At 31.9% G+C, this 53,261-nt stretch carries 49 protein-coding genes; 21 read left to right on the forward strand and 28 right to left on the reverse strand.

Features of this window, described 5'->3' with window-relative positions; all coding sequences use genetic code 11:
• Both FVF61_RS01275 and dnaK read right to left on the reverse strand, forming a co-directional pair.
• Positions 1-1,830, reverse strand: a 1,830-nt coding sequence (locus FVF61_RS01275) for a hypothetical protein (RefSeq protein WP_148452444.1), incomplete at its 3' end; no start/stop codon positions are given.
• A 428-nt stretch (positions 1,831-2,258) separates the two neighbouring features.
• Positions 2,259-4,163: a molecular chaperone DnaK gene (gene dnaK / locus FVF61_RS01280; RefSeq protein ID WP_148452446.1), complete on the reverse strand. Its 1,905-nt coding sequence runs from the start codon at positions 4,161-4,163 to the stop codon at positions 2,259-2,261.
• A 192-nt stretch (positions 4,164-4,355) separates the two neighbouring features.
• Between dnaK and FVF61_RS01285 the strand changes: the two genes are divergently transcribed.
• Both FVF61_RS01285 and FVF61_RS01290 read left to right on the forward strand, forming a co-directional pair.
• Positions 4,356-4,844: a hypothetical protein gene (locus tag FVF61_RS01285; RefSeq protein WP_148452448.1), complete on the forward strand. Its 489-nt coding sequence runs from the start codon at positions 4,356-4,358 to the stop codon at positions 4,842-4,844.
• Positions 4,845-4,919: 75 nt separating this feature from the next.
• The gene (locus FVF61_RS01290; RefSeq protein ID WP_148452450.1) at positions 4,920-6,344 is read left to right on the forward strand and encodes an L-serine ammonia-lyase; all 1,425 of its coding nucleotides are present in this window, start codon (positions 4,920-4,922) and stop codon (positions 6,342-6,344) included.
• Between the two features lie 90 nt (positions 6,345-6,434).
• Here FVF61_RS01290 and FVF61_RS01295 read toward each other — a convergent pair whose 3' ends face one another.
• Positions 6,435-6,890 (reverse strand): nuclear transport factor 2 family protein, encoded by a 456-nt coding sequence (locus FVF61_RS01295; protein ID WP_148452452.1) that lies wholly within the window; start codon positions 6,888-6,890, stop codon positions 6,435-6,437.
• 121 nt (positions 6,891-7,011) lie between these two features.
• Here FVF61_RS01295 and panB point away from each other — a divergent pair, with 121 nt between their 5' ends.
• The gene (gene panB / locus FVF61_RS01300; protein WP_148452454.1) at positions 7,012-7,830 is read left to right on the forward strand and encodes a 3-methyl-2-oxobutanoate hydroxymethyltransferase; all 819 of its coding nucleotides are present in this window, start codon (positions 7,012-7,014) and stop codon (positions 7,828-7,830) included.
• Between the two features lie 17 nt (positions 7,831-7,847).
• On the forward strand, positions 7,848-8,555 hold the full coding sequence (locus FVF61_RS01305) for an RluA family pseudouridine synthase (RefSeq protein WP_148452456.1): 708 nt from the start codon (positions 7,848-7,850) through the stop codon (positions 8,553-8,555).
• Here the strand turns inward: FVF61_RS01305 and FVF61_RS01310 are convergent.
• The 6 genes from FVF61_RS01310 to FVF61_RS01335 form a co-directional block, all read right to left on the reverse strand.
• Positions 8,552-9,388 (reverse strand): sensor histidine kinase, encoded by an 837-nt coding sequence (locus FVF61_RS01310; protein ID WP_148452458.1) that lies wholly within the window; start codon positions 9,386-9,388, stop codon positions 8,552-8,554. The two genes, FVF61_RS01305 and FVF61_RS01310, sit on opposite strands and share 4 nt — an antisense overlap.
• Positions 9,372-10,085, reverse strand: a complete 714-nt coding sequence (locus FVF61_RS01315) for a hypothetical protein (RefSeq protein WP_148452460.1) — start codon at positions 10,083-10,085, stop codon at positions 9,372-9,374. The genes FVF61_RS01310 and FVF61_RS01315 overlap by 17 nt, the downstream gene beginning before the upstream one ends.
• A gap of 72 nt (positions 10,086-10,157) precedes the next feature.
• Entirely contained in the window at positions 10,158-10,865 is a 708-nt protein-coding gene (locus FVF61_RS01320) for a hypothetical protein (protein WP_148452462.1), read from the reverse strand.
• Between the two features lie 169 nt (positions 10,866-11,034).
• The gene (locus FVF61_RS01325) at positions 11,035-11,754 is read right to left on the reverse strand and encodes a hypothetical protein (protein WP_148452464.1); all 720 of its coding nucleotides are present in this window, start codon (positions 11,752-11,754) and stop codon (positions 11,035-11,037) included.
• A 7-nt stretch (positions 11,755-11,761) separates the two neighbouring features.
• A complete protein-coding gene (locus FVF61_RS01330) occupies positions 11,762-12,265 on the reverse strand; it encodes a hypothetical protein (RefSeq protein ID WP_148452466.1) in 504 nt (167 codons plus the stop codon).
• Positions 12,266-12,312: 47 nt separating this feature from the next.
• Entirely contained in the window at positions 12,313-13,851 is a 1,539-nt protein-coding gene (locus FVF61_RS01335; RefSeq protein WP_148452468.1) for a YifB family Mg chelatase-like AAA ATPase, read from the reverse strand.
• A gap of 142 nt (positions 13,852-13,993) precedes the next feature.
• On the opposite strand from FVF61_RS01335, the gene FVF61_RS01340 reads away from it, so the two are divergent.
• Entirely contained in the window at positions 13,994-14,971 is a 978-nt protein-coding gene (locus tag FVF61_RS01340; RefSeq protein WP_148452470.1) for an NAD(P)H-dependent flavin oxidoreductase, read from the forward strand.
• Between the two features lie 6 nt (positions 14,972-14,977).
• On the opposite strand, the gene FVF61_RS01345 is transcribed toward FVF61_RS01340, so the two are convergent.
• The 5 genes from FVF61_RS01345 to FVF61_RS01365 form a co-directional block, all read right to left on the reverse strand.
• A complete protein-coding gene (locus FVF61_RS01345) occupies positions 14,978-15,940 on the reverse strand; it encodes a YheT family hydrolase (RefSeq protein WP_148452472.1) in 963 nt (320 codons plus the stop codon).
• A 3-nt stretch (positions 15,941-15,943) separates the two neighbouring features.
• Positions 15,944-17,563, reverse strand: coding sequence for an adenine deaminase (gene ade, locus FVF61_RS01350; RefSeq protein WP_148452473.1), 1,620 nt, complete (start codon positions 17,561-17,563; stop codon positions 15,944-15,946).
• A 103-nt stretch (positions 17,564-17,666) separates the two neighbouring features.
• The gene (locus FVF61_RS01355) at positions 17,667-19,658 is read right to left on the reverse strand and encodes a protein-disulfide reductase DsbD family protein (protein ID WP_148452475.1); all 1,992 of its coding nucleotides are present in this window, start codon (positions 19,656-19,658) and stop codon (positions 17,667-17,669) included.
• Entirely contained in the window at positions 19,648-20,973 is a 1,326-nt protein-coding gene (gene tilS, locus FVF61_RS01360) for a tRNA lysidine(34) synthetase TilS (RefSeq protein WP_148452478.1), read from the reverse strand. The genes FVF61_RS01355 and tilS overlap by 11 nt, the downstream gene beginning before the upstream one ends.
• An 84-nt stretch (positions 20,974-21,057) precedes the next feature.
• Positions 21,058-22,359, reverse strand: coding sequence for an anthranilate synthase component I family protein (locus tag FVF61_RS01365; protein WP_148452480.1), 1,302 nt, complete (start codon positions 22,357-22,359; stop codon positions 21,058-21,060).
• Between the two features lie 136 nt (positions 22,360-22,495).
• Between FVF61_RS01365 and FVF61_RS01370 the strand changes: the two genes are divergently transcribed.
• Entirely contained in the window at positions 22,496-23,857 is a 1,362-nt protein-coding gene (locus FVF61_RS01370; protein WP_148452482.1) for a DEAD/DEAH box helicase, read from the forward strand.
• 3 nt (positions 23,858-23,860) lie between these two features.
• Here FVF61_RS01370 and FVF61_RS01375 read toward each other — a convergent pair whose 3' ends face one another.
• From FVF61_RS01375 to FVF61_RS01385, 3 genes are all read right to left on the reverse strand, one after another.
• Positions 23,861-24,748 (reverse strand): SGNH/GDSL hydrolase family protein, encoded by an 888-nt coding sequence (locus FVF61_RS01375; protein ID WP_148452484.1) that lies wholly within the window; start codon positions 24,746-24,748, stop codon positions 23,861-23,863.
• 333 nt (positions 24,749-25,081) lie between these two features.
• Positions 25,082-26,314 carry an alpha/beta hydrolase-fold protein gene (locus tag FVF61_RS01380; RefSeq protein WP_148452486.1) on the reverse strand — a complete coding sequence of 411 codons (1,233 nt, stop codon included), beginning with the start codon at positions 26,312-26,314 and terminating at the stop codon, positions 25,082-25,084.
• 24 nt (positions 26,315-26,338) lie between these two features.
• Positions 26,339-26,743: a MotA/TolQ/ExbB proton channel family protein gene (locus FVF61_RS01385; RefSeq protein ID WP_148452488.1), complete on the reverse strand. Its 405-nt coding sequence runs from the start codon at positions 26,741-26,743 to the stop codon at positions 26,339-26,341.
• 191 nt (positions 26,744-26,934) lie between these two features.
• On the opposite strand from FVF61_RS01385, the gene FVF61_RS01390 reads away from it, so the two are divergent.
• Positions 26,935-27,987: a sensor histidine kinase gene (locus FVF61_RS01390; RefSeq protein WP_199757246.1), complete on the forward strand. Its 1,053-nt coding sequence runs from the start codon at positions 26,935-26,937 to the stop codon at positions 27,985-27,987.
• Entirely contained in the window at positions 27,988-28,704 is a 717-nt protein-coding gene (locus FVF61_RS01395) for a LytR/AlgR family response regulator transcription factor (RefSeq protein WP_148452490.1), read from the forward strand.
• A 54-nt stretch (positions 28,705-28,758) separates the two neighbouring features.
• On the opposite strand, the gene FVF61_RS01400 is transcribed toward FVF61_RS01395, so the two are convergent.
• The 3 genes from FVF61_RS01400 to FVF61_RS01410 all read right to left on the reverse strand — a co-directional run bounded on the left by FVF61_RS01400 (position 28,759) and on the right by FVF61_RS01410 (position 32,763).
• The gene (locus FVF61_RS01400; protein WP_148452492.1) at positions 28,759-29,799 is read right to left on the reverse strand and encodes a serine hydrolase domain-containing protein; all 1,041 of its coding nucleotides are present in this window, start codon (positions 29,797-29,799) and stop codon (positions 28,759-28,761) included.
• Between the two features lie 216 nt (positions 29,800-30,015).
• Entirely contained in the window at positions 30,016-31,416 is a 1,401-nt protein-coding gene (gene lpdA / locus FVF61_RS01405) for a dihydrolipoyl dehydrogenase (RefSeq protein ID WP_148452494.1), read from the reverse strand.
• Positions 31,417-31,611: 195 nt separating this feature from the next.
• Positions 31,612-32,763 carry a T9SS type A sorting domain-containing protein gene (locus tag FVF61_RS01410; protein ID WP_148452496.1) on the reverse strand — a complete coding sequence of 384 codons (1,152 nt, stop codon included), beginning with the start codon at positions 32,761-32,763 and terminating at the stop codon, positions 31,612-31,614.
• A 261-nt stretch (positions 32,764-33,024) separates the two neighbouring features.
• On the opposite strand from FVF61_RS01410, the gene FVF61_RS01415 reads away from it, so the two are divergent.
• Positions 33,025-33,801 carry a LytR/AlgR family response regulator transcription factor gene (locus tag FVF61_RS01415; RefSeq protein WP_233586638.1) on the forward strand — a complete coding sequence of 259 codons (777 nt, stop codon included), beginning with the start codon at positions 33,025-33,027 and terminating at the stop codon, positions 33,799-33,801.
• The gene (locus FVF61_RS01420) at positions 33,798-34,886 is read left to right on the forward strand and encodes a sensor histidine kinase (protein WP_148452498.1); all 1,089 of its coding nucleotides are present in this window, start codon (positions 33,798-33,800) and stop codon (positions 34,884-34,886) included. Before FVF61_RS01415 ends, FVF61_RS01420 begins: the two co-directional genes overlap by 4 nt.
• A 185-nt stretch (positions 34,887-35,071) precedes the next feature.
• Here the strand turns inward: FVF61_RS01420 and FVF61_RS01425 are convergent, their stop codons facing one another.
• Together FVF61_RS01425 and FVF61_RS01430 are read right to left on the reverse strand one after the other, a co-directional pair.
• Complete coding sequence (locus FVF61_RS01425) at positions 35,072-35,842, reverse strand: LuxR C-terminal-related transcriptional regulator (protein ID WP_148452500.1); 771 nt, start codon at positions 35,840-35,842, stop codon at positions 35,072-35,074.
• A gap of 37 nt (positions 35,843-35,879) precedes the next feature.
• Positions 35,880-36,338, reverse strand: coding sequence for an Lrp/AsnC family transcriptional regulator (locus tag FVF61_RS01430; RefSeq protein WP_148452502.1), 459 nt, complete (start codon positions 36,336-36,338; stop codon positions 35,880-35,882).
• A gap of 165 nt (positions 36,339-36,503) precedes the next feature.
• On the opposite strand from FVF61_RS01430, the gene FVF61_RS01435 reads away from it, so the two are divergent.
• Complete coding sequence (locus FVF61_RS01435; protein WP_148452504.1) at positions 36,504-37,703, forward strand: aminotransferase class I/II-fold pyridoxal phosphate-dependent enzyme; 1,200 nt, start codon at positions 36,504-36,506, stop codon at positions 37,701-37,703.
• Here the strand turns inward: FVF61_RS01435 and FVF61_RS01440 are convergent, their stop codons facing one another.
• Entirely contained in the window at positions 37,704-38,726 is a 1,023-nt protein-coding gene (locus FVF61_RS01440) for a metal-dependent hydrolase (RefSeq protein WP_148452506.1), read from the reverse strand.
• A gap of 102 nt (positions 38,727-38,828) precedes the next feature.
• Here FVF61_RS01440 and nhaC point away from each other — a divergent pair, with 102 nt between their 5' ends.
• The 10 genes from nhaC to ribB all read left to right on the forward strand — a co-directional run bounded on the left by nhaC (position 38,829) and on the right by ribB (position 48,928).
• A complete protein-coding gene (gene nhaC / locus FVF61_RS01445) occupies positions 38,829-40,295 on the forward strand; it encodes a Na+/H+ antiporter NhaC (RefSeq protein ID WP_148452508.1) in 1,467 nt (488 codons plus the stop codon).
• 140 nt (positions 40,296-40,435) lie between these two features.
• On the forward strand, positions 40,436-41,074 hold the full coding sequence (locus FVF61_RS01450; protein ID WP_148452510.1) for a peroxiredoxin: 639 nt from the start codon (positions 40,436-40,438) through the stop codon (positions 41,072-41,074).
• Positions 41,075-41,160: 86 nt separating this feature from the next.
• The gene (locus FVF61_RS01455) at positions 41,161-41,469 is read left to right on the forward strand and encodes a thioredoxin family protein (RefSeq protein ID WP_148452512.1); all 309 of its coding nucleotides are present in this window, start codon (positions 41,161-41,163) and stop codon (positions 41,467-41,469) included.
• A 5-nt stretch (positions 41,470-41,474) separates the two neighbouring features.
• Positions 41,475-41,732 (forward strand): DUF6952 family protein, encoded by a 258-nt coding sequence (locus tag FVF61_RS01460; protein ID WP_148452514.1) that lies wholly within the window; start codon positions 41,475-41,477, stop codon positions 41,730-41,732.
• A 108-nt stretch (positions 41,733-41,840) separates the two neighbouring features.
• Entirely contained in the window at positions 41,841-42,347 is a 507-nt protein-coding gene (gene tpx / locus FVF61_RS01465; protein ID WP_148452516.1) for a thiol peroxidase, read from the forward strand.
• Positions 42,340-42,708: a diacylglycerol kinase family protein gene (locus FVF61_RS01470; protein WP_148452518.1), complete on the forward strand. Its 369-nt coding sequence runs from the start codon at positions 42,340-42,342 to the stop codon at positions 42,706-42,708. Before tpx ends, FVF61_RS01470 begins: the two co-directional genes overlap by 8 nt.
• A 110-nt stretch (positions 42,709-42,818) precedes the next feature.
• Positions 42,819-45,197: a DNA translocase FtsK gene (locus tag FVF61_RS01475; RefSeq protein ID WP_148452520.1), complete on the forward strand. Its 2,379-nt coding sequence runs from the start codon at positions 42,819-42,821 to the stop codon at positions 45,195-45,197.
• Between the two features lie 22 nt (positions 45,198-45,219).
• Positions 45,220-45,858, forward strand: a complete 639-nt coding sequence (locus FVF61_RS01480; RefSeq protein WP_148452522.1) for a LolA family protein — start codon at positions 45,220-45,222, stop codon at positions 45,856-45,858.
• 61 nt (positions 45,859-45,919) lie between these two features.
• Entirely contained in the window at positions 45,920-47,737 is a 1,818-nt protein-coding gene (locus FVF61_RS01485) for an LptF/LptG family permease (RefSeq protein WP_233586639.1), read from the forward strand.
• A gap of 33 nt (positions 47,738-47,770) precedes the next feature.
• Entirely contained in the window at positions 47,771-48,928 is a 1,158-nt protein-coding gene (gene ribB / locus FVF61_RS01490; protein WP_148452526.1) for a 3,4-dihydroxy-2-butanone-4-phosphate synthase, read from the forward strand.
• Here the strand turns inward: ribB and FVF61_RS01495 are convergent.
• The 5 genes from FVF61_RS01495 to FVF61_RS01515 all read right to left on the reverse strand — a co-directional run.
• Entirely contained in the window at positions 48,925-49,890 is a 966-nt protein-coding gene (locus tag FVF61_RS01495; protein WP_148452528.1) for a hypothetical protein, read from the reverse strand. The two genes, ribB and FVF61_RS01495, sit on opposite strands and share 4 nt — an antisense overlap.
• A 29-nt stretch (positions 49,891-49,919) precedes the next feature.
• Positions 49,920-50,378, reverse strand: coding sequence for a T9SS type A sorting domain-containing protein (locus FVF61_RS01500; protein WP_148452530.1), 459 nt, complete (start codon positions 50,376-50,378; stop codon positions 49,920-49,922).
• 4 nt (positions 50,379-50,382) lie between these two features.
• Positions 50,383-51,765: a tail fiber domain-containing protein gene (locus tag FVF61_RS01505; RefSeq protein WP_148452532.1), complete on the reverse strand. Its 1,383-nt coding sequence runs from the start codon at positions 51,763-51,765 to the stop codon at positions 50,383-50,385.
• Positions 51,766-51,836: 71 nt separating this feature from the next.
• Complete coding sequence (locus FVF61_RS01510; protein WP_148452534.1) at positions 51,837-52,388, reverse strand: Ig-like domain-containing protein; 552 nt, start codon at positions 52,386-52,388, stop codon at positions 51,837-51,839.
• Between the two features lie 55 nt (positions 52,389-52,443).
• Positions 52,444-53,261: T9SS type A sorting domain-containing protein (locus tag FVF61_RS01515; RefSeq protein WP_148452536.1), on the reverse strand; the 818-nt coding region annotated here is incomplete at its 5' end.

Raw genomic sequence — 53,261 nt, forward strand, 5'->3', positions numbered from 1 at the left:
GTTCGCTAATTGATAATCTGGAACGTCTACAATCTCTGGATCGACATCATCAGTAGCAACAGTAAAGGTTGTTTCACAAAATTCTGATTGCTCACATTCATCGCTAACTGTATATTTAATTTTAGCGACTCCACCTCCACATACACTTGGAGCGACAAAGTTTTCTAAAGTTACTTCAACATTATCTATATAATATGTATATGCTTCGGTTACAGTGCCGCCACCACCTGTGTAAGAGAAACCAAGTGCATCTTTCCAAGAATTAAATCTAGCATCTATATCATCTGTACAACTTACAGAATCATTATTTGGGCATGAAGGTACTAATGTATCAGCTGCTGTTCCTTGTGTAACAGTAGCAGAATTACTTGGTGCTGTACAGCCAGGTACGCCATTTCTAATAATTGTGGCTTCTACCATATAGGTGCCTGCTACTGCATCATATGTTGCATTAATCGCACCAGGTATAGCATCCCACATTTCAGTTCCAGCATTCCAAACATACCATTGATAGTTATAAGATACTCCTGGTGGAGCTGAAGGTGGAACTGGGTTTGCAGTTAGTGTTGCAAATGTTTCAAAACAAGCATAAGAAGCATCATCTACTGCAACAACTACTTCAGGTCTATCTCCTAAGTTAAATGGTCCAGCCATATCTTTTAATGAAGATGTAAAAGAAGCTGAAGATCTTGATTTAACAATCACACTGCCTAAACCACTTTCACAACCTTCACCAGAACTTTCAGTATCAAAACCTAATAAAGTTGCGTTTATTGCAAATTCTACAAAAGTATCTGTAGGATATTGTGTAACTTGATTTCCACCAGAATTAATAGTACCCCAAGATGGTGCTGCAGTAGGCCCTGTATTATTTAATTGAGAGAAAATAGCTTGAGGAGCTCCATCTACTAAAGCAATTCTAGCATATCCAAAATTTGTTTCTCCACCTTCTATCGAATTTGTACATGCTGCAAACACATAGCCATTACCATCATCATAGAAATTAAATGGTCTATCTGGTAATGAATTGAAACTATCAAAATCTGCATCTGTTGGAAAATCATTCTTATCAATCCAAACTAATAAAGTTATTTCTGCTTCTCTACCACCTTGCTTATAATCTACAGATAATAATATATCTCCATGTTCTTCAACATTTCCAGTTGCGCCAAATTTATACGTACTATGACCACAATCAACTCCATCATTAGGGTCAACATACTCAATCATTTTAGTATCGCTTAATTGAAGTTTTTTTCTATAGTACTCAAAATCTAAATGATTACTTCCATCAGCATCAGCAGTAGATGCTGCTATATAAGCCCATTCAAAATTAATAGGAAAATCTCTACGTAAATGTGCAAATACATCAATTATATCAGTCTTTGCTGGTACATCACCTGTTTTTAATGTCCATGCGCGAGGATCATCAAAATTTTTATTTATACTCTGTTCAAAAACAGTAGCATCCATATTATTTCCTGAGACATATTGGTCTCTTACATAAGCTGCATCAATCCAAATTCTTCCATCCCCTTCAGGTGTGGAATATAATGGAGCAGACATGCGCAGAGTGGCAGGATTGTTTTGTCCTGAACTTATCCCTGAAATTTGAGACAAAGCTTCAGATGAAAAAATATCAATGACACCTGCACCTGTATTAGTATTATTGTCTGGAGCTGAATTTATCCAGTCATCAATCCCTAATGCAGGATCTATATAAGGTGATGCATCAAAAGGCCAAAAAGATAATTGTTCGTGCAAGACATCTCCATCCAAACCAAAATCTGCATGTACAGTTGTACCCGTTATAATTGTTTGCGACTGCATCGTGTTAAAACAACACGTAAAAAACAGCAGTAAGGCAAAATAAAATTTGTTTTTTAAAGGGAAGACCTCTAAAAATTTGTTAAAGTAAATAGCATTCATGATTAAAAAGTTTAAATTAAACAGTTCATAATCAAGAAGTTAAGTTAATTAAGAGGTGGGGTTACCACTGGCTTAAAATTAAAAAGCTAATGATTGCTATTAATCAAGTTGCTATTTATTAATATGTGAAAGAATATTGTAAATGTAAGATATTTTTTTTATTTTCCAAATAATTTAATTGAAATTTAAATGCATTGAATAAAATATATTAAAATTTAATTGTTTAACGTTTAAATAGGTATTTCATGGTTGATATGATAAAAAAGCGCAACTATAATAGTTGCGCTTTTTTTTATTTTAATATTTTTAAATGTATTAGAAATATCTGCTTATTTCACTTCTTCGAAGTCTACGTCTTCAACATCACTTCCTTCTGCCTGTCCATTCTGACTAGCATCTGGTCCTGCTTCTGCTCCACCTTGTTGAGCTTCAGCCTGTGCTTTATACATTTCTTCGCTAGCTACTTTCCAAGCTTCATTTATTTTCTCTAAAGCTGGATCGATAACTGCAAGATCTTTAGTCTCAAAAGCTGTTTTTAATTCTGCTAGTGCTTCTTCAATTGGTTTCTTTTTATCATCAGATAATTTTTCACCAAATTCTTTTAATTGACTTTCAGTTTGAAAAATCATAGCATCAGCAGCATTTAATTTATCTGCTTTTTCTTTTGCAACTTTATCTGCTTCTGCATTTGCTTCAGCATCAGCTTTCATTTTTTGAATTTCTTCTTCAGTTAAACCAGAAGATGCTTCAATTCTAATATCTTGTGTTTTATTAGTAGCTTTATCTGTAGCTGTTACATGAATAATTCCGTTAGCATCAATATCGAAAGTTACTTCAATTTGAGGAGTTCCTCTTCTTGCTGGTGGAATACCATCTAAATGAAAACGACCAATGGTTTTATTATCTGCTGCCATAGCTCTTTCTCCTTGTAATACGTGGATTTCAACAGATGGCTGATTATCTGCTGCTGTAGAGAATACTTGACTTTTCTTTGTTGGAATAGTCGTGTTCGCTTCAATAAGCTTTGTCATAACATTACCCATAGTTTCAATACCTAGAGATAAAGGTGTTACGTCTAATAATAAGACATCTTTAACATCTCCAGTTAAAACTCCACCTTGAATTCCAGCTCCTAAAGAAACTACTTCATCTGGATTAACACCTTTACTTGGTGCTTTTCCGAAGAATTTTTCAACAGCTTCTTGTACTGCAGGAATACGTGTAGAACCACCTACTAAAATAACTTCATCAATATCGCTTTTAGATAACCCAGCAGCTTTTAATGCAGCACTACAAGGTTCAATGGTACGTTTAACTAAATCGTCAATTAATTGTTCGAACTTAGCTTTTGTTAATGTGCGCACTAAATGCTTCGGTCCACTAGCTGTAGCAGTAACATAAGGTAAATTGATTTCAGTTTGAGCAGAAGATGATAATTCAATCTTCGCCTTTTCTGCAGCTTCTTTTAAACGTTGTAAAGCCATTGGGTCTTGACGTAAATCAATACTTTCTTCAGCTTTAAACTCATCTGCTAACCAATCAATAATTTTTTGATCCACATCATCACCACCTAAGTGTGTATCTCCATCTGTAGCTAACACTTCAAAAACGCCATCTCCTAATTCTAAGATTGACACATCATGTGTTCCTCCACCAAAGTCAAAAACCACGATTTTTTGGTCTTTTCCTTTTTTATCCATTCCGTAAGCTAAGGCTGCAGCAGTAGGTTCGTTAATAATTCTTCTAACTTTTAAACCTGCAATTTCACCAGCTTCTTTTGTTGCTTGACGTTGAGAGTCGTTAAAGTAAGCAGGAACAGTAATAACTGCTTCGCTAACTGTTTGACCTAAATAATCTTCAGCAGTTTTCTTCATTTTTTGAAGAATCATAGCAGATAATTCTTGTGGTGTATATAAACGACCATCAATATCTACACGAGGTGTATCGTTATCTCCTTTTACTACTTTATATGGTACGCGATCTGCCTCTTTTTTAGACTCAGAATATTTATTACCCATAAAACGTTTAATAGAATAAACCGTTTTTGTTGGGTTTGTAACTGCCTGACGCTTTGCTGGATCACCAACCTTAATTTCGCCTCCTTCAACAAAAGCGATAACAGATGGTGTTGTACGCTTACCTTCTGCATTAGGAATAACTACAGGCTCATTTCCTTCCATTACAGAGACACAAGAGTTGGTTGTTCCTAAATCGATTCCAATAATTTTACTCATAATAATATTTGTTTTTATAGATTTCCGTCTTCACGGAAACGTTGTGTTCAATTTTAAATTCGGAATATATAAGTCAATGATTATGCCATGACAAAAAATATGACATGATGTCATAAAGAATATATATTCGGCAAAAAACACAAAGAGTGTTCTTTAGAATTACTACTTTTAAATTCTAAAAAAAAATCAATTATGAAAAATATTTTTATTGTATTAATGGCATTTTCATGTATCATATTCACTTCTTGTGAAGGACCAGAAGGACCTCCTGGTAATGATGGAGGATTAATTGTGGCTCCTGCTTTTGAAATTGAATTAGATTTTACAGCTGGAAATAATTATGAATTTATAGAACCTTATGGTTTTGAAATTTATCCCTATGATATGACACTTGTTTATATTCTTTGGGAAATAGATAACGGTCAAGACATTTGGAGATTGGTGCCTCAAACTGTACTTTTTGAAGACAGCACGCTAATCTATAATTTTGATTTTACACGAAATGATGTACGATTCTTTTTAGATGGAACCGTAAATTTCAACACACTAGATCCTTCTTGGACTCAAAACCAAATTTTTAGAGTTGTTATAGTTCCTGCTGATAATGTTGGTAAACAAAATTTCAATGATTTGAATTCAGTTATGGAAGCTTATAACATAAATTCTTTTGAAAAACGTTAATTCCTTTTATCTCAATTTTCTTCAATTTCATAAAGACTAAAATGTATCTTTGTGTCAAAACTAAACTTTTGACACATGGAGTGTATTTCTGTTTTTGACATGTTAAAGATAGGCGTTGGACCTTCAAGTTCTCATACATTAGGACCTTGGCGTGCAGCTGAACGTTGGATAAAAGAATTGAAAACCGGAAATAAATTCGATAAAGTAGAACATATAAGTGTGGACTTATATGGATCTTTATCCTTAACTGGTAAAGGTCATGCCACAGATTATGCAGTCATGCTTGGCTTGTGTGGTTTTGACCCTGAATCCATTCCTACCGAAACTATTCCAACTATAATTTCTGAAATAAAAGAAACGCATGTTTTAGTTTTTAATAATGAAATTCCTATAACATTTTATCCTGAAGCTGACATTGTATTTAATAAAAAATTTCTTCCGTTTCATTCAAATGGAATGACATTTACTGCAATAATTGATGGAAAGAAACAAAAATCAACATTCTACTCTATTGGAGGAGGTTTTGTAGTAAAAGAAGAACGAAAAAATTCGAAGAAGAATAAAGAGATTTTTCAAAACGTATTTCCTTATCCAATACAATTAGGAACTGAACTTTTAACCTATTGTCATGATTTAAACAAATCAATTTCAGAAGTTGTTTTAGAAAACGAAAAATCTCTACGTACTCCAGAAGAAATTGACTTTGAAATAAAACGCATTTGGGACACCATGTTAGAATGCATGTATATTGGCTGTCATACTGAAGGCAACCTTCCTGGAGGATTAAATGTAAGACGTCGTGCTTACGATATGAACCAGAACTTAAGAGGTGAAACAACATACGAAAATCCTGTAGAATGGATTTATTCCATAAGAAACACCGAAGTAAAATTTAGACAAATTATTAAATGGGTTAGCTGTTTTGCTCTTGCTGTTAATGAAGTAAATGCTTCTTTAGGACGTGTTGTTACAGCTCCAACCAATGGTAGTGCAGGTGTAATTCCTGCAGTTTTAATGTATTATTTAGTCATTGAAAACCACGATGGCAATTTTGAAGACATTAAAAAATTCTTATTGGTAGCTGGTGAAATTGGTAGTATCTTTAAAAAAGGTGCAACTATAAGTGCTGCAATGGGAGGCTGTCAAGCAGAAATTGGCGTATCTTCGGCAATGGCAGCTGGTGCTTTATGCGAATTACTTGGTGGTACTCCAGAACAAGTTTTAGTTGCAGCAGAAATTGCTATGGAGCATCATCTAGGCTTAACTTGCGATCCAATTGGTGGTTTGGTACAAATACCATGTATTGAACGTAATGCCATGGGAGCCATAAAAGCCATAAATGCTGCTGAATTAGCTTTAGATACAGACCCAAAAAATGTGAAAGTGCCTTTAGACAAGGTGGTTGCTACCATGTGGGAAACAGCTAAAGACATGAATTCTAAATACAAAGAAACTAGTGAAGGTGGTCTTGCAGTTGGTGTAAATATGTCAGATTGCTAAGATGGTTTATGGATTACTAGTATTGTTAGAAAGCTAGATTTGCTATTTCAATAAATCCAATCTTCTAGTAATCGAAAGGTTCAATATCTACTATTGACAACCTTCTTTTCTTCTAGTATCAATTAAGTAAATGATTTTCCAGTTTCCATTATCATTAAATAGCTGGAATGAATTGACGCCACAATGACTAAACTGTCCATTAAACCAAAACTCGTAAGGAGTCCAAGCGTTAGCCATATTGCCGTCAATTTGAATATTATAGCCAAGTAAACGCTCATCCCATTTCTGGTCTGCTGATCTATTCGCAATGGCTAAAATTAATTTATCTGAACTTTCAGTAGCTAACACATCTTTTCCTTCTTTACTTTTAAATGTTGTTTGCGTTGGAAATTTATCCAGCATAACAGATTTCATAAGGGTTGTATCTCCTTTATGAAAGCCTTCAAAGAAAGTATCTATTGCTAATTTAACCTGAGTTTCTTCATCATGTTGAGCCGTGATAGTTGTTGTAATTAATAGTACTAAAAAAGTAATAATGCGTCCCATTTATATTTTATTTTCAACTAAATTAACTTAACAACTAGTTATTATAAAGACTTTAAAGAAAAGTTTAACATTAAATTTCTAATTTAGTACTTTTACAATCTATAAAAACTAACCTTTAACTATGTCTGTAGCAAAAAAAGAATATAAAAGAATTACTGTAAAAACCTTAGTTGATATGAAGGCTAATGGTGAAAAAATCTCCATGCTTACAGCATACGATTATACTATGGCCAAAATTGTTGATGGTTCAGGTGTTGATGTGATTTTAGTTGGAGATTCTGCAAGTAATGTTATGGCTGGACATGAAACAACCTTACCTATTACATTAGATCAGATGATTTACCATGCATCTTCTGTTGTAAGAGCTGTTGAAAGAGCTTTAGTAGTCGTCGATTTACCATTTGGTAGCTACCAAAGCGATCCAAAAGAAGCTTTGCGTTCTGCTATTAGAATAATGAAAGAATCTGGTGGACATGCAGTGAAACTTGAAGGTGGAAAAGAAGTAAAAGAATCTATTAAACGTATTTTGAATGCTGGAATTCCTGTTATGGGACATTTAGGATTAACACCTCAATCCATATATAAATTTGGGACTTATACGGTTCGTGCAAAAGAAGAACAAGAAGCAATTCAATTAAAACAAGATGCTCTTATGCTTGAAAAAGCTGGTTGTTTTGCTATAGTATTAGAAAAAATACCTGCTAAATTAGCCAAGGAAGTTGCTAAAAGTGTATCCATTCCTATTATTGGTATTGGAGCTGGAAATGGCGTCGATGGTCAAGTATTGGTTTTACACGATATGATTGGAATGACTCACGAATTTCACCCGAGATTTTTACGAAGATATATGAATTTATATGAAGACATGACTTCTTCCATTTCACAATATGTGGACGATGTGAAGACAGAAGATTTTCCGAATGATGATGAGCAGTACTAATAATTATTCGTGCATTCGTGGCAAAAAATTCAAATAAAATACTTTCAACAAAAGAGAATCTTCAGGTTCTTTACGAAGACAACCACATCATCATCGTAAACAAACGTGCTGGAGATATAGTTCAAGGAGATAAAACTGGCGACAAACCCTTAAGCGATGTTGTTAAAGACTATATAAAAGACAAATACAACAAACCAGGAAATGTGTATCTTGGTGTTATTCATAGACTAGACAGACCCACAACTGGAGTAGTTATGTTTGCTAAAACTAGCAAGGCTTTACCTAGACTTAATAAATTATTTGCAGATAAAAAAACAAATAAAACCTATTGGGCTTTAGTGAAACAAGAACCATCAAAAAAACAGGATACATTAATTCATTGGTTAAAAAAGAATCCGAAAAACAATAAATCTACGGCTTATCCAAATGAAATTCCAGATGGCAAAAAAGCCATTCTTCATTATCAGATTATTAAAAAATTAGATAATTACTTCTTACTTGAAGTTACTTTGGAAACTGGAAGACATCATCAAATACGTGTGCAATTAGCAAGTATAGGTTGTTCAATTAAAGGTGATTTAAAATATGGTTTCGACAGAAGTAATAAAGATGCAAGCATAAGTTTACATGCCAGAAATTTACAGTTTGTGCATCCTGTTTCTAACGAAAATATTAATGTAACTGCTCCTTTACCAAGCGATTCTGTTTGGGATGCTTGCCTTTAATCATTAATAGCTCTTTTTAAGATAGGATATTCTATTTGAAGCTGGACACCTTCATTTGGTTTTGAAGTTAGACTAAACTTAGATTCTATCAGTTCTGCTCTACTTTTCATATTTATTAATCCAGCTCCATTTTTAACGGTTTCCATATCAAATCCTATTCCATCGTCTTTAGCTTGAATAATAAGCATTTCTTCTGAATAATTTAAAGATATGTTTAAATGTTTCGCTTTAGAATATTTTACTGAATTAGACATAAATTCCTGTATAATTCTAAATAAAATAATAGCGTCCTTATTATTTTTAAATACATCTTTTTCACCTTCGCTAATTAGCTCCACTTCCATGAGTTTCAAGCGCTTTAAACGATTTAATTCATTTTGAATAGATTCTTCAAAACCAGCATTTAATATAACATCTGTATTTAATGATTTTGAAAGTGCTCTTACTTCTTGAAGACTTTCTTTAATAACTTTAGAAGTGTCTGTAACTTTTTCTTTTAAATCGTCATGAACTTGGCTTGTTAACATATTAATTTGCATACTGGCAAAAGCTAAAAGTTGACCAACGTTGTCGTGCAATTCTCTACCAACATGTTTTAAAGTTTCTTCTTGAATTTCGGTTTGAGTTTGAGCTATCTCTTCGTCAAAGGCTTGTTGTTGTCTTATTTTATCTAAAAGGAGTTTGTTTTTTCGCTTTTGAAAAACAATAAAGAAGATTACAACCAAGGTAGTTACAATTAGTAAGACAACTATCATATAAATTAACAGATAGCGTTCTGCAGAGGTAGAAACCGAAGGTTGTGTTTGTAAAAATATATTAATTAGGTGAATCATTGTTTGGTTTTGAGAATATTAGGGCAACAACAAATGATAAGTACATAAATATATTAGCATATAGCATAATTAGCCATTTTAATTCGGCTTGGTTTGGGTCTGTAGCTGCATTGCCACACACAAAATGTACCAAAGGAATGGTTACTAACAACCAGATTAAAAGGATGCCACTTATATAAAAATGAAAATCTGTATAAAACTCAAGAATTTTCTCAGTATGAAGCAATTCATAAATATAAAACACAGCACTTAACATGATAATGGACATGTTTCCAATTCGAATCATTTTAAAGGTGCCTTCAAAAAATTGTTGAAAATTCAATACAATATTTCCAATGGAAATAATAAGAAACAAATACAAAGCGTATTGCAGTATGCTTTTTAAAAAGTTGTTTTTAAGCAACTTTCTATAATACCAAGCAAAAAATATAGCTGAGCCTAAATACCAAGTTAACGTATGCCACCAAAAATTGAATTTAAAAACTGAGCTTTCTATTAAATAATAAAGACCTAATTGATTTAAAATCCTGGCATAAGAACCTAACACTTCAGTAACAAACACATAAATTAAGAAGTAAATAAAGTATTTAACTGGTGTTTGTTTGTACTTTTTAAATACAAGTAAACCAACAAACGCTGCAATAAATATAACAGCTATATTGATAAACATATAATTTTGAAGTAGGGTGTCTTTCATTAATTACAACTTGTTATTAAAAAATAAATATAAAGATTAAAAAAGGTATTTAAGAGTTTAAAATACAAAATTTTACACGTCTTGCTCAGGTTTGCACCATATTAAGGCAAAAGCAAATATGCTATACATTAAAATATTCGAGATTAAATAAATGTACCATTTTATCATTATAAAATCCCAATCGGCTTCAGTAAAATATTTTTCAAAAAAACTTAAAGGTGTTGTAACAAGCCACCAAATAAAAATGGTTACAGCAATGTAAAAATAAATAGATCTTGAAATATTAGTGAGCCTTTCAGAATTTATCAATTCAATAAAATAAAAAATTAAACTCAATAGTATCACAAGAACACTTAAGATACTTAAGTATTCTGACCTGTAAGAAAAGAATGCGAGAGGGTCATAAAAAATGGATATTAATAAAAACAGTAAATAAATAAATTGACAAATTTTTATGATTTGTTTAAACATATGAGACTTATATCTTAAACTAAAAAACCAAGAATAAAAAAAGGCTGCAGCAGAAGTCCAAAAAAGTGTAAACCACCAATAGTTGCGTTCTATTAAAGTTCCTTCTATTAAATACTCTAAGTCATAATCCTTTAAATGACGTGGATAATTACCGATGGTTTCGACAAAGACTATCCAACCTAAAAACCAAATAAAATATTTGACTGGAGTGTTTTTATATTTATTATAGACTATAAGACCTACAACAAAAGCTAATATTTCTATGCTCTTCGTTAAAAATGTATAATAATCATATAAAAATTCTTTCACTATGTAATCGGGTTATGTATAATGATATCTATAAATACTAAAAAGCTATTTTTCTGTATTTTGAATAAGCAACTAAATATTCATATACACCATCCATAGTATACCCTAGCTCTTTAGATTCGTTTTCAGCATAATTAAAAATTCTCATAGACCTCTTTTAAGTTAAAATTTAGATTTCTTGTTTTGGATCACACCAAATTAAAGCAAATGAAAATGTTAAGTACATAAATAAGTTTGAAAATAAATACACATTACTTCTTAAATTTAAATAGCCTATATCTAATGCAGAAAAATATACTTCATAAAATAAAAGAGAGGTTATAATTAACCACCATAAAAACAAAGTAATACTTATTATAGAATTTAACGATTTATAAAAGACTAATATTTTGTCACTATTGAGAATTTCAATAAAGTATAAGCAAATACAATTCAAAATGACTAATGCACCAAAAATATTGACAAATTTTAATTGTGAATTAAAGAATGAGTTTAAATTTTGACTAATATAAATAACAGAACAAAACAAAAATATGAAACAGACATACTTTACAATTTTTTTAAAACTTCTAGTTTTTAAAATTACATAATAATAGTAAGACATAAATAAGACACTTCCTATATTCCAAAAAGTAGTAAACCACCAAAAATTTCTGCTAAAATAAGTTTCTTTTAAATAATCTCGTAGACCATGAAGTTGTTCGTATTCAATAACATAATATGGATAACTTCCAATAAAATCAACGAATACCACATAAATTAAATAGTATATAAATATTTTGCTATTATAATTTTTATATTTTTTATAATATACAATCCCAATAACAGCACATACAATTAAAATTAGGTCATTTAATTGTTCACTATACCTATATAATAAATCAAACATGAATTAACTATTGAGGATAATTAGCTGGTGGAGGGTTTCCTGGATTTCCTGCATTTAGACCTCCTCCAGGAATATCTCCACTATCTGGTGGCAACATATTAAATAAGGTGCTGTTTCCTTGAGAGATGTTTTCAACGCCAGTTGGCACTATAAACATAGTTGTGTAACCAACTTCTTTAGTTGTTGCATGAGCTCCTAGATACACACGAACACCATCCATAGTGTAACCTAAATCTTTAGATTCATTTTCAGCATAATTTAAATAATCGCGCAAGTCTTTTAAGGACCACCAAGAAGACCGGTTGTCTGGACGTTTTACTATAGAATCGCTAATTAAAGTATGCCTGCTATTAAAGGCTTCATCCAAAGTTTTGGCTTCCTTTGGTGTAATAAGTCCTTTGGGTGCTACAATGGCAACTTCAGTTTCTTCAACACTACAACTTGGGCAAAAATAATAGGTAGCAAAAGCGCCAATAAGAATTCCTAAAATAAGTAAACTAAATTTTTTCATAATTATAATAGATTGGTTAATTAATGTTTTTAAAGTTAACAAAAAAATTAGCCTAGCCAACCTTCTCTGTCTAAACTTCTGTATTGGATAGCTTCACTAATATGCGAGCCATTTATGTCTTCGCTTCCTTCTAAATCGGCAATTGTACGTGAAACTTTTAATATTCTGTCGTAAGCTCTAGCTGAAAGATTTAATCGTTCCATAGCTGTTTTAAGTAATTGCATAGATGTATCATCTAGCAAACAGTATTTCCTAATTTGTTTGGTATTCATTTGCGCATTATAATGTACTGTATTAGAATCTTCAAAACGTTTGGTTTGAAGGACTCTGGCTGCAGTTACTCGTTTTCTAATGTCAATGGAAGATTCTCCTTTTCTAGTATCTGACAGTTTTTCGAAAGGCACAGGAGTGACTTCTATATGAATATCGATTCTGTCCAATAAAGGTCCTGAAATCTTACTTAAATAGCGTTGCATTTCGGCTGGAGAGGATGTTACTGGTGAATCTGGATCGTTAAAATAACCACTCGGACTCGGGTTCATACTAGCAACCAACATAAACGACGAAGGATAGGTTACCGTAAACTTCGCTCTGGAAATGGTTACTTCTCTGTCTTCCAAAGGCTGTCGCATCACTTCCAGAACTTCGCGCTTAAATTCTGGTAATTCATCTAAAAATAATACACCATTATGCGACAAAGAAATTTCTCCTGGTTGTGGATAACTGCCTCCTCCAACTAAAGCGACGTTAGAAATGGTATGATGAGGACTTCTAAATGGACGTTGTGCCATAAGTCCTGTGTTCTCCTTGACCCTTCCAACAACAGAATGAATTTTAGTGGTTTCTAAAGCTTCATGTAAAGTCATTGGTGGTAAAATACTGGGTAATCGTTTAGCAAGCATGGTTTTTCCTGCGCCTGGAGGGCCAATTAAAATAATGTTATGTCCTCCAGCTGCCGCGATTTCCATACAACGCTTGATGGATTCCTGGCCCTTCACATCGGAAAAATCGAATTCTGGGAAATTGAGACTTTTATTAAATTCTTCTTCTACATTAATAATGGTTTGCTCTAATGCTTCACCTTTATCAAAATAATTGATAACCTGTTCTATATTTTCAACACCATAGACGTTTAATCCAGAAACGATGGCAGCTTCTTTCGTGTTTTGAATTGGTAGTATAAAACCCTTAAATCCTTCTTCTTTCGCTTTGATGGCAATAGGCAAAGCGCCTTTGATAGGCTGTAAAGAACCGTCTAGGGATAACTCTCCCATAATTAGAAAATCTTCTAAATCTTCGGCTTGAATTTGATTGGTTGCTGCAAGAATTCCGATGGCTAAGGTTAAATCGTATGCAGAGCCTTCTTTGCGTAAATCGGCTGGAGACATGTTAATAATAATCTTTTTACCTGGGATTTTAAAACCATTATTTTGTAAAGCTGCTGCTATTCTAAAATTACTTTCTTTAATTGCATTGTCTGGCAAACCAACCAAATGATATCCTATACCTATGTCCACATTTACTTCCACGGTAATGGTAGTCGCCTCTACTCCAAACACAGCACTTCCAAAGACTTTTTTAAGCATATTCAATTGTTTGCTTAAATGTAAGAAAAAACATTTATTATTAAAGAACTAAAACAACCCAAATAGCTTATTCATAATTCTGAATCAATTTATTTAATGCAAAGAATTAGATTGGTATATTTGTAATTAAAGCTACAAAATAATGAGTAAACCATCGTTTATAAAAGATTTAACATTACCAGCTGTTGCTGCCCCAATGTTTTTAATTTCTGGACCACAATTAGTTATTGAATGCTGTAAAAATGGTATTGTAGGAACCTTTCCTGCTTTAAACCAACGTACAAGTGAAGGCTTTGAAGCTTGGTTGATAGAAATTAAAACAGCTCTTGCTACGTTTGAAAAAGAAACTGGCAAAAAAGCTGCACCTTATGGTGTCAATCTCATTGTACACAATACAAATCCACGTTTACAAGCAGATTTAGAGCTTTGTATAAAACATAAAGTACCTTTAATTATTACGTCTTTGGGAGCAGTTTCAGAATTGGTAGATGCTGTTCATTCTTATGGTGGATTGGTGTTTCATGATATTATAAAAAAACGTCATGCAGAAAAAGCTGCTGAAGCTGGAGTAGATGGATTAATATTAGTTTCTGCAGGAGCTGGTGGACATGCTGGAACCATTAATCCGATGCCTTTGGTAGCCGAAATTAAAAGCTTTTTCAAGAAAACCATCCTACTTGCTGGAACTATTAGTACAGGTCGAGATATTGCTTCTATCTTACAAATGGGAGCCGATTTAGCTTATATGGGAACCCGTTTTATAAATACTGAAGAAAGCAAAGCTCCAAAAGAATACAGAGATATGATTATTGAAGCTGGAGCAGACGATATAATTTATACAGCAGCTATTTCTGGTGTTGCAGCAAACTTTCTAGGTCCTAGTATAGAAGCTATGGGAATCACCGAAGAGATGCTTAAACGAAAAAAGAAAGTCGATTTTGGTGAAGAATTAACTGTACATAAAGATGATGCTAAAGCTTGGGCAACCATTTGGTCTGCTGGACAAGGTGTTACTAATATTCATAATGCACCTAGTGTAGCAGAATTAGTTTCAGAACTTAAAAAAGACTTTAAATTGGCTATTGAAGAGCAAGTTAAGTATCTAGAGATTTATAAGTAAAATTATTTATCGTTTTTGCTCAACAAACTCCAAAGCACGTTTTTCATTATAATAAAAACCACCAAATTGAAAAAATCCAACATGACCTCCATGTTTTGGCATTTCTAAAAATAGATTTGGATTGTTTTTAGCTTCTTTTACTGGATAACATTCTGCTGACAAAAACGAATCGTTAAGCGCATTAATAAGCAATGTTGGAATATGGATGTTTGGAAGAAATTGTAAGCTACTACTCTGTTTGTAATAGTCTTGAGCATCCTTAAATCCATGTGCCTTAGAGGTATAAAGATTATCAAAATCGTATAAAGTTTTAATTGAAGTAATATCTGTATCATTCAATTTATCAGTATGTTGCGATTTTTTAATAATTAATTTCTCTTTTAAATTATATTTGAATTTATCGTGAAACGGTTTATTCTTTAAAGTGTGTAATTCTTTAGCTGAACCAGCTAAAAAACAAGGTACAGAAACAGCAATTCCTGCTTTAATTTGCTCAGGAATATTTTGGTTTTCACCCAAATATTTTAAAGCGACATTACCACCTAAACTAAAACCTTTAATATAAATTTCGGAGTACTCGGTTGTGTTTAATATATGTTGAATAACCTGTTCTAAATCTCCAGTATCTCCTGAATGATACGAACGATAAGACAAGTTGTCTTCGCCACTACAACCACGAAAATTAACCGAAACTGCATCGATATGATTCTGATTAAAAATCTTGGCAGTTCCAGTGATGTAATGCCTTTGTGCATTCCCTTCCAAGCCATGAAGAATAATGATGAGTCTTTCTGTTTTTCCTTCGGAATAACTCCAATCTAAATCCAGAAAATCGCCATCAGACAAGGTAATCCGTTCTCTTTTTTGAATCAGACCATTTACTTTTCTAAATAATCCTGAATAAACGGTTGATACAAAACCTTTTCTAAAAAAATATGGTGCTTTGTAGGCTGATTCTATTATAGGCATTTTCTAAACTTCAATGTTAGTAAACTGAAACGTATTTCCATCAAATAGCCCTTTATCGCTCAATTTTAATGACGGAATCACCAACAAAGCCATAAAACTCAAAGTCATATAAGGTGCATGTAGTGTGCTTCCTAATTGTTTTGCCATTTTATCAAGTTCAGCATATTGTTTTCCAATTGTTTTTGCATCCTGATCGCTCATAATTCCTGCAACTGGCAATGCCACCACTTTTTCCATTGTATCTGAAACTGCACAAATACCACCTGTGTTTTCAATAAGTAAATTAACAGCTTTACAAATAGCTTCATCGCTTACTCCTACTGCTATGATGTTATGCGAATCATGTCCAACAGAAGAAGCAATAGCGCCTTCTTTAAGTCCGAAATTCTTTATAAAGGCAATAGCAGGTTTCTGATTTTGATATCTGTTTACAACAGTCATTTTTAAAATGTCCTTTTCAACATTTGAAACTAAATTTCCATCTTGCAACATGCTTTCTTCAATCAGTTCGTTGGTAACTAACTGACCTTCCAAGGCTTCAATCACTCTAATTTCTTTGGCTGTAGATTCAAACCTAAAGTCTAAAAGGTCTTTTTTATTTGTATGAAAGTTGTTTAAAATTTCAAAAGGAACAGAATGTATTTTTGAAACCCCTTGATCGAAAACCAATCTTCCATTAATATATGTTTGAAGAGTTTTAAAATCTTTTAAATCTTCAACTACAATACAATCTGCAAAATCTCCAACTTTCAATAAGCCAACATCTAAATTATAGTGTTTTACAGGATTGATACAAGCTGCTTGCAAGACCTTAAAAACGTCCATGCCTTTCGTGACAGCTCTTGCACATAGATTGTTTATATGATGTAACAATAAATCGTCTGGATGCTTATCATCGCTACAAAACATCATGTTTTCAAAATGTTCAGGCAGTAAATCGATTAATGCTTCGAAGTTTTTCGCTGCAGATCCTTCACGAATAAGAACTTTCATCCCTTTTTGAAGTTTCTCTAAACCTTCTTCAAAAGTAAAACATTCGTGATCTGTACTTATTCCAGCTTGAATGTATTTAGTCACATCGTCGCCTCGTAATCCTGGAGCATGTCCATCAATTGGTTTGTTATTGTGTTTTGCCCAAGCTATTTTTTTAAGGACTTCCTCATCATCAAATAAAACGCCAGGATAATTCATCATTTCGGCTAAATATTTAATGTCAGGATTAGCCATTAAGGTTTTAATGCCTTCGGAATCAATCACAGCTCCAGCAGATTCAAAATTAGTTGCTGGCACACAAGAAGGTGCTCCAAAATTGAATTTAAAAGGAGTGTCTTTTCCATTGTTAATCATAAACTCCACGCCTTCAACACCAAGCACATTTGCTATTTCATGAGGATCTGAAACCGTTGCAACCGTTCCATGTGTTACGGCAATTCTGGCAAATTCACTTGGAACCAACATGGAACTTTCAATATGGATGTGTGCATCTACAAATCCTGGAAGGATGTAATGATTGACATCATTCGGTTTCTCTTCAATACTGAAAATCTTCCCATCTTTAATAGTAATTTCACCTTTAAAAATGCGTTGATTTTCTATATCTACGATGTTTCCCTGAAGTTTCATACTTATAATTTAATCCTTTTTGAGTATCAGATGCTTCGACAAGCTCAGCATGACAATTAAAAAAAGTGAGAACAAGTCTCACTTTCTATTTTACAAATTGATTTTATTTCTTAAAATTATCTATGCCTTTCTTCAACCACTCATAATATTCTTCCACATCAGGAGTATAGCCTACAGCTGGACTGATATCTTCACCTTCTAAATTTTGAATCACATATAAGGGTTGCGCATTGGTATTATACCTAGTTTGCTGAAATTCCAACCATTTATGGCCATAAGTCCTAACCTTGTTTCCAGTAAGTTCAGACTCGAATTGTTCTGCTTCAGGTAGTTTGGTCCTATCGTCCACATACAGTGAAATAAGCACAATATCATTATCTAATAAAGCATATATTTCATCTTCTACCCAAACTTGTTCTTCCATTTTTCGGCAATTAACACAAGTTAAACCTGTAAAATCTAACATCACTGGTTTGTTCACTTTTTTGGCGTAAGCCATTCCTTTATCATAATCATGGAAAGCAATTAAATCGTTAGGTCCAAAATGAGCATCTTTAGGTAATTCTTTAGCCACAAATTCTCCAGAAGCAGAGACTTGTTTTTTCATAAAACCAACACCATAAGGCGATTCGCTATTCGTGCTCATTGGAGGTGGAAAACCACTTATTAATTTTAAAGGTGCTCCCCAAAGACCAGGAACCATATACAAAGTGAATGATAAAGCTAATATGGCCATACTCAATCTTCCAACAGAAATATGCTCCAAAGGTGAATCGTGTGGTAATTTAATTTTCCCTAATAAATACAATCCTAGAGTTCCAAAAATAGCTATCCAAATCGCTAAAAAGACTTCTCTTTCTAAGAAATGCCATTCTAAAACCAAATCGATCATCGATAAGAATTTGAAAGCAAAGGCTAACTCTAAGAAACCTAAAACTACTTTGACTGTATTTAACCATCCTCCAGATTTTGGTAAAGAATTTAACCAACTAGGGAAAAAAGCAAACAACCCAAAAGGTAATGCAATGGCAGATGAAAAACCCAACATGCTAACTATTGGAGCTATACCTCCTTTAGTGGCAGCATCTAATAAAGCAGTTCCTGCAATAGGAAACGTACATGAAAATGACACAACAGCCAAAGCCAATGCCATAAAGAAAATACCAACTACACCTCCTCTATTTGCACCACTATCTACTTTATTTACCCAAGAATTTGGTAACATAATTTCGAATGCTCCCAAAAATGAAAAAGCAAATACAATTAAGGCAATAAACATAATCGCATTAAAAGTAACACCTGTTGAGAATTCATACATAGCATTACTTCCAAAAAGGGCTGAAATAGCTGTGCCTAATAGTGTATATATTACTATAATGAAAAACCCATATAACAAAGCGTTTTTAATTCCTGAAGCTCTAGTTTTACTTTGTTTAGTAAAGTAACTTACTGTCATTGGAATCATTGGGAACACACAAGGCGTTAACAATACTAAGAATCCTAAAAAGAAAGCTGTAAAAAATATAGATGTTAACCCTTTGCTATTATCAGTTTTAACTGAATCTATACCCTTTTTTATTACAGTTTTTGATTCGTCTTCAACATAATTCGATGGGTCTTCAGATGCTGTAGTTGCTTTGGTCAAGTCGAAAGTCACCATCTTACTTTGGTAAATACAACGTGCATCATCACAGGCTTGAAAGGATGCTTCCACTTCTATAATTTTTAAATTAGGATTTAAAACTTCAATTTTTTGGGTAAAAGTAGCTTCTTCATCAAAATAGTTTAAATCCATTTCAAACACCTTGTCATAAGCTGTGATGTAAGGGCTTTCAAGAGTTTTTCCAATCAACTTATAGTTATTAACTTGACTTAAAGAATCATAAATAAATTCTGTAGGTAAAGCGCCTCCTTCTGTCATCTCTTGTGAATATAAATGCCAATGATCCTCAATATCTGCTAGAAATATTAAATTGTATTCAGTATCTGATAATTTTTCAACTTCTCCAGTCCATGTTACAGGATTTAAAACCTGAGCTTGCATTAAAAAAGCAGTAAAAAAAAGCGTAATAAAAAGGGTTAATTTATGTTTCATTCTTTAGGGATATTTTTAATATGTTTTTTGTCTTTTCTGTAATTTTAAATCGGTTGTCTGCTCTGTGATTCAGTATCCAAACCACATCGTTATTGGAACAAAGCAACCAAACATTCTCTTTTTCTAACATAGAAAGTTTTTCGTCTTTAAAAAACTTACTCAGTTTCTTTTTACTTTCCATTCCAAAAGGGTAAAAATAGTCTCCTTTTTCCCATTTCCTTACTGTTAAAGGATATTTTAACAAATCTTTATCTACATATATCGTTAAGTTGTTATGTTCTTTGAAATTTTGAGTTTCTGTTATAGTTAGTGTTCCTAAAGGAATTTCTACTTGAGTATCATTTTCGGAAAATGAAACCTCTTCAATTTCTGCTAGTTTTTTATGGATTTCAGTAAGAATTAAAACATCTCTATTTTTTAACAATCGATATGTGTTAGAAAAAACTTGCTTTCCTGTTTGTGCTTCGAGTAAATCTTCTACATCTTGCCATTCGGTAAATTGATACTCTTTTAGGATTTCAAATAAGTAAGCTTTTGGGTTAGATAAGTTTATAATTTTGCCAATACTAAAATGAATTTCGTTTTCAGAAATTTTAGTAACTACTTTTTCTAAAACCTCTTCAATTCTATCTTTAATAATGTTTTTTGAGTCTTGTAAATGAGATTGTGTCAACTTATAATTTTGAAGTATCTGTGGATTTAATTCTTTTAAAATGGGAATAACTTCATGTCTTAATTTATTTCTTAAATATTTAGTTGAAGCATTACTACTGTCTTCACGCCATTCAATTTTGTTTTCTTTGGCATAGTTTTCTAATTCTTCTCTAGAGAAATTCAAGAATGGTCTAATAATATTTCCATTTATTTCTGGAATACCTGTTAAACCATCCAAACCTGTTCCTCTAGACAAATTAATTAAAAATGTTTCCAGATTGTCGTTTGCATGATGTGCTGTTAAAATATAGTCGAAATGTAGTTGTTCTGCTAATTCAGAAAACCAATTGTATCGTAATTCTCGAGCAGCCATTTGTGTTGATATGCTATTGATTCTCGAGAAATAATCTGTATCGAAATTTTCAATAAATACCTCTAACTCTAAATCTTCTGCTAATTGCAAGACAAACTCTTCATCTGCATCACTTTCATTTCCTCTTAAATTAAAATTACAATGTGCTAGACTGATGTTTAATTTTAAATCATGACATAGATGTGTTAATAAGACACTGTCTAATCCTCCAGATACAGCAACCAAGAGCTTACCTTCCTTTAGAAAACTTAAATTATTATTGATATGTTCTTGGAATTTTTTAAACATCTTGCCATTATTTCACGAATGATATAAAATAACTTTCAAATATAACACCTTGAAACTTTTAACTTTTAACTTTAGCTGAAAACTTTAGTCTTCTAGAACCTCACGCATAGCTTTAGCTTTAATCAAACATTCTTCATATTCTTTTAATGGATTACTTTTTGCAGTTATGGCACTACCAACAGAAAATGATACATATTGCTTAGTTTCATTATATAAAATACTTCTTATAACCACATTAAAATCGAAATCACTATGTGGTGTAAAATATCCAACAGCTCCAGAATAGACACCTCGTTTGGTTTCTTCTAAATCTTCTATAATTTTCATAGCCGAAATTTTTGGAGCTCCTGTCATGCTTCCCATAGGAAATGTAGATTCTAAAACATGTACTGCATGTTCAGATGATTCAATTTCTGAAGAAACAGTAGAAATCATTTGATGCACTTGAGGAAAGCTATAAACTTGACATAACTCCTCCACCTTTACTGTTCCTTTTATTGCAGTTTTAGATAAATCGTTTCGAACCAAATCCACAATCATGATGTTTTCGCTTCGTTCTTTTTCATCTAATTCTAATTGTGCCTTTAAATTTTGGTCTTCTAATTTATTTTCAGATCGTTTAGCAGTTCCCTTTATAGGTTGCGAAATGATTTTGTTTCCAGTCTTTTTCAAATAGCGTTCTGGGGAAGCAGATAACACATATCTATCGTCTAGTTTTATAAAAGTGGCAAAAGGTGGTTTGGAAATATCATTTAATTTCTGATAGATCTGAATAGGATTAATTTTTATGTTTTCAGCATAATACTCCTGACAAAAATTGGCTTCGTAAATATCGCCTCGAAGAATATGATCCAGCATCTTGTTTACTTTTACTAGATAATCTTCTTTTTGAATTCGTGGTTTTATGGCAATATCATTCAGCAGTTTGCTTCGTTTTTTGTCTTCAACAAGCTCAGACTGACAAATGGCAATTAAATCATCTTCCAATTCATCTGCAACCATATTTAAATACAGAATTTTAACGGTATCTCCTTTAAACAAATACAACTTTTTAGGTTGAAAAAAATAAAGGTCTGGAAATTGTAGGCCATCAAAATTAATTGATGTTAACTCTTCAACAGTATTTTTTAAATCGTATGACAAATAACCAAAAATCCAGTCTTTTGTTGTGGATTGATATTCTTTTAGTTTTGAAAAAGCCTCATGGTAATCGGATTGAATACAGGTTATGGCATCTACAGCCAACACAGCATCAAAACTAGAATATGCTTCATGGAATTCATTGGAATCCATCCAAACAACTTCATGAAATTGTTGACTCCAAGTCAATAATTGACTTTTAAAAATGCCTACAGATTCTGGCTTATGTATATGTGTTGTTCTCACTACCACAAATTACCGAAAATTAAAACGGAATTGAAAGCTGACGGAAACTATAATCTTTATAATTTCAATTTAAAAAGATTCATATCATCCAAAGAATGACAAATCCTTTTAAAAATCTATCTTTGCAGCAGATAAAATGACCATGAGCACATTTAGAGATTTAAATTTAAACACACCTTTATACAACGCCTTAGACGATTTAGGTTTTACACAACCTACTCCAATCCAGGAACAAGCTTTTAATGTGGTAGCTTCTGGGAAAGATGTGGTTGGAATTGCACAAACTGGTACAGGTAAAACCTATGCTTACATGTTGCCTATTTTAAAGAATCTGAAGTTTTCTAAACAGGACAATCCAAGAGTTTTGGTTTTGGTTCCTACTCGAGAACTGGTTGTTCAAGTTGTTGAAGAAATAGAAAAACTGGCAAAATATATTAATATTCGTGTGCTTGGTGTTTATGGAGGCGTAAACATAAATACTCAAAAACAAGCTGTTGCTCAAGGTTTAGATATTATAGTTGCAACTCCTGGACGTTTGTATGATTTGGCAGTTAGTAGAGTCTTACAGTTAAAATCTATTCAAAAGTTAGTGATTGACGAAGTAGATGTCATGCTGGATTTAGGTTTTAGACATCAACTTTTAAATATTTTTGATATTCTTCCAGAGAGAAGACAAAATATTATGTTTTCTGCAACTATGACACAAGATGTAGATGATTTGATTTACGACTTTTTTGTTGCTCCAGAACGTGTATCTATTGCTGTTTCTGGTACACCTTTAGAAAATATCTCGCAAACTAAATATAGCGTTCCAAATTTTTACACAAAACTGAACCTTCTAAATTATTTATTAAGTGATTCTGAAAACTTCAATAAAGTCTTGATTTTTGTAGCCAATAAAAAAATGGCTGATCGTTTATTTGAAGCTTTAGATGAAACCTTTCATGACGAATTATGTGTAATTCACTCAAACAAAACACAAAATTACAGATTGCGAAGCATTGAGCAGTTTAGAGAAGGTTTTAACAGAATTCTTGTGGCTACAGACGTTATGGCTCGTGGTTTGGATATTGATAATGTGTCTCATGTGATTAATTTCGATACACCAGATTTTCCTGAAAACTACATGCACAGAATAGGTAGAACTGGTCGTGCAGAACGCGAAGGGCAAGCGATTATTTTTTCAACTGAAAAAGAACAGGAAGCTCTTGAAACAATTGAAGCCTTAATGCAAATGGAGATTCCTTCTATGGGAATTCCTGAAAAAGTTACTATTTCAACCGAGCTTATCGAGGAAGAACGCGAGGTTATTAAAGAACGAAACAATCCAATACGACGAAAAAAAGACGAAGATGCTGGAGCAGCTTTTCATGAGAAAAAGGACAAAAATAAAAAGGAAAACTTAGGAGGCTCTTACAAGTTTAAAATCGCTCAAAAATACAAGAAACCTAAGACTCGAGGTGACAAGAACTATAACAAACGTAATAAGAAGAAATAAAATTTATCGTTTATATATTTTTTTTAATTTTTCTATAATAATAGGATTCCAAAGCTCATAACCCAAACTATTTAGATGCATACCATCAGAAAGAAAAATATCTGATCTTAGTTTGCCATTTGATTCATACATCGTCTTAGTGACATCTACATAATGTAAGTTTACTTTTTCAGTGCAATATTCTTGGAGTTTTATATTCGTTATTACTTTATTTTCTTTTACATTTTTACCTAAAAAATCATCTATTAATGTAGGTTTCATTGAAAGAATTATTATTTCAGTTTGAGGAAATTCTAATTCAAGTTTATTTACTAATTCACTAAAAACATTAACTGTTTCCGTTGGTGATTTGCCATTTTCAATATCAATATCACAATACACAATAATAATTGAAGGGGAATGCTTTTTTATAATATCGTTAAAATAATAAATAATTTCTGGAATACTTGCTCCACCAAATCCACGATTAATAATAGGATAATCAGGGAAGTATTTAGACGTCTCCCAATAAACAATACTTGAACTACCTATAAACAGAATTGGGTTATTTGCTAAAGTATTTCGATTATCAAAACGACGAAAATTTTCTATTTGATCTTCAAATCTATCAATCTTAATGTCATTATTCCATATGTATTTTTGTTGATTTTGATGAAATAATAGTAACATCTCACTATATTGTTCTGGATTCTGATTGTAATCTAGTTTGCGTTCCATCCAATAAGCCCAAGAACGCTGATAAAAAGCTTTTGTAGATTCAGTGTTTACAACTTCATTTTCTAATGATTTTTTAAGAAACTCTAAAAATTGTAGGTTTTTATCTATTTTAGATTTTTCTTGAGAAAACCCTGAAAAATTTACAAACAAAAAAATAATTAAAACTCGTTTCATTTTAAATATTATTGACCACAAGATAAAAAAAATCCCTCTTCATTTCTGAAAAGGGATGAGAATAACCTTGTGTCATATCAAAACCTTCCTAACAATAACTTATTACCATACATAAGTTTAGCTTTGTAATCAACTTAATTATTCAATATTATTTATTTGCTATTAAAATAAATAATAACTAATATCTTTAATTTTTATTACTTGACCAAGTATATAGGAAAATTCTATTACACTAATTATAAACAATAACAAATAAAAAAGCGAATCATATATAAAACTGATTATCAGTAATTATACGATTCGCAATTAATTGAAATATTATGATATCTCTGTTTAATTTCGAGCTTTTAGCTTTTCTAATCTCTCTTTATGGTAGTCGTTACCACTTATCTTATAGGCTAAAGCTACATATTTTAAAGTGTTTTTATAGTCAGTTATAGCTTCGTAATAATCTGCCATAGAATCATAAGCATTAGCGCTTTTTGGGTAATATTTAATAGCTTGTTCAAAATACATTTTAGATTTGTCTAATTGTTCCATGTCTATATTCATATAACCTAACATATTAAATAAATATTCTGGGTATGGAGGAACATGATAACTAAAATGTTTTTTCAATTTTTCTTCCCGATGATTAATAACGTTTAACAATTCTTCTATGGATGTTTCTGGACTATTGATTTTGTCCATGCTTTCCATTTGAAACCATTCAAAAAGTGCTATCAAACCATCTTTTATAGAAGGCTGTGGAATAGTTCCATGTAAATCGTTAGGATAAAACTGCCACTTATAAAACAAGGAGTTTTCCGGGTTTTCTTCTATAACATTTGAAAACATCATATTGGAACGAGCAAACAACGTATATTCTGATGTGTCTTGCATGACGTTGTCTATGGTTATATCAGCATTTTGCATGTGTAATTGACAACCTAAAGACATAAACAAACCTTTCCCTTTGTAATCATTTTTAAGAAAAATAGATTCAGCTTGCTTTAATAATTTCTGGTCGTCCCAATCTAAACTTGGATCGATGCTTATATAGTTTTCAAATAATTCAGGTTTATTTAATAAGGTATAGATTGTAAACAATCCTGCATACGAATGACCTATTAATGTTCTATAATTAGTAACTGGATATTTTCCTTCTACATAAGGTATAAGTTCAGTTTTAATAAACTCTAGGAAATTATCTGCTTTGCCATTTTCTTTATTATAAGGCATTCCACGTCTTGATGTGATTTTAGACGTTGTTAAATCTCTCGTTCTGTTTTCAGCATTAGAAATACCAACTATAATCATTTCTGGCATAAAACCTCCACTGTAATAATCATGAACATTAACTGCTGTTGGCAAGAGTACATCGCCATCTAATATATAAACAACAGGATAAGTCTCTTCTGTTTTTGATTGATAACTTTCTGGAATATGAACATAGATCTCTCTAGATTCATTAAGAACGTTTGAAAACAAACTATCCTTTTTCCCTATTTGATACAAGTATTCTGTTTGTGCACTAACTGTTAGTTGAAAAAAAACACAAATAAAAATAAATACAACTGTTCGCATATCGATTTGATTGATTTATGTTAATTAGTCCTTTTGTAATCCTCTTAAAATAACAATTCCAATTCTAGCAATAATAAAAGTCAATAAACCAAATGTTGCTGTTAACAGAGACACTTTAAGTCCTCCTGCAAAAATAGATGGATCGGCATTTCCCATAGCTTCTATAGAATCGAAAGCAGTAATTAACCCGATGACTGAAGAGAAAAAACCAATAGCTAATCCTAATAAACTGGTATCAACAGCTAAATTTAGCATGCGTTTGGAATTTAGCATATTAGATTTAAGGCTTAAAAAGCCTTTCACAATAAAGAATAAAGACAACAATAAACAAATTAAAATAAGATACATAAAAGAACCTCCTTCGCTCATTCTATCTGTTAAAGGACTTAATGTAATAACTGCTTCTGGAAATAATACTAATAGTTTCATAACTGATGGGTTTTAAATTAATGATGTGTCAAACTTACTGGAGAAGTTTGGATAAAAAACTTAAATGCGATAAATAACCAAATTAGCAAAGGAATTAACATCTGGTTGAAACCCTTGCTAATTCCGTTATTCATCTACAAATAATGAAATCACTTAAAAAATATGGTATTATTGTAGCATAAATTGTTTACATGTTTACCAAAAAAATTATATTAAAAACAATAACTCGTGTGTTTCTTCACATCCTTTTTTGGTGTACTGTCCTGTTATTCTTCACTTATTTTTTTGGTTCTGGTAGTGATAATTTTAATAACACCTTACTGTTTTCCTTGTTTTTAATGCCTGTAACCATTGCAACAACTTATGTGTCGATTTATAAACTAATTCCAGAATATTTAGTCACCAAACGTTATTGGCAATTTGGTCTATACAGTTTATATACATTAATTATTTCGGGTTATCTTATTATGGTTTCTATTTTTTTTAGCCTGATTTATCTGGCTAATTTTGAATATACCGACATGAATCCCATTACCAGAAACATCTTGTTGGTAACAACTAGCGTGTATTTGGTTGTTATAGTTGTTAGCGCTTTTAAATTGCTAAAATTGAATTTAATTCAAGCCGAAAACACTAAGAAACTGGAAACTAAAATTCTAGATACGCAACTAAAACTAAAAGAACAGGAACTGAATTACCTAAAAATGCAAATTCATCCACATTTCTTGTTTAATACTTTGAATACCATGTATGGTTTTGCGTTAAAAAAAGCTGATGAAACACCAGAAATGATTTTAAAACTCTCAAACTTGTTAGATTATTTGCTCTATCAAGTAGATAAACCTTTTGTGTTACTTACTGAAGAAATAAATCATATAATAGATTATATTGAGCTTGAAAAATTGCGATTTAACAACACGTTGGATGTCACTTTCCATACTGAAAACATCTTAGAAAGCGCTCAAATAGCTCCTATGCTCCTACTGCCTTTTATTGAAAATAGTTTTAAACATGGTCATATAAAAGATGGTGTGTTAACTATTAAAATTGATTTATCTTGTACTGAAGAACATATTGTTTTCTCTATTGAAAACACAAGCTCCAAATCGGTAACCAGTGATAATGGTATTGGTTTAGAAAATATGCAAAAACGCTTGGATTTACTGTACAAAAACAAATATGAACTAAACATAGACGATTCAAAAAACCTATTTAAAGTAAACTTAACATTAAGTACAAAGTAATTGAGTAAAACTAAAAAAATATCCTGTTTAATTGTCGATGATGAGGCCATTGCTAGAGAAATTATTGCAACACATCTCTCTAAAATAAGCAATATCCATATCGTGGCAAGTTGCAGCAATGCCATGGAAGCATTTAATGAGATTAGTAATAACGACATAGATTTAGTCTTCTTGGATATTAACATGCCTGAAATTTCTGGAATTGCTTTTGCTAAGTCCATAAACAAAAACATAAAAATTATTTTTACTACAGCTTATCGAGATTATGCAGTGGAAGGTTTTGAGCTTCAAGCTGTTGATTATTTACTAAAACCCATTTCCTTTGAACGATTGTTAAAAGCTGTAAACACCTATTTTGAAGTTTATAGTGATTCTAAAAACAAAGATTCTCTAGAAATAGAAAGCAATCATTTTATGTTCGTTCGTTCAGACAGACGTATGATTAAAATTGATTTCGATACCATTATTTACATTGAAAGTTTTAGCGATTATATAAAAATCCATTTAGCAAATGAAACTATTGTCACTCGTGAAACCATAAGTGCTATTGAGGCCAAACTACCTAACAAGCAATTTATTAGAATCCACAGATCGTTTATTATAGCTTTGGCATATATATCTTCTTTTACCAATGAGCATATTGTTATTCATGGACAAGCTTTAACTATCAGTAGAAGCTATAAAAAGGAGGTTTTGGAGTTGTTGGAGAAATATTAAAAAAATAAGTTTCGTTTATCGTTTAAGAAAGAGCACCTTAATTCCTTTTATACATTATTCTGACCTTTTTTGTCTTTTCAGAATTTTAACAATTCTATTATTTATGATTTCTGATAAGTTCCAATTGTACAATTTAGGATCAGTAGTGCTATAAAACTCAACAATTATAGCATCAAGGTCTTCGTGATATTTAGCAAAACTCTGATATCCAGGAACCCAACCTGCATGTTCATATTTATAAATGGAGGCATATATTTCTTGTTCTCCTGATTCAAACAATGATCCATCATTCAATGCTCTTAGGAAAGTACCTACGTCTTCTGCTGTAGCTAACATGCCATGTTCGTCTTGTTTTAAATCAAAGGGATGTCCAACATGATAGCCACTCATTACATCCTCCAAATTCACTTCGTTGAGTGAACCGAAGGTATTTTTAAGATTTAGCGGCATGAGTATTTCTTCCTGAATGAATTGAAAGTTATTATAACCTAGTGCGTCATCCATAATCTTATTGATTAAAAGATAATTTGTATTACAATATTCATAGTCTTCACCTGGTTCAAAGTTGGCCGACTTATCTAGAATCAATGCAAGACTTTCTTCATAGGTCTCAGTTGGAGCAGTCCAAAAATTTGGAGCGTCTGTAAAATTAGGAATGCCACTTCTATGCTGTAACATCAATCTCAAAGTTATTTTGTTTGAGTTTTCGATTCTTCCTCCAAGTTCCGGTAAATAATCAGCAATGGTTTTATCAAGAGAAAGCTGTCCATCACTCACCAATTTGGCAACAGCCACAGCATCATATAGCTTGCTAATACTGGCTAGTTTAAAAAGTGCGTTTGGTTTGGCAGGCACCTTAGTTTCTCGATTGTGCCACCCAGAAGCAAAATACTGAGGTGGATTACCAGCTTGGTCCACATAAACTATCATACCATCAAATCCATAACCTATAGCTTTGTCCATCTGTTCTTGAATCGTATCTGGTAGTGGAAGTATCCATGCTTTAACTAAAAGCCACGGTACAAAAAATAAGGAGGATATGGTTGCTACTATTAATACAATTTTAAAAATTCGTTTTGTTTTTTTCTTTGTCATAATACTTTTGTAGGTGACTTTATAAATTTCTAAAAAACGACTTGATAAGAAATCTTTTCAATGTTTTATATCTGATGACACCTATTCGCCGATAGACAGAAGCTAAGTTAAAATTTTAAATAATGAATCCCTATTGAAGTTATAAACAGTTATAAACAAAAAAGCCACCTTAATGGTGGCTTTATATTATGAGATTCCTGCTTTCTTAGGAATTTGTTAAATATGCAAAGCTCTATCTTCTGTAGCAGCTAATGCCGCTTCTTTAGTTGCTTCAGCAAATGTTGGGTGTGCATGAGACATTCTAGAAATATCTTCGGCAGAGGCTCTAAACTCCATAGCTACCACAGCTTCAGCAATCATATCTGCTGCTCTTGCGCCAATCATATGAACACCTAAAATTTCGTCGGTATTTTTATCGGCAAGAATTTTTACAAAACCGTCCAAATCCATACTGGCTCTACTTCTACCTAAAGCACGCATTGGGAATTGTCCTGCTTTATAGTCTACTCCTGCTTCTTTTAGTTGCTCTTCGGTTTTACCTACTGATGCTACTTCTGGCCAGGTGTAAACCACTCCAGGGATTAAGTTATAATCGATATGTGGTTTTTGTCCTGCAATGACTTCGGCTACCAAAGCGCCTTCTTCTGAAGCTTTGTGTGCTAACATAGCGCCTTTAACTACATCTCCAATGGCATAGATGTTAGATACATTGGTTTGTAGATGTTCGTTGACTTCTACCTGACCTCTGTCGTTTAACTTAACTCCTGCAGCTTCGGCATTTAAACCATCTGTATATGGACGACGACCTACTGAAACCAAACAGTAATCGCCTTTAAATTCTACTTCCTCACCTTTTTTGTTATCGGCTTTTACTATGACTTCTTTGCCTTTTCTTTCAACAGACTTTACTTTGTGAGAGGTGTTGATAGAGAATTTTTGTTTCTTTAAAACCTTGTTTAATTCTTTAGACAAACCAGCATCCATGGTTGGAATAATGCGGTCCATATATTCTATAACCGTTACTTCTGCTCCTAGTCTTTTATATACTTGTCCGAGCTCTAAACCAATGACTCCTCCACCAATTACGATTAAATGCTTAGGAATTTCGGTTAGTTTTAAAGCTTCGGTAGAAGTTATGATACGTTCTTTATCGATGTTGATAAACGGCAGGCTTGAAGGTTTTGAACCTGTAGCAATAATGATATTTTTTGCTTCGATTTCTTCTTCTTTGTTGCCTTTAATAGTAATGTGCGTAGCATCTTTAAAACTACCTAAGCCTTGATAAACATCAATCTTGTTTTTCTTCATTAAGTAGTCGATACCACCAGTAGTTTGGTCTACAACGGATTGCTTGCGAGCAATCATTTGTTTTAAATTCACTTTAATATCGCCAGGAATATCAATTCCGTGTTCTTCAAAATGTTTAACGGCATCTTCGTAATGATGCGACGAATCTAAAAGGGCTTTACTAGGAATACATCCTACATTTAAACAAGTGCCTCCAAGAACGGCGTATTTTTCTATAATAGCAGTTTTCATTCCCAGTTGTGCGCAACGAATTGCTGCTACATAACCTCCAGGACCAGAACCAATAATGGCTACATCGTATGAATTCATATAAGTAATTTTATCAAGTTGTGTTAAAACGAGTACAAAAGTACGATATTGATTTATGAATTGCGAATGACTGATAATGAATTTTTCTATTGTTTAAGTTATAATAAATTAAGTGCTATCTAAAATTATTATAACAACAATTTTAGATAGCACATTAATGAAGTGAAGCAATAGTATTTTAATAGTTACTTCAAACTATTTTTTATTAACTAGAATGGTTTTAGATTCAGAAATTTCTCCGTTTGAAATTACCAATTCATATAATCCATTTTTTATTCCTAATAAAGAAAGTGCATATTTTCCATAAATATTTACTTGGTCTTGTTCTAAAACCAAATTACCATGTGAGATATTATATAGTTTTATATTGAAAAAGTGACTATCCTTTTTATTAGTGTTATACATAATATTTATATAATCAGAAGCTGGATTAGGAAAGGTTCTAATATCTACAGTATTTTCGACAACTCGTGATGTTAGGCCATTTCCATTAGTTATTTTTCTAACATGACCAAGACCATCATATTCCGATACATATAAAGTATTACCTGAACTATTTGAAATAATACCAGATGGAAAAGCAAAAGTTGCTTCAGTTATATTTCCATCCATATATCCAAAGGTGCTCCCTGAATATATTTCTACATCATCAACTCTTCTTGGGTCAATTTTATAAATTTTATGTTCTCCATAAACGGTTCCATATAAGAATCCTTGAGCATATGCTATAAATGATAAATATGGAACATAATTGTTTGGTGCAGGTACTGTTGCAACATATTCAAGTTCTCCGACTTTTGCAGTTAAGCGATAAATTGCTCTACCTAAATAATTACCTATATATAAATCTCCATTTGGACCATATGCTAATCCTACTGGTGTATTTAATGGTGCTCCTTCATAAAGTACTCTTACAGATCCATCTGTTACAGACAATTCAATGACACTATGTGTCACTACTTCAGTATATATCATGTTGTCGCTTTTATATGCTTTAATTAATCCAGAAGGATAGCCTTGAACCGGAAATACTTGTAATAAATTTCCATCACTATCATATTTATTAATGGACCCTTCACCATATGCAGCAACAAACACATTGTCTTCAGAATCTACAGCTAAACCATTTGCATATACTAGTCCTGTTACAAAAGGAGTAGAGTTTCCATCTGGAGTAATTTTGTAAACGACACCTCCATAAAAAGTAGATCCATATAAATTGCCTTGAGAATCTAATGCTAAAGCATCATCTACAATTGCGTCTGGGGAATCTAAATAAGTAGTAACTGTCTGTGAGTTGGCACTAATAGTAAATATCACTAGTAGCAACATGTAAAAATTTTTCATAATTGATTTCATTTAAAATTAATATTCTATTAAATAATTGAGACTTAATATGTCTTTGCGTTTCTTAAAATTATTAACTTCTTTAACTGATTATTTGAAATATGATGCCAGACAACTTTATTTTGTTGTAAACGGTTTGAATTTTGAGGTGAATAACATTTTAGCTTAAATAAGGCTCTATTCATAATATGAATTATCCGTTTTTTTTATATAAATTGGACAAATACAAATGAAAAACAACACTTTATAAATTTCTTATAAATGAAAATTTCAACATTAATAATTGATGATGAACCTTTAGCAAGATTAATGATTGAAAGACTACTATTGCCTAGAACAGAATTTGAAATTATTGGTCAATGCGGAACAGGAAAAGATGCTGTTAATATGATTAATCAATTCAAACCAGATTTAATTTTTTTGGATATTAAATTAAAAGACATGACTGGTTTTGATGTATTAGAAGCTATTTCAATAAACTCACCTATAGTTATTTTTGCAACAGCTTTTGATACGTATTCTTTAAAAGCTTACGATTATTTTGCTTTTGATTACTTATTAAAACCTTTTAATGAGGACCGTTTTTATAAATCTCTAAATAAAGTTATTGAAACTTTTAAATCTAAAGACACAGACTTTTTACAACACAAAATTCAATCTCTTTTAGATTATATACAACCCAAAGAACAAAAAAATAACTTGCTTAAAAAAACCATTCCTGTTCCGTTAAAAAACAAAACTACTTTTATTGAATCTGATAAAATTATTTATATAACAGCTTCTAATAGTTATATAGAAATATTTACCAACGATAAAAAATATTTACTTCGTAATTCAATGTCTAATATAATGATAGAATTACTTGATAGTAATTTTTGTAGAATTCATAGATCAACAATAATAAATATAGAATACATAAAAGAGCTTATACATTCTAATTTTGGTGAGATTGATGTTAGAATGAAGGATATGAAACAATTTAGAATTAGTAGAAGTTATAAAAAAGAGTTTTTAACAAAAATAGGTGTTAGAAAATGAAGAAATATATTGATAAAAAATTATTCTACATTTTATTAGGTTATGTTTTACTTTACCACATTTATTTTATTTCTAAAGGCATAATATTAAAGCTTAATCACATAGGTGTTTATCATAAATTAAGTTGGAAAGAAATTGTAATAGACCCAATAATTACCAACCTACTTATAATACCTCCAATAATAGTATTAATAATACGGGTTACTAAATTAATGTTTGATAGGCATTACAAATGGAAATATGTTGTATTGATGCATTTTATATTTTCATTACTCTACATTATCACTATGTACATATTATTATACATCTATCAAATTCTTACATTAAAAAGAAGTTTGGATTCTATAAATATAAAAGATTTTTTAATCGAAGCTTTTGCGAATTCGAATCTCCATTTTCTTGGGTATGTTGGTTTTATAAGTATTATATACTGTTATTATTATATAAATAAAATTATAAAAATAGAATTACAGAAAATACAGCTTACCCAACAATTAACAAATGCTAAACTAGAAATGCTGAAAGCTCAATTAGATCCGCATTTTTTATTTAACACGCTTCATAGTATATCTTCTTTAATAAAAATAGATCCAAATAAAGCACAAAACATGATTTCTTATTTAGGAGATCTTTTACGGGAAATTATTGTAGTTAAACATGAAGATACTATTCCATTAGAACGCGAATTAGTAATTGTAAATAAGTATATAGATATAATGCTTATTAGATTTTCAGATCATTTATCTATCAAAATAAAGATCGATGATGATGTAAAGAAAGCTTTAATCCCAAGTTTGATGATTCAACCAATTATAGAAAACTCGATTAAACATGGATATTCATCAAATAACACAGATTTAGAAATAATAATTAATGTCTTTAAAAAGAAAAAATACCTTATTATTAATATTGAAAACAATGGGAAGCCTTTAGATAAAAATAAAAAGCTAAATAAAGGTATTGGAATTAAAAACAGTATTGAACGGTTAAAAACTCTATACAATGACAATTATGATTATAAACTTAAATCTCTAAAATCCAATAAAGGAGTAATAACAACTATAAAAATTCCCTTACAATTCTAGTTTTATTTTCTACTTAAAATGACTTTATAATAAACGAACAATCATTTATAATTAAAAAAAGAGCAACACTAACATTTAAGTTAAGTTGCTCTTATATTTAATAATCCTCCCTAAGAACTAATTAATAGCAATACAAAAATGGGACTCTTTTGAATGTCTTGCAATACTCAAATTGAGTAATTGTATTAAATATAACTCTTATTTATTTTAAGCATGCCTATTAATTCGCCAGTTGAAGAGATATTTAATTTTTTTAAAATATTTCGTCTGTGGGTATCTACTGTGTTAGGACTTATATTTAAGCTTTCGGCAATTTCTTTACTGGATTTATTTAAGGTTAATAGCCTTATAACATCGCGTTCGCGATTGCTTAATCCATTGGTTAATAGTTTTTGCGAAAAGTTATTGAAATACTTGGTTTCGTATTCGTTATTTTTATTTAAAAGCTTAGCAGTAGCTGTAATTGGAATTTTAACTTTTGGGTCTATAACTGTATAATGTGCCAAACCTATGATGGGTTTCATGTCTGAATCGAACTCTAAAGGTGTGGTATTCTGAATGATGTTTACATAAGTATCATCTGCGCTTTTAAGTCTATAATTCCAAGTGTAACTCATGCGCTGCCTATTATCTAAAGGAATTTCGGCCATGGTATAAATCATTAATTCGTTTAAAGCTTTAAGCCATAATTCGATATCTTCAGGATGAATCCGGTTCCAAAAGTTACGCATCCCTTCTTTTAATAATTCATCTTTATCAAGTCCTATACAAGTAGTCATGTTTTTACTAATAAATTCAAACGTTAAATCTTGTGTGTTTGTAATACAGAAAAATGTCGAGCTATAAGGTAAATAGGTGTCTAGCTCTATTATCTTTTTAATATGGTGAGTCAGGATAGGATGATCATACGACTTAAAAATCTCGTTATAAATATTTTTAATGTTTTTTAAAAGCATGTATTAGGGGTTGAATATTTATTGCAATATAAACTAATTAAATGTTAATAGCTGTAGTATGCTTTACTTCGTTAATTACAAACATGCTATGTGTACTTCCAATATGATTGATAGATGTTAATTTATTAACCATAAATTCTCGAAAGGCTTCCATGTCTTCCACAATAACTTTTAATAAATAATCATAGTCACCACTAATGTGATAACACTCCATGACTTCTACTAAATTAGCAACTTCTTTTTCGAACTTCACCACATAGTTCTGGGTGTGCTGAATGAGTTTGATATGGCAGAAGGCAACAAAACTTTTTTCTACTTTTTCCTTCTTCACTAAAGCCACATACTTAGATATAACACCTTGGTTTTCTAGCTTTTTAATACGCTCATAAACAGCTGTAACAGATAGATTTAATTTATTGGAAAGCTCTTTATTTGTTTGTTTACTATCTGCTTGTAAAAGCGCTATCAGTTTTTTATCTATGGCATCGAAAATCATATTGAAAAATTTTCAGTTTAAATGAATAATATCTATCTAAACAGTATTAATATTCTACAAATATAGCAATAGATAGATTTATAATCTGAATAATTACCTACTCATTGATTATTTATCTAAAATACTTGATATTTACATCCATATAATCTTAAAACTAATAGCATTATGGCATTTAAACCAGCAAACAACATACAAGACTTACAATATTTTGGAGAATTTGGAGGAGTAAACCCCTCTATTTCTGATTCCTCAACCTATACCTTTTTATCGGCCAAAACCATGTTCGATACCTTTGAAGGTAATGCCGATGGTTGCTATTTATACTCCAGACATTCATCCCCTTCTAACCTGTATTTAGGTGAAGCTTTGGCTGCTATGGAAGGCACAGAAACTGCGAATGTAACTGCTTCTGGAATGGGAGCCATTACACCAGTTATTATGCAACTTTGTGGCGCAGGAGATCATGTGGTCTCCAGTAGAACGATATATGGAGGAACTTACGCCTTTCTTAAAAATTTCACACCTAGATTTAATATTCAAACCAGTTTTGTAGATATCACTAAATTAGATGTGGTTGAAGCTGCCATTACGCCAGATACCAAAGTGCTTTATTGCGAGTCTGTAAGTAATCCGTTATTAGAAGTAGCAGATATTGCAGGATTGGCCAAATTAGCTAAAAAGCATAACTTAAAATTGGTTGTGGATAATACCTTTTCGCCTTTATCCATTTCGCCTGTACAATTAGGTGCAGACATCGTAATTCACAGTTTAACTAAATTCATTAATGGCTCTAGCGATACCGTTGGTGGAGTTGTTTGTGGTACCCAAGAATTTATTAACGATTTACGTAATGTAAACGATGGCGCTTGTATGCTTTTAGGATCTACAATGGATAGTTTAAGAGCTGCTTCGGTATTAAAAAACTTAAGAACACTGCATATTAGAATGCAGCAACACAGCTTAAATGCAACCTATTTAGCTGAAAAATTTGAAGCTTTAGGATTAAAAACGGTTTATCCAGGATTGGCTTCGCATCCATCTCATAAGTTATTTAAGTCTATGATGAATGAAAAGTATGGTTTTGGTGGCATGCTAACCATAGATGTTGGGTCTTTAGATAAAGCCAATGCCTTAATGGAATTAATGCAAGAGAAAAACTTAGGATACTTGGCAGTAAGCTTAGGGTTTTACAAAACCTTGTTCTCTGCTCCAGGAAGCTCTACCTCTTCTGAAATCCCTGAAGATGAGCAAAAAGACATGGGATTAAGCGATGGGTTAATTCGTTTCTCCATTGGTTTAGATGCAGATATAGAACGTACATTAAATACAATGAAAGCTTGTATGAAGGAATTAAACATCTTGTAATTAATCGTTTCCTTTAAGTCGTTTCCAGAAAACAGATAAATCCTCACTTGAAGGAGGTTTACCATAAAAAGGGAGACCATTCAAACGTTCTCCCTCTTTTTTTACAGAAAAACTAAATATAGAGGAGTTTGGATCTTCCATATTAAAATAAGGATATCTTAAATCGTTATATCGAAATGTATTTTCTTCCAGAGGAATTAAATTATAATAGCCATTACTAAACCATGAAAGTGTTTGAATATCTTTATTTCCCTCTGAAACTAGTTCATGGTTTTTAGGCAACTGTTTCCAATTCTCTACTCTTGAAGCTCTATCTAAAATAGAATAATAACCAACATAATAAGATGTTTCTGTTTCGGCAATGCCATACCAAAGCACATTGTTAAAAAATGTTGGTTGGGTTTGAAATCTACTGAATGCTATGCCATCATCTATTAAAGAATCTTTAAAAACTGAATTAACATACCATTTATTCAAAATAGTTAATAGCATATAAAACGTACTAACAGTTAAGCCAAGCCTTGCTAAAAATAATCGTTTGTTTGAGTTCCTTTTGTAAAACATTACTGCAATAAAACACAACAGAAAAGGTAAAGTATAAATAGGGTCTACTACCGAAATAGCATTTAAAGCCACTCGATAATCTGAAAAAGGCAAAAACAATTGCGTACCATAGGGAGTAAAGCTATCTAAAATAGGATGAGTAAAAATAGACAGGAAAAACAACCAAATCCAGTTTTTCCTATTGGTTGTGCCCAAACGTTTACCTCTATTATAGAGCCAATAAACAAATGCTCCTAAAATGAAGGCGGCTAAAATAGCAAACACAATAGAATGCATAAAGCCTCTATGAAACGCCATTCTATCAATTTCGTTAATGTAGAAAAGTTTTGCTAAAAACACATCCATATCAGGAATGGTACCACCAATAGCTCCAAACAATAAGGCCTTGTTGCCTATTTTTTTTCCTAATGCAACTTCTCCACAAGCAGCACCTAGAACAATTTGTGTTAATGAATCCATGTATGGTTATAAATATGAAAAACAAATGTACACAACTTAATCGATTTGCATAGGTAAAGTGAAAATCGTAACATTACAATCCTAAAAAAACTAACTAGAAAAATGCAAGACGATAAAAACCTTTCTGAAATTGAAATAGAGGATCAAACAATCATTGAAAATAAGGAACTTAGCATTTGGGAAGCCTTAATTCCAGTTGTTCTATTAATGTTAATGTTAGCTTATAACATCTTTTATGCAGATGGAGAAGCCTTAGGCGAGTATTCCAATCAGTTTATTTTATTAATTGGTGGTGGTATTGCAGCCATAGTTGGTTTCTTTAATAAAGTTCAAATTAAATTAATGATCAAAGAAATTTGGGAAAACCTTAAAAGTGTTTTTGTACCCATTATGATTCTCTTTTTGGTTGGTGCTTTGGCTGGAACTTGGTTAGTTAGTGGTGTCATTCCTGCCATGGTTTATTATGGTTTACAAGTATTAAGTCCTGCTATCTTCTTGCCTGCTTCAGTAATTATTTGTGCTGTTATTTCTATTGCTACGGGTAGTTCTTGGACCACTTCTGCAACAGTTGGTATTGCATTAATTGGTATTGGAAGTGCTTTAGGAATCCATCCAGGAATGATAGCTGGTGCAGTTATCTCTGGTGCTTATTTTGGAGATAAAATGTCTCCTTTAAGCGATACAACCAATCTGGCTCCTGCTATGGCTGGTACAGATTTGTTTACACACATTCGCTACATGACATTTACAACTGTGCCAACCTTAATAGTGACTTTAATAGCTTTTAGTATAATTAGTATGTCTATTGATACAACAGGAAGTGCAGATTTAAGTAGTTTATTAAGGAGTATAGATAATACGTTTAATATAACACCATTATTATTTATTGTTCCATTAGCTGTTATAGCACTAATCCTATTAAAAACAAAGCCATTAATTGCATTAGGAACTGGTGTTCTATTAGCTACTGTTTTTGCTTTTATTTTTCAGCCTAATATTTTAGACGGTTTAGCATCTTCTAAATTTGGATCCATCATCAATGCCATTTTAACAGACACTCAAATTACCACAGATAATGAAAAGCTAAATGACTTGTTTTCTGCTGGAGGAATGAAAGGCATGTTATGGACTATATTTTTAATTTGCTGCGCTATGGTTTTTGGAGGCATCATGGATGCCATAGGTGCTCTATCGAGAATTACAAAAGCATTATTATCTGTTGCTACAACAGTATTTGGTCTGTTTGCAAGCACAGTTATTAGTTGTTTAGGATTAAATGCAATTGCTAGCGATCAATATCTAGCAATCGTTATACCTGGAAAAATGTTCAAAAAAGCTTATCAAGATAAAGGATTGGCTCCTGAAAATTTAAGTAGAACTTTAGAAGATTCAGGTACTGTAACTTCCGTATTAATTCCATGGAATACTTGTGGAGCTTATCAATCAGGTGTTTTAGGTGTTAGTGTTGCAGAATATTTCGTATATGCCATCTTTAACTGGTTAAGTCCTTTTACAACCTTATTCTTTGCAGCCCTTCAGATTAAAATCAGACAAATCTCTTCAAAATAGTATTTATTTATTGTTTTTTTATTTCATTATAAACAAAAATTATAGTGAGATAAAAAATTAAGATTTGATTATTCTAAAATCATCTCTTTGTGGACTATATTTGCAATAAAGAAATTTATTAATAATTAAATATAAAACACATGGCATTTGTAGGTAAAAAATTCCCAAATTTAAACGTTGACGCAATGAACGAAATGGGAGACACTTTTAAAGTAAACGTATTAGAAGAAGCAATTAATAATAACAAAAAAGTTATTTTATTTTGGTATCCTAAAGACTTCACATTTGTATGTCCAACAGAATTACATGCATTTCAAGCTGCAATGGAAGAATTCAAAAAACGTAACACTGTTGTTATTGGAGCATCTTGTGATACACCAGAAGTACACTTTGCTTGGTTAAACACGCCTAAAGATAATGGTGGTATTGAAGGTGTAACTTATCCAATTTTAGCTGATTCTAACAGAAATCTTGCTGCAACATTAGGGATTTTAGATATCACTAACGAACAATATAACGAAGAAACTGGAATTGTTACTGTAGATGGAGATAATGTAACTTACAGGGCTACATATTTAATTGATGAAGAAGGAACTGTTTTTCATGAAGGTATTAACCATATGCCAGTTGGAAGAAACGTCAATGAATTTTTACGTTTAATAGATGCTTACTCTCATGTTCAAAATCATGGTGAAGTTTGTCCAGCTAACTGGGAAGAAGGTAAAGATGCCATGAAAGCGAATGCGAAAGGTACTGCTGAATATTTAGCTTCTCACTAAAAGTAATAAATTCCAATATTAAAACTACAAATTCTATTCGACACATATTGGAATTTGGAATTTGATATTTTAAAATTGAATAAAATATGGTACAAGAATTAGATCAAGATAATTTACAAGATATAATAAACAATAACGACACTGTAGTTGTTCAATATTCAGCAACTTGGTGTGGTAATTGTAGAATTATGAAACCAAAGTTCAAAAAATTAGCTTCAGAAATGGAACAAACAGCATTTGTAATTGCTGATGCTGAAAAATTTCCAGAATCTAGAAAATTAGCAACGGTTGATAATTTACCAACTTTCGCGACTTTCAAAAAAGGTGATTTTGTAAATCAAGTTCAAACTAACAAATTTGAAGTTTTAAAAGAATTGGTTGACAATTTAAATTAAACTATATGAAACTAACAATAATCAAGCACTTAACACAATTCATTGAAATTAATGATGAAGATTTTGTTGTAGAATCTATTGAAACTCTTGAAGCTTTAACAGAAGTAACTTCATTAAAAGATGAGGAACTAGATGTTATTGGCGAATTGATTTCTAATATGTATGGAGCCCTTGAAGTGAATAAAATGATAAAAGATGGTACACCAAAAAAAGAAGCCTTAAATAACTTTATGAAACGTGTACTTGGTTCAATAGATAAATAATTATTATTACACCTTTATATCTAAATAAAAAAAGCCTTTTCTAACCGGAAAAGGCTTTTTGTTTTAAGCAATTATCACTACTTTTAACTTCATTAAAAATCAAAAATTATGGCAAGAGTAACTTTAAAAGGAAACGAAATACAAACATCTGGAACACTTCCAAAGGTTGGAACAAAAGCACCAGATTTCAAACTTACAACCACAGAACTAAACACCAAGTCGCTATCAGATTTTTTAGGCAGCAAAGTAGTATTAAACATTTTTCCAAGTGTAGATACAGGAACATGTGCTCAATCCGTAAGACAATTTAATCAGGAAGCTGCTGAATTAGAAAACACTAAAGTATTATGCATCTCTAGAGATTTACCCTTTGCTCTAGGTCGATTTTGTGGTGCCGAAGGATTAAATAATGTAACTTCACTTTCAGATTATAAAGATGGATGTTTTGGAAAAGATTATGGTTTAGATTTTACTACAGGTCCTCTAGAAGCATTACACTCAAGATGTGTTATCGTTTTAGATGAAAATGGAACTGTAAAATATACAGAACAAGTTTCTGAAATTACAGAAGAACCTAATTATAAAGCTGCTCTCGAAGCTTTATTAGATGACTAAAAAAGAGTCTTTTTTTATTAATAGAATTAAAAGTATAAAATATGCTTTTAAAGGTGCTGTACTTTTAATTAGTACAGAATCTAGTATTAAAATTCAAATATTTATTGGAATTATAATGACAATCATTGGATTTATTGTAGGTCTTAGTCCTACTGAATGGATCTTACAAACTTTAACCATTGGCCTTATAATTTCAATAGAAAGCATCAATACTGCAATAGAAGAAATTGCCAACTTTATTCATCCGGAATATCATCCAAAAATAGGATTTATTAAGGACCTTGCTGCTGGAGCTGTTTTTATATTTGCAGTTATAGCAATAATCATTGGTTGTATCATTTATATTCCTAAGTTTTTTTAAATACTTTTACCGTTAGGATAAACGTTAGTAATTTGTATTTTTGTTGCATTGTGAAAACCATGCAATCTTAATGTGTATAAAAAAGATTTCTGTTTTTTCGAATAATACTTATGGCAAAAAAGAAAACCAAAACAACTAAAGAAAGTAAACCTAAATTAAAAGCCCCAAGTTTTAAGTTATCTAGTCAGCAAAAACTAGTACTAGGAAGCTTTTTAGCAATTTTAGGTCTGTTACTATTTATTGCATTTGTATCTTATTTATTTACAGGAAAAGCAGACCAAAGTACCCTTAACGAGTTTGCAACTCGAGAGGTAAAAACTGAAAACTGGCTAAATAAAACTGGTGCTTGGCTAAGTAACTTTTTTATATATAAAGGGTTTGGTGTTGCTTCGTTTATATTTTCAGGTCTTATCTTTCTTTCTGGTGTGTTTATTTTAACTAACTCTAGCTTAATAAAATTAAGAAAGCATTGGTTTTGGGGAACCTTTATAGTTATTTGGTTGTCAATTCTTTTTGGCTTTTTTGCTGATTCTTTAGATACTTTAGGTGGTACTATTGGTTTTGAAATGAATAGCTTCTTACAAGACTATTTAGGAAAAATAGGAACCTCTCTCCTACTTGTGTTCTTACTAATTATCTATTTAGCTATTAGATTTAAAGTGACTGCAGATACCTTTAAGAACATGTTTCAAAGAGCTTCAAAAGATATCAAACAAGAATTTAAACCTTCAGATGAAGACATATCTATTCCTATTGACAATGACCTTACTGCTGAAGCTGAGGAAATTAAATCAGCATTCGATTTAGATTTAAAAACTATTTCTGAAGATAAAGAAGAAATTACTCAGAAAGAAATACCTAAACCAGAACCAAAAGATTCCAAAGAAGAATCTGAAATGACTATTGAAGTAGAAGAAGTTGCTGAAGAACTTTCAGAAACTGATAACTTATCCAATAAGCTAGTTGAAGATTTTGGACTATTCGATCCAACACTTGAATTAAGCAATTATCAATTTCCGTCCTTAGATTTATTAAAAAAATACGATTCTGAAGGTATAACTATCAATCAAGAAGAGCTTGAAGAAAATAAAAACCGAATAGTAGAAACTCTTAGTAACTACAAAATTGGAATTGCAAGTATCAAAGCAACTATAGGACCAACAGTAACACTTTACGAGATTGTTCCAGATGCTGGGATTAGAATTTCAAAAATTAAAAACCTAGAAGACGATATTGCTTTATCGCTTTCAGCATTAGGTATCAGAATTATTGCACCAATTCCTGGAAAAGGAACTATTGGTATCGAAGTGCCAAATAAAAATTCGACGGTAGTATCTATGCGTTCTGTAATTGCTTCACAGAAATTCCAGAAATCAGACATGCAGTTGCCAATAGCTTTAGGTAAAACCATTAGCAACGAAACTTTTGTAGTGGATTTAGCTAAAATGCCTCACTTATTAATGGCTGGTGCAACAGGACAAGGTAAATCGGTTGGATTAAATGCCGTTTTAACCTCCTTACTTTATAAAAAACATCCTGCTGAAGTAAAGTTTGTTTTAGTCGATCCTAAAAAAGTAGAACTTACGCTATTCAATAAAATAGAACGACATTATTTAGCTAAACTTCCAGATAGCGAAGACGCTATTATTACAGATAACACTAAGGTTATCAATACATTAAATTCACTTTGTATTGAAATGGATAACCGTTACGAAATGCTTAAAAATGCCTTGTGTAGAAATATTGCTGAATATAATGCAAAATTTAAAGCACGTAAACTAAACCCAAATGATGGTCACCAGTTTTTACCATACATAATATTAGTAGTCGATGAGTTTGCCGATTTAATTATGACAGCTGGAAAAGAAGTAGAAACACCAATTGCCAGATTAGCACAATTAGCTCGAGCCATTGGAATCCATTTAATTATAGCAACTCAAAGACCTTCTGTAAATGTTATTACTGGTATTATTAAAGCCAATTTCCCTGCACGTATTGCTTTTAGAGTAACCAGTAAAATTGATTCCAGAACTATTCTAGATGGCTCTGGAGCAGACCAATTAATTGGTCGTGGAGATATGCTATATACGCAAGGTAACGATTTAGTACGTATTCAATGTGCTTTTGTAGATACACCAGAAGTAGAAAAAATAACTGACTTTATTGGTTCTCAAAAAGCCTATCCAGATGCCTATTTGTTACCTGAATATGTTGGTGAGGAAAGTGGCACAAGTCTTGATATAGATATCAACGATAGAGATGATTTGTTTCGTGATGCTGCCGAAATTATAGTAACAGCACAACAAGGGTCTGCTTCTTTATTACAGCGTAAGCTTAAATTAGGTTATAATCGTGCTGGCAGACTTATAGATCAACTTGAAGCTGCAGGAATTGTAGGAGGCTTTGAAGGTAGTAAAGCCAGACAGGTATTAGTCCCTGATTTAACTGCACTAAACCAATTATTAGACAACGAAGGCAAAAAAAATTAAAGCCTTTAAAATATTTTAAAAAATGAAAAAAATAACCTTAATTTTTACCCTCTTCATTTATGGATTTTCTTTTGGGCAAGATAGTAAAGCTAAAACGCTATTAGACGAAGTCTCTATAAAAGCTAAAAGCTATGATAATATTTCTATAGATTTTAAATATGTGCTAGATAATTCTTCAGAAAACATCAAACAGGAAACTCGTGGAGATGTTGTTATGCAAGGAGACAAATACCGATTAAATATTTTAGGTGCCACCCGAATATTTGATGGTAAAACCTTATACAGCATTAGTCCAGATGATGAAGAAGTTACTATTTCTTCAGATGTTTCAAATGAAGATAGTAACATTACACCTAGTAAAATGCTATCATTTTATGAAGAAGGTTATACTTATAAAATGGATATTATTCAAGATGTTAAAGGAAGAAAAATTCAATATGTAAAACTAATACCTATTGATTCAAACTCTGAAATAAAAAATGTGTTATTAGGCATTGATGCGCAAACCAAACACATCTATAATTTAATTGAAATAGGTAAAAATGGTACAAAAACCACTTTAACTGTTAATTCTTTTAAAACAAACGAACCAATCTCGAAATCCTTATTTACTTTTGACAAGAACAAGTATAAAGATTACTACATTAACAAATTGGATTAGGTGACTTTTGAAGCTTTTAGATAGATACATACTAACCTCTTACTTAAAAACTTTTATCAGCGTGTTTGTTATTCTCATGCTGATTTTTGTTTTACAAACCATCTGGCTTTATATTAAAGAATTGGCTGGAAAAGATTTGGACATGGTTGTGGTTGCTAAGTTCTTACTCTATTTTTCTCCCAAACTTATTCCACTTGTTCTTCCTTTAACCATCCTTTTGGCCTCAATCATGGTCTTTGGTAATTTTGCCGAAAACTATGAGTTTGCTGCCATGAAATCTACTGGGATTTCTCTTCAAAGAGCGATGGCTGGATTAAGTGTGTTTATAGTAGCTTTAGGAATTACCACCTTTTTCTTTACAAACAATGTCATTCCATGGGCTGAATATAATTCCTATAATCTTCGGAAAAATATTGCCAAATTAAAACCTGCCATGGTAATTGCTAAAGGTCAGTTTAATGAAGTTGGTAACGAATATAACATTAAGGTTACAGATAAAAGTGGAGAAAGAGGTCAATATCTAGAAGAAGTATTAATTCATAAAAAGTCTAAGGGAAAAGCTGGGAACTTCACGACAATTTATTCAAAAACAGGTGAACTTATAGGTGAAGAAGATTCAGACATCTTACAACTTATTCTCTTTGATGGGTATTTTTATGATGATACTCCTCCAAAAGACCATAAACAAAGGCAAAAAAAGCCAATGACAAAAAGTTATTTTGAAAAATATACCATTAACGTTGACTTATCAAACCTCAACAATATAGATCTAGAAGAAAAAAATATTAGTGACAAATACAACATGCTTAATATTAGAGATTTAAGCTACACGATAGATACTTTAAAAATAGATAAAGAGAATGATATATTAGAACTCGCAAATAATTTATATATCAGATCTACTTTACCTAATATAAATACTGGAATTAAGGCAAAAAAAGATACTATATATAACGGAACCATTCTAGAATTATATAGCAACAAAGACAAAGTTCAATTAATAGATTTAGCTTTAAATTCATTTAAAAGTACCTCTCAAATATTAGAGAATAAAGAAAAAGGAATAAAAACTCAAAACATTTGGTTAAACAAACACATTATTGCTTTACATGAAAAGTTAGCCTTAGGTTTTGCTTGTATTATATTATTTTTTGTTGGTGCACCTTTAGGAGCCTTAATTAGAAAAGGAGGTATTGGTTTACCAATGGTTGTTGCTATTTTGTTATTTCTAACCTATCATTTTATTGGTATTTTTGCTAAGAATAGTGCTAAAGACAGCAGTTTAAATCCTGTGTTTGCAGCATGGTTTTCTACTATAATCATGTTGCCATTAGGAGTTTATTTAACTAAAAGAGCTACGGAAGATCGTGGTATTTTTGAGTTTGATCATATTATAGAACCACTAAAAAAATTATTTAAATTAAAAAGCAATAAAAAAACTAGAGAAACGTCTCAACTTCCAGAAGAAGTTCTTAAAGCTATTAAGAATAAACATGGTATAACTCAAGAACCTTTAGCAAATGTTGAAGACTACGAGACTATTAAGAAAAGACATTCAGAATATAAAGAGTACGCAAGATTTACATTCATATTCTATATTATTGGTGCAGTACTCCTTCCTTTATATTTCATTTTAAAAAATAATAAGTTAGAAGAAGTAGCTTTAGTCTGTCTGCAACTAGGTATAATTTCACTTTGTATAAGCATATTCTATTTTATTATTTCACAAATAAAATTATATGCTATCTACAGATTGATTAAAACTAAAGGCTTTACAAAAAATCCAGTATTTGTAATAATAAGTTTTATTATATACCCTCTAACTCATTATTTAAGAAGGAATAAAATTAACGAAGACCTTTCTGTTAGTTTAAAATAACCCATATCTTTGCAAAACATTTAAATAATACTTATGTCTACGCTTAAAATGACAAAAGAATCTGTTCAAATAAAATTACATACCATTGAAGAAGCCATTAACGATATTAGAAATGGTAAAGTAATTATTGTTGTTGATGATGAAGACAGAGAAAATGAAGGGGATTTTTTGGCTGCTGCCGAAATGGTAACACCTCAAATGATTAATTTCATGGCAACTCATGGTCGTGGTCTAATATGCACACCACTTACAGAAAAACGATGTAAAGAACTTGAATTAAATCCAATGGTTCATAATAATACAGATCCAATGGAGACAGCATTTACAATCTCAGTCGATTTAAGAGGTAATGGTGTTACTACTGGAATTTCAGCGAGCGATAGAGCTAAAACTGTAAAAGCACTTGTCGACATAAGCACAAAACCATTTGAATTAGGTAGACCTGGACATATCTTTCCACTTGTAGCAAAACAAGGTGGTGTTTTAAGAAGAACTGGGCATACAGAAGCTGCTATAGACTTTGCTCGTTTGGCTGGTTTAAAACCAGCTGGAGTGATTGTTGAAATTATGAATGAAGATGGTTCTATGGCACGTTTACCTCAACTAATGAAGGTTGCTGAAAAATTTGATTTAAAAATAGTTTCTATTGAAGACCTTGTAGCTTATAGAATGGAGCATGATTCTTTAATTGAGAAGAAGGAAGATTTTAACCTTGAAACACGTTTTGGAAAATTTCGTTTAAGAGCATTTCAACAAACTACAAACAATCAAATTCATATTGCACTAACTAAAGGCACATGGTCTAAATACGAACCTGTATTAACTCGTGTAAATGCAACCTTAGTTAATACAGATATTCTTGGTACATTAACAAACAATGCAGACGAGAAACTAGACGACATGTTTAAAGTTATTAATAATGAAGGAAAAGGTGCTATTATTTTTGTGAATCAACAATCTCAATCCATGAATTTATTAAAACGTTTGAATGTTTTAAAAGAATCTCAAATTGAAGGTGAAATAGTTAAAGCACCACGAATTGAAATGGATCATAAAGACTTTGGCATAGGCGCACAAATACTACATCATTTAGACATTCATAAATTACGTCTTATTTCCAATAGAGAACAGACCAAACGTGTGGGAATGATTGGATATGGATTAGAGATTGTTGAATATGTAAAGTATTAATCTGCTACTTCAAAAACTTTAAAAAGCTCTTTGCTCTTTGTGTTTGGGACTTCGGAAATAAAAGCATATTTACCAGGCTTTAAATCAGCATAAAAATAACCTGTACTACCAGCAGGCATATCATTAACACCTCCTAAAAAAGTAATACCATTTGGAACAGGTGTGATTAACCCTTTAGGATGCGACCAATCCATCCAAGCTTCCAAAGCAGCTTCACTAGCATCATTTTCTAACTTTACTAAATTGATATCATGCCATATAAAATTCTCATGTGGTTTTTGGTCTTTTACATAAACAGAGAAAATTTGTTTTCCTTTGGTAATGTTTTTGTTATAACTTATACCTTCTTCTCCCGACAAGATAATGTTGACCGTTGACTCTGGAGGTGAGTTTCCACTATCTTCGTTAGTTACAATAATAGGTTTAGCCATTCCCATTAGGGTATGAAATTTACCATTAGGCATTTTTACATAGCATTCCATAATGTAATAGCCAGGATCCAGCTTAATTGTTGTTATAGCTGTATGCTTTGGAGCAATTAGGCCAGATCCTCCCGAAAAAACTATTTTTCCAAACCATTCTGGCAGTTTACCAAAAGCAGCAAAACCTTCTTCTGCTTTACCTGCATTAATAAGATCCATACCTTCCTCAAAAACAGGAGCTATCTCTGTAATTGCATTATCTACACTTTTACCTTCAGGATATTTGTCTAATAAAAAGAAATGTGTTTCATTGGATAGGTTTTGGTACTTAAAGGTGTTCCAACCAGAAGAGATGGTATCTACACTTTGAAATTCCATGCTTCGAGTTACAATATCAATAACATTAGACGGTTCTTCAATTACCTCTTCTACTTCAACTATTGTTTCTTCAATAGGTTCGGTTCTCTTGTCGTTTTTGCAATTGAAAAATATACTAAATAGAATTAGTAATATAAAAATTGGTTGGTTTTTAGTTTTCATAATTTAATTTTTAATGGCTTGATTCAAAGTTAGTTAATTATTATCTTTTTTGTGATTTTACTTCTATCTGTTTTTATTTTAAGTAAATAAATTCCTGATTTCAAATTGCGAACTTCTATTTGATTAACTTTTTTTGCTAATAAAACCTGTTTGCCTAATAAATCATATAGTGTTACCGTTTCAATTTGTTGGTCTGTTGAAATATAGAGGGTTTCGGAGACAGGGTTTGGGAATATTTTAATAACTTCTGCAGTCTCACTTTCTATTGATAAAGTTGGTCCATCTGTAATTGGATTAATAAAACCTTCAGAAACTTGAATATTTCCTACACTTAATTCTTGAATATTAACTTCACCAATAGTGTAAAGTATGTTTACTTCTCCAGCTGTGATACTTGCACCTCCATTATCAATACTAAACTTTTCTATTGTTTGCGCTGATGCAACAAACCCAATACATAGCATCATTAAAAAACATATTTTTTTCATGATTTTAGTTTTTAACCAATTTAATATCTGAAGGAGTCGCTTGTTTTTCTAAAGCCTCTACTCTATTTAAAAGTGCTTGTAGTAATGCAGATTGTTCTGTACTCGCCTGCTCTTGATTTTGTATTGTCTGTTTTTGGCTTTCAATAATAGCTTGCTGTTCTTGTATCGCTTTTATAAGTACTGGAATTAACTCACTGTAGCTAATACTTAAAGTATTGTCTTTATCTTCAGCTATATGAACAATTTCATTAATAATTGGCTGGACTTCTTGAGCAATCAAGCCTAATGACTTTTGCTGCTCCGGATAGCGTTTCCAATTGTAGTTTACTGGTTTCATTTGTAGTATTTCTTTTAAACCATAAGGTAACTCTGAAATATTGGTTTTTAAACGTCTGTCTGAGCTTTGAGTTAAGGTACCAGCTAATGTTGCATTACCATTACGAAAAACGGTGAAGGCATTAGTTCTGTTTGCTGTACTTACACCATTACCAACTTGAAACAAAGCACTAGAGGTTGTAGTATTGTCATTATTCTGACCAACTACAGTTGCATAAGAATCGTCGTTTATTAAGTTGTATCCTAAAGCTGAAGCCGCAAAGCTAGAAACTTGCACATTATTTCCCATAGCCAATGAATAATCACCACTCGCTTGCGTAATAATCCCTAAAGCCACAGAAGTATTTCCTGAAGCAATGTTACTGTCTCCGCTTGCTGAAGCATTAATACCAATAGCAGTTAAAAAATCACCTGAAGCTGTAGATAAATATCCCATAGAAGTCGCATTTTCCCCTGAAGCTAGTGTTTGCCTACCCATAGCTGTACTGAAGGTATTATTGGCTTCAGTACTGGTGCCTAATGCGGTCGAAGATTCTCCTGAAGCTATAGTCGATCTCCCAAGAGCTGTAGATCTCGTTCCTGAAGCTACTGAAAAATAACCCATAGACGTTGAACTTTGACCAGAAGCAGTAGTATTATAACCTGAGGCAAATGACCTATTACCTGTAGCTCCATAAACCTCTGATGCAAATTCTGAAATACTTAAATCTACTGCATTTGATCCAATATTTCCGTAGTTATTAGAATCTCTTCCTATAAAACGCCAACCAGAGCCACCATTTCCTTCATCTATAGCCTCTAAACCAGAAGCTTCTGAAGTATTAGCATCTAAATATTCTTTAGTAATTAATGCTTTTGGATTTGTAATTTCCGTTATATCTAAACTTGGCGCTATTATCATTCCTTCTCTTTCTACAACAAAAGCATTTGATCGATCATTTATATCAGTACCATTTCCTACTTGAAATAAGGTCGTTGATGACGTTGAATTTTCATTGAAAGCACCTACAACCAAACTATTAAAATCATCTGCTAAAGTGCCATATCCCATAGCAGCAGAGTTAGCTGCAGAAGCAGTTGTAACAGAACCTAATGCTGTTGATCTCTCGCCAGAAGCAGTTGTTAAATAACCATTGACGTTGAGTAGTTCCCAGTAGCACCATAAATATTGGAAACAAAATCACTATAGCTAAAATCAGCAGCATTCAATCCAATATTGCCATAATTAGCTTCGTTTCGTCCTATGAATCTCCAACCAATACCATTGCCTTCATCAAGAACTTCAAGTCCAGATACATTTCCAGCACTTAAAGCATAAGGTACAGCCATAAATTGAGTAGTTCCCATATCTGTTAAACCAGAGCCTATATCTATTTGTACGTTCAGAAAGTGTTCATTTCGATTCCAATTTATATTTGAAAAGTTATCACTAGTTGTGCCTTCTCCTATATTTACAATAACAATACCGTTAGCATCGGTATTTACGGTATGGTTTTCTTGGTAAACGTTAGTTGCTGCTTCACCTTCTAAAATAGTAAACTGTATGGTTACTGATTGGTTAGCCATGACATTACCTAAATTGTCCTTAATCAAAGCCTTATAGTTAATAGCTTGTTGGGCAACCACTGAAAGTGTTGACAAAAATGCGATGAGTAAGATTAGTTTTGATTTCATAATATTAAATTTTAACTAAAGCCTCTAGGAAAAATTCCCAAAGGCTTTGGTTTGTTTATTTTGTAACAATAATCTTTTTTGAAACTGATGAATTTCCATCTGTTATGAATATAAAATACAAGCCCTCTTCTTTTAAACGGTCTTTAATATCCAATTCTATATGAGTAGAATAGCTTTGTTTGCATTGGTAAACGGCTATACCAAAGGTATTCTTAATTGTTATTGTTAGCGTATTGACATGTGCTACTCCATTTTTCAATACTACTGAAAATTTACCTGTTGTTGGGTTTGGATAAATCACCACATCTTCAAGCGAATTAGCCTGTTTTGTTTGCGTATTACAGCCTCCCAAGGTATCTCCATGATCTAAATGGCGTTGCAATTGGTTTTCTCTTACACAAAGTTCTACAGACGTACCATTGTTTTTATTGTGGCAGATTAATACTTCGCCGGCAGAACAAGTATTACTATTACAAGCATTATTTGGATCATTTGGGCATGGGTCGTAACAATCTAAAACCCCATCACCATCAGAATCTTGATCTCCAATACAAGGGTCTATACAATCTGGAATACCATCGGCATCTACATCAATAGTATCATCTTCTCGGTTACATACATCGTTACAATCAGCAACACCATCATTATCTCTATCTCTATCTACTACACCACAGCCACATTTGCCTGGCTCTATTTTCTTTCTATCGTTAGGGCAACCATCTAGGCAATCTGGTGTCCCATCGTTATCACTATCTAGAGCACAGTCGTTGGTGTCTGGCGTATCTGGATTACAGTCGTCGTCTATACCATTGTTTGGTATTTCGGTTGCACCTGGGTTGACATTTGGGTTTGTGTCGTCACAATCTTCAACTT

The sequence above is a fragment of the Xanthomarina maritima genome, assembly GCF_008084905.1.
GTDB classification, from domain to species: domain Bacteria; phylum Bacteroidota; class Bacteroidia; order Flavobacteriales; family Flavobacteriaceae; genus Xanthomarina; species Xanthomarina maritima.

What these genes read in the sequence shown, in the direction of transcription:
- nhaC (WP_148452508.1), top strand. Translation starts at nt 38,829, where the DNA reads ATGCAAGACGATAAAAACCTTTCTGAAATTGAAATAGAGGATCAAACA.
- FVF61_RS01460 (WP_148452514.1), top strand. Translation starts at nt 41,475, where the DNA reads ATGAAACTAACAATAATCAAGCACTTAACACAATTCATTGAAATTAAT.
- FVF61_RS01335 (WP_148452468.1), bottom strand. Translation starts at nt 13,851, where the DNA reads ATGCTTAAAAAAGTCTTTGGAAGTGCTGTGTTTGGAGTAGAGGCGACT.
- FVF61_RS01510 (WP_148452534.1), bottom strand. Translation starts at nt 52,388, where the DNA reads ATGAAATCAAAACTAATCTTACTCATCGCATTTTTGTCAACACTTTCA.
- FVF61_RS01340 (WP_148452470.1), top strand. Translation starts at nt 13,994, where the DNA reads ATGAGTAAACCATCGTTTATAAAAGATTTAACATTACCAGCTGTTGCT.
- FVF61_RS01500 (WP_148452530.1), bottom strand. Translation starts at nt 50,378, where the DNA reads ATGAAAAAAATATGTTTTTTAATGATGCTATGTATTGGGTTTGTTGCA.
- FVF61_RS01455 (WP_148452512.1), top strand. Translation starts at nt 41,161, where the DNA reads ATGGTACAAGAATTAGATCAAGATAATTTACAAGATATAATAAACAAT.
- FVF61_RS01415 (WP_233586638.1), top strand. Translation starts at nt 33,025, where the DNA reads ATGAAAATTTCAACATTAATAATTGATGATGAACCTTTAGCAAGATTA.
- FVF61_RS01435 (WP_148452504.1), top strand. Translation starts at nt 36,504, where the DNA reads ATGGCATTTAAACCAGCAAACAACATACAAGACTTACAATATTTTGGA.
- lpdA (WP_148452494.1), bottom strand. Translation starts at nt 31,416, where the DNA reads ATGAATTCATACGATGTAGCCATTATTGGTTCTGGTCCTGGAGGTTAT.
- FVF61_RS01295 (WP_148452452.1), bottom strand. Translation starts at nt 6,890, where the DNA reads ATGGGACGCATTATTACTTTTTTAGTACTATTAATTACAACAACTATC.
- FVF61_RS01475 (WP_148452520.1), top strand. Translation starts at nt 42,819, where the DNA reads ATGGCAAAAAAGAAAACCAAAACAACTAAAGAAAGTAAACCTAAATTA.
- FVF61_RS01420 (WP_148452498.1), top strand. Translation starts at nt 33,798, where the DNA reads ATGAAGAAATATATTGATAAAAAATTATTCTACATTTTATTAGGTTAT.
- FVF61_RS01330 (WP_148452466.1), bottom strand. Translation starts at nt 12,265, where the DNA reads ATGAAAAAATTTAGTTTACTTATTTTAGGAATTCTTATTGGCGCTTTT.
- FVF61_RS01375 (WP_148452484.1), bottom strand. Translation starts at nt 24,748, where the DNA reads ATGAAACGAGTTTTAATTATTTTTTTGTTTGTAAATTTTTCAGGGTTT.
- FVF61_RS01345 (WP_148452472.1), bottom strand. Translation starts at nt 15,940, where the DNA reads ATGCCTATAATAGAATCAGCCTACAAAGCACCATATTTTTTTAGAAAA.
- FVF61_RS01430 (WP_148452502.1), bottom strand. Translation starts at nt 36,338, where the DNA reads ATGATTTTCGATGCCATAGATAAAAAACTGATAGCGCTTTTACAAGCA.
- FVF61_RS01315 (WP_148452460.1), bottom strand. Translation starts at nt 10,085, where the DNA reads ATGAAAGACACCCTACTTCAAAATTATATGTTTATCAATATAGCTGTT.
- FVF61_RS01325 (WP_148452464.1), bottom strand. Translation starts at nt 11,754, where the DNA reads ATGTTTGATTTATTATATAGGTATAGTGAACAATTAAATGACCTAATT.
- FVF61_RS01390 (WP_199757246.1), top strand. Translation starts at nt 26,935, where the DNA reads ATGTTTACCAAAAAAATTATATTAAAAACAATAACTCGTGTGTTTCTT.
- FVF61_RS01400 (WP_148452492.1), bottom strand. Translation starts at nt 29,799, where the DNA reads ATGACAAAGAAAAAAACAAAACGAATTTTTAAAATTGTATTAATAGTA.
- tpx (WP_148452516.1), top strand. Translation starts at nt 41,841, where the DNA reads ATGGCAAGAGTAACTTTAAAAGGAAACGAAATACAAACATCTGGAACA.
- FVF61_RS01450 (WP_148452510.1), top strand. Translation starts at nt 40,436, where the DNA reads ATGGCATTTGTAGGTAAAAAATTCCCAAATTTAAACGTTGACGCAATG.
- FVF61_RS01385 (WP_148452488.1), bottom strand. Translation starts at nt 26,743, where the DNA reads ATGAAACTATTAGTATTATTTCCAGAAGCAGTTATTACATTAAGTCCT.
- FVF61_RS01285 (WP_148452448.1), top strand. Translation starts at nt 4,356, where the DNA reads ATGAAAAATATTTTTATTGTATTAATGGCATTTTCATGTATCATATTC.
- FVF61_RS01470 (WP_148452518.1), top strand. Translation starts at nt 42,340, where the DNA reads ATGACTAAAAAAGAGTCTTTTTTTATTAATAGAATTAAAAGTATAAAA.
- tilS (WP_148452478.1), bottom strand. Translation starts at nt 20,973, where the DNA reads ATGTTTAAAAAATTCCAAGAACATATCAATAATAATTTAAGTTTTCTA.
- FVF61_RS01310 (WP_148452458.1), bottom strand. Translation starts at nt 9,388, where the DNA reads ATGATTCACCTAATTAATATATTTTTACAAACACAACCTTCGGTTTCT.
- FVF61_RS01440 (WP_148452506.1), bottom strand. Translation starts at nt 38,726, where the DNA reads ATGGATTCATTAACACAAATTGTTCTAGGTGCTGCTTGTGGAGAAGTT.
- FVF61_RS01480 (WP_148452522.1), top strand. Translation starts at nt 45,220, where the DNA reads ATGAAAAAAATAACCTTAATTTTTACCCTCTTCATTTATGGATTTTCT.
- FVF61_RS01495 (WP_148452528.1), bottom strand. Translation starts at nt 49,890, where the DNA reads ATGAAAACTAAAAACCAACCAATTTTTATATTACTAATTCTATTTAGT.
- FVF61_RS01355 (WP_148452475.1), bottom strand. Translation starts at nt 19,658, where the DNA reads ATGAAACATAAATTAACCCTTTTTATTACGCTTTTTTTTACTGCTTTT.
- FVF61_RS01380 (WP_148452486.1), bottom strand. Translation starts at nt 26,314, where the DNA reads ATGCGAACAGTTGTATTTATTTTTATTTGTGTTTTTTTTCAACTAACA.
- FVF61_RS01370 (WP_148452482.1), top strand. Translation starts at nt 22,496, where the DNA reads ATGACCATGAGCACATTTAGAGATTTAAATTTAAACACACCTTTATAC.
- dnaK (WP_148452446.1), bottom strand. Translation starts at nt 4,163, where the DNA reads ATGAGTAAAATTATTGGAATCGATTTAGGAACAACCAACTCTTGTGTC.
- ade (WP_148452473.1), bottom strand. Translation starts at nt 17,563, where the DNA reads ATGAAACTTCAGGGAAACATCGTAGATATAGAAAATCAACGCATTTTT.
- ribB (WP_148452526.1), top strand. Translation starts at nt 47,771, where the DNA reads ATGTCTACGCTTAAAATGACAAAAGAATCTGTTCAAATAAAATTACAT.
- FVF61_RS01290 (WP_148452450.1), top strand. Translation starts at nt 4,920, where the DNA reads ATGGAGTGTATTTCTGTTTTTGACATGTTAAAGATAGGCGTTGGACCT.
- panB (WP_148452454.1), top strand. Translation starts at nt 7,012, where the DNA reads ATGTCTGTAGCAAAAAAAGAATATAAAAGAATTACTGTAAAAACCTTA.
- FVF61_RS01505 (WP_148452532.1), bottom strand. Translation starts at nt 51,765, where the DNA reads ATGGGATATGGCACTTTAGCAGATGATTTTAATAGTTTGGTTGTAGGT.
- FVF61_RS01410 (WP_148452496.1), bottom strand. Translation starts at nt 32,763, where the DNA reads ATGAAAAATTTTTACATGTTGCTACTAGTGATATTTACTATTAGTGCC.
- FVF61_RS01425 (WP_148452500.1), bottom strand. Translation starts at nt 35,842, where the DNA reads ATGCTTTTAAAAAACATTAAAAATATTTATAACGAGATTTTTAAGTCG.